The following is a 51,140-nucleotide window of genomic DNA, read 5'->3' as shown; positions in this document are numbered from 1 at the left end:
CGGCGGTCGGGGTAGGCTGGAATTCGCTCACACCGACATTTTCTCTCAGGTGGTGCTAAGTGGATAGCCCTTATAAATATACAGTATCATAGACGTCACCCAACTGCCAGAGACCGAAATGGATGCCCGCGTCCGCAAGCCGTCCACCCATCCGATGCCTGAAATCGCCGAGTTCGTCCGGTCGCTGCGCGACGCTTTCGGGGACGACGTCATCAATAAGGCCATCCGTGGTGGAAAATCGAGGGAGCCGACGTTTTACGCGTGCGAGAATGGTCGGAGCGTTGGCACGGCGGCGCCCTCTGGCGTCGCGTAGCGCGTCACCGAAGCCATTCGCGACAGACATTTCTGCGCCGGTTGCGACGGAAGTTGCGTTGGCCAGGCAGGCAATCAGCTGTTCCATATGGCTGCAGGGAACAAGGTCGGAGAATCGATAAGTGAAAGCAATGATTTGTGGTGGCCTGCTTGCGTTCGCGGTGGTGTCACCTTCGATTGCCGGCGAGCGATACGTCGAAGTTTGGAATCCGCCGGAGGCGCGCGGCGTGGTAGGGATACGTCCTGTGCAGACTGCCCGCAATACGCCACCTCATCGAAGAACGGCTGCCCACGTTCCGCACCATCGATTGCGTCGACACGTTGTTGCGACGGCGCCGGTTCCGGCTATCTCCAGGCGCTCGACCGCGAGCCAAACAAGCCGGCCGGCTTTGACTTTTGATGATATCCCGCGACAAATTACGCCTGAAGGCAACGTTCTTCGTGTCAATGACAGACAGCCACGCGTCGAGGTCGAGCGCTGATGCAGTCCGAAAAGTACAGGGACTACGTCCTCTGGGGACACGCAATCCTGGAGCAGGTCGACACGTTCGAGCGCCAGCAATACGCTGCCAGCGGCACCGTCACGAGGGGCGGGAAGCTTGTCGAGGCATCCGGGATTCTGGGGCTTGCCAGCTCGGGGGAGGAGGCACAGCTTATCGGCCTCGAGTGGGCTCGCGCGTGGGTCGACAGCCATGGCTGAGTGTCATGGCCATCCCACCCAATCCGTGGACCGGCCGTATATCCGATGACGTCCCGTGCAGCCACCTGCCGGCGCTTTCGCGGGGTCACGCCGGCTGAGCGAGACGCAAAGCCGACTCCATGCAGCGCATGCCTCCCTTCATACGAATCGTGGGCTCGTGCTGATTGCCAATGAGACTATCCACAGGCTCATCCACTGTTTTCGTGCATAACCCTTCATACGGGTTGCGCCTTGGTACGTGACCAACCTTCCGTGCAACGTCCTGCCGGCGCTTTGACGGCCACACCGGCCGAGCGAGTCGCAAAAAGCCGACCCTATGCTACGCATGCCTCTCTTCATACGAATCATGGGCTTGGACTGATTGACAATGAGACTATCCACAGGGTCATCCACTGTTTCGGTGCACAACTCTTCATGCACATGGCATCGGTGGATAACTTCGGCCGCCGGTTAAGGGCATCGAGAAGAAGACGGGCTGATAAAAGTTTCATGCTTCGTCACAGGACATATCTAAAACGTCCTCGCGAACGGGATATAAGTCCGTTTCGCTAAAGATGTCTTTAACTTCCTCATAGTTCGAAGAGTTCATTAAGACATTAAAGCCATCTATTGGATGGGACTCTTTTTAGGGGTTGGCGGCGCTCCTCCGGAGCGCCCTGAGTAGGCCTCCAGCATAATCAGGGTCCCCAATGCCACGCTCTGCGGACCGCCTGCACAGGCCGTTCGTGAGCCCCCGGAACGACATAGCATCCGGCGGAATCAAGAGCGCTACGCTGAAGCAAACACAATAGCGCCACGGCTATCGATGTGCCTGAAGCTTCGGACAAAGCGATATGGCGGCCCATCAATTTCCAGAAAGTTGATTCCCGCGTGTGTCAAACGGAGAATCTCATCAGCCAGTACTGCCTCAATCGTCCCAAAGCTGCGCAAATCGTCGTGCGACCCAGCCGGGTCTCCGATGTACATCACACACGTCTGGGCACGGGGTCTCATCATAATGAGACTTCCGCCCATATCGAGCGCGAGTTCGAGATACTCGGCCAGGGTCAGCAGCGACGCCGGCGTCTGCTGTTGTGTTCCGTTACCCGAACTCAAATCCACTGCCATATTGCCGCCCTGTCGAACATGATTACGATGCATCTTGGCCCGCCGCCAGGCTGCCGCTGCTCCACAATAAGCGCCCGGGTATGCATCCGGCCTGCTTTTCCGAAGCCTATGCAGGCGCGAGTACCACCGCGCCCCGGTCCTCAAAGTGCGTGAAGCTTCGAATGAAGTAGTACTGACGCCCCGCAATTTCGACCCGGTTTCGTCCGACCTTTGTCAGCCGAAGAATTCCGTCGGCAATTGTCCCTGCGACCGTTCCACAGAAAGCCAGGTCGGCCTGCCCTGCCGCGACATTACCTACATACATTCCGCAGACATCATCGCATTGTTGCATCATGATGAGGCTCCCTCCCTTGCGAAGGGGCAACTCGAGATATTCCGCAAGCATCATCAGCGCCTCCTGCTCCAATTGTTGTCGGCCAGCGCGCGAGCCACAAGTTGTCATGGGAACACCTCCTCAGAACTGCTGCTCGAAGTAGTGCTGCTGCCTGAAATCCAATGCTAGCCTCACCATCAAACGGGAGTTCCGCAATTCCTGCGGACTCCCATTGAATCGTCATTGCGTCGCGGCAATACCGTCGCGAACTGCAGGCATTGGGACTTTGTAATCAGATGGACCGTTTGCTGGCAGCCATGTCTATCTTGCGCAGAACTGCCCGCAACGACCCCACCTTCATGGGTTGCCAAATTGCGGCGACCGTGATGCAGCAAGTCATGCGTTACCCGTGAACATGCTGATTGGCAGGTTTCATCTCGGCGTGGTACAAAGTCGTCCGTCGCGGCGGGTCGCGCCGTGCGATTCCACAATCGCGAATGCGACTCTCAACATTTACAGGATTCAAAATGGCAACTGGCACAGTGAAGTGGTTCAACGACGCAAAGGGCTTCGGTTTCATCACCCCGGACGATGGTGGTGAAGACCTGTTCGCCCACTTCTCAGAAATCAAGACCGAGGGCTTCAAGTCGCTGCAGGAGAACCAGAAGGTCAGCTTCGACGTGAAGATGGGCCCCAAGGGCAAACAGGCCGCAAATATCAAGCCTGTCTAACAGGTCTGGACGCTCGCCTCGTTTTCAGTGAATGACCCGACAGGCGCGGGCCATCTATTTTTATTGTTACCTTCGGCTTTTCGGCCACCCGTAGATGAGATTGCACATTCTGTGTGCGCTTTCGAGTGCCGCTTAAGCGTCGTGAACAGTTTCGCGCAAACGATGTCAGCATAGAGTTGCCAGCCGCCTGCCGTCATTCAGCAGCGCCACCCGGCGATGTAGCCACGCAGGCGCGCAGAGCGCGTAAACTCCCTTACCATGCGCCAAGTGATTTCACGTGAATAACATCTCGCGCTCCGGCGAAGGTCTGCATCGGAACGGGCTTGACAGAGACGTCAGTGTGGCCGGACTGCTCGGCGGCCGAAAAGACACGACCATGCCTCCTTGATGACGCGCCCAAAAGAGAACTCGCAGCGCTTCGCCGAACGCTTACGGTGCGTTGTGCCGGGGTCTGCCACGCGCCGTCGGCCACGCCGAAGGCACTCAGCTTCTGATGCGCTACGCCACTTATTCCCAACGCGCCCGCGCCCTCTTCATTGATTCGATATGGTGGACGGTTATCGTCCTCTTCATACCGCTCGGGCCTTCGACCGATGACATCCTGACGGCACCGGAAGCTTTGGCCTCGTCCATCATTCTCTGGCTTATGATGGCCCAGTGCATCCCGATACTGGTCACTGGCGTCCTTTGGGCCGTGTGGGGTACGTCACCGGGAAAGCGCGCGATGCGCCTGCGAGTCGTCGACGCCGATACGGGACAGCCAATGACAGTAAAGCAAGCTATGTTGTGCACTGTCGGCTATCTGCTCACTTTCGCAACGTGCGGAGCTGGCTTCCTCTGGGTACCGTTCAATCCACGGAAGCAGGCTCTGCATGACCGCGTGGCCAACACGGTGGTCATTGATGTTGCAGCCACGGTCGGCAACTTACCGACAAGGAAATGAGAGCGGGTTCCGCAGGTCAGGTGCGTTCGACACTGTCCGACCTGACGGCGCATTGCGCCGGTGATGCGGGAAAACGCACCACCTGCATTGCGCAAGTAACCAGGCGGCGACCGTTCGGTCACTGCCGCCCGTCGTCGCCGGGCGTACTTACGGACGCGGTCCACGGCTGGCCGGCGCAAGCGCGCGGGCGATGTGATAGCAGAACGGATTGGACGCAGGACGACTTTTAGCGGCTCGGCTCAGAACCGGCGCAGCCCCTTCGCCGCCATATATCCGTCGGCGCCTTCTCGGTCGCAGCTCTTCTTCACCGCCGAGCCGCGGAGCGCGAACACTTCGCCATCTCGATGGCCCGTCAGCAATTGCTCTGGCCCGACCGCTTTCTGTCCCCGGGGTATTGCCTAAAATGCATCTAGCATGGCAATTTCCTCCGCGCGGCGCACTGCACAATTTACAACCTGGAGGCCATATGGTCGGACCGTCTGCGCCCTCTGCAGCGGACCGCGCACGGCGCGCGGGCACTCTGGTCACATCGGCGCTTGACGTGCGCCCTCATCGACCGGCCGATTTTGCTGCTGAAAGCGAGTCGATGCATCGACTGGCGCAGGCACTGACGTCCTCGGATGGCACCATGCTGCAGACGCTCTCAGACATGGCGCTTGGTCTGTGTGAAGCTGGTAGCGCAGGCATCGGCCTGCTGGAACGCGACGTCGACGGCACCCCTGTTTTGAGGTGGGTCGCAGTCTCGGGCAAATGCGTCGCCGCCGTTGGCACCACAACTCCGACTGAAGACAGCCCCAGTGGCGTCACGCTCGAACTGGCTGCGGGGCAACTTTTTTCGTTTCCCCAGCGCCACTTTGCATGTCTGGGGCACATAACCCCCGAGATTATTGAAGAGCTGGTCGTGCCGATTCCAGGTCAACCCGAGCCGTGGGGCACGCTGTGGGTGATGTCTCACGACAGGAAGCACCTGTTCGACGCCGAGGACCGCAGAATCCTGACCGGCCTTGCGAATTTCACCTGCGCCACGCTGACTATGACCCGGGCCAAAGCCGACGCGGAAGCCCGTGCAGCGGAAGCCGAAGCGACAAGAAACGCGCTTGAACTCGCTGAGGCACGCAAAGACGACTTCATTGCGCTATTGGGTCACGAACTGCGCAATCCCCTGGCGCCCATCGACAGTGCCGTGACGATAGTGCGAAGGCTGGTTGCGGACAGCCCCGCCGTACTGTCGGCTCTGGATATCGCTGACCGGCAGATACGGCAGCTGAAACGACTCGTCAGCGACCTGCTCGACGCTTCGAGAATAAGGCACGGCAAACTTTCTGTCCGTCCCTCGTACGGGTTGCTCCAGGATGTCGTTGCCGATGCGGTGACGGCGTTGAAGGCCGACGTCAACAGCGGCCATCACCGACTGCACGTCACTGTTCCGCCGTATCCGGTAACCGTTCACGCGGATGCCGCCCGTCTCACGCAGGTTCTGTCGAACCTGCTGTCGAACGCGGTGAAATATACGCCTCCCGGTGGCGACATCACCCTGCTGGTAGACGCGCCGGACCTCAGCCTCGAGTCGACACCTGGTCCGTCGCCGCGTCAGGCTGTCATCACGGTGAGGGACAACGGCGCAGGCATTCCGGCTTCGTTGCTTCCGCACGTCTTCGATATGTTTGCGCAGTCCGCATCGGCACGGAAGCATGCAGAAGGTGGACTTGGCATCGGACTGGCGGTCGTGAAGCATCTGGTGGCGGCACACAATGGCACGGTCACCATTGCTAGCGCTGGCGAAGGCCAGGGGACCGAAGTAACCATACGACTCCCCATTGTCCGCAAAAGCACGGGAGGGCCGGTCGTGACCACGACACATACGATGCCGCCGGTTCGCATCCTTCTCGTGGATGACAACCCGGACGCGACGGCGGCACTCGGCACGCTGCTGGAGTTGGAGGGGCACGAGGTGAAGCGGGCACAGAGCGGACCCGACGCGCTCTCGATAGTGGAGTCGTTTACCCCAGACATTGCCTTGATTGATATCAGCATGCCCGGGATGGATGGCCTTGAGCTTGCGCAGTTGCTTCGTCTGCGCGCGCAATGCTCGCAGACGATACTGGTGGCATTGACGGGCTATACGACCGGCGTCAGTGGGCTTGAGACGGACGAACGGGTATTCGACCGCCATCTCACCAAGCCGCTGTCGCTCGATGACCTGGCAGATGTTCTTCGCGCGGGTAGCAAATAGCTACAGTCCATTCCGAGCCAGGGGCCTGCTATCAGGTGACGCAGCAGCATACACATGCCGCGCCGAAACGTGCAGACGTGTTACGCCTTCTCTGACGCTTCGCCTGGTTGACGCAACGCGCCTTGTGTTCAGAGCCAGTTTGTACCGGGAAGGAGGATGCCCGGTTCGCCGGTTACCCGTTCTTCTCGACTCTTATATGACTATCAGCGCGTAGATGCCCGCTGACGAACTCAAATTGGGAATCATATGGCCTTTTCAGCCGCCCCACTGCATATCGGTACGCTACTTCGCTTCTTCGGCGCCTCGGTGGATGGCTTGTCCGCCCTTTGAAATGTCTTCGCCGGCGCCAGCGATGGTGTTGCATGCGGCAAGAAGAGCCATGGCAGCGAGCAACAGTGTGGTCACGATTCTCATGATTTTCTCCAAAAACTCCCGCATCTGCGGCGCAGCGACGTTATCGAGAGAAAATCGAAGCGCAAACGCGCACCGATGCTCTCAAAAGCGCTATAGCACTTCGCATGCCTGCGCGGCCAGCGCCTCACACAAGCAGCCGGCGGTAAGTGACATCACGTTGTCATTCGTCGCGCGCTCGCTACGGCGAACGCGAAGCCGTCCCAACCAGTTGGGGTTCTCTCCAGGTCAAAGTCATGCCCGTTCGACGTATCTCCGATTGTGAATTGCGCTCACGTCTCTTCGCCTATCTGGCACGCGGCTTGCGACTCACCGTGTTTTCTACATCCGGAGCAAATGATGACTACGCCCGACCCGCGGATGCCCCCGTCCGGTACCGGCGCGAAAATCGTTGGCAGCACTGTCAGCGCGGGGCCCGGACCAGAGGTGATGGCAGCGACCACGCTCAATGGCAACAAGGTCATGTCATCCGATGGCGAACACGTGGGCAAGATATCCGACATCATGCTGGACGTGCGAAGCGGACGGATTGCCTATGCAGTCCTCTCGACCGGGGGATTCCTCGGCATCGGTGATACGCTGCACGCAGTCCCGTGGAGCGCGCTGACCCTGGATGCAATCGACAGGTGTTTCGTCGTAGACATTCCGGCCCAGCGACTCAAGGATGAGCCCGGGTTCGACAAGGACCACTGGCCTTCGATGGCGGACGAAAAGTGGGGGCACCCCGGTCCATAAGTATTAACCGCGAACCATACTGGACCGCTACCCGTGATGTCAGCGAAGGACGCGTGACCGACATTTATCAAACCCGGGACGGTTGGCGGTCGAATTGCATATTGCTTTCGATTCACCCTGCACTCTCCGCGCAACCCGAAGCACGCTATCCCAGCGTCGCCAGCAGTTTCATGAAGTTGCGCTTCGCGCGATAGGTTTCACGAATGCTCTCGAGCTCGCTCGCAAACTCGATGTGCTCATTCAGTTGCGCCCGCAACTTCCAGACGGTCTGCACAATGCCGAATGCCTCGTCATACCGGGCATTCCGTGTTCCACTCTCGGCCGCAACGGGCAGCAAGCGATGATACAGTGCGATGGCGTCGCGGGGATGGGACTTCGCGCGAACCGACGCCATGGTTGCCCACATGTGGGTCGCAACCGGGCCGCCGCAGAACGTTACCCAGGCCATATCGGGGTCGCGCCCATCGAGAAAAATTCTGACCAGTTCCGTGCGCGTCATCGAATGCCAAAAGCTGCGCTTCCCTTTGGTGGGAGCCTCCTCAGTGCGAACGAGCGACCAGAGATAACTGAGGGCGCGTTCGCGTGTCGCATCATGCAGGCCGGTAGTTCTGGCGACGTTCATCAAGGCGGTAAATGCCTCGGCCACGGGCCGCATCTCGAAGCGCTGCCACGCGCTCGCGTCGGCCTTTGCGAACTCGCCGCGACGCAGGTATTCCTGAATGCAGAAGTCGAGCAGCCGCTGGTCCGTGTTTCTCCCGCATTCCTCGAGCCCGCGCTCCGCCCAGGCCAGCGCTTCGTCATGACGCTCGTGCTTCGCGCAAAGCTCTGCGACCTGCAGAAAGCGGTAGGCACTAGACAGGTCCTTTGAGCGGATACGAATCAATGCGTCGACGTCGCCGTCAAGTTCCGCCAGCGAAGTCATCGCAGTTTCCAGTCGCATGCGCAAGGGGTCGAACGACCTGCGATAGTCATTACCCGGTGGCAGTGCCGGTAGACCGTCCCAGCCGTTCTCCACAAGCTCGCGGTATCTGCGAAGTCCCTGGTCGCCCAGCGCCTCGGCGTAAGCCGGCATAACGTCGTAGAACGTGTCCCATACGCCTTCGGTCTGGCAACGGAACAGTCGCTCGGCAAGCTTCGTCGGGTCGGGCCGGGTCTGCACGCACGCTTCGAGGTGTACGACGGCGAGCTCCATGATGGCGGGCATCACATCGCCGCCGGAGTCATCAATCTGCTCAAGAGTTTTTTCGGCGCCGGCAATCGCTAATTCCGCAAGCTCGACTACCTGGGCGGCGTGGGGGCCGGCAAGCCGCTGGCGCAACATGTCCGCGAGTGACACCAGTCCATCGCCGTACGCGCCGGCCTCGCGCCAGTCGAGCGGCCGCGTAACGCATGTCGCCTGCCGTACCGCGGTCTTCATGCTCGGAAGGTCGCTGGCGGCCGCTGCGCGCGCTGCAAAAAGCAGTTTGTCGCGCAGCGTCATGTCGCGCTCGACAGCCTCGAGCAGCAGGTCGCGCACTGTGTCCTCGCTCAGCGTTGCCACATATTCGCGAATCAGTTCTTCATAGGACTTGCGCTTCCTGCGGGGCTTTGCCGGCTGCGACTCGTCGGAATGAAACACTTCCTCCCCGGTATTCTCGAGCCACGACAGCGCGACCGCGACGGCATGTTTGCAAAAGATGCCGTCGTCGCCGACCGGACAGTTGCATTCGTAGGTCAGTTCGCCGTCGTCGCCACACCAAGCCCAACGCCATAACGATGTGTACCGCGCACATTGGCGCGGAGCACGCCGTCCCGCTCCTCGAGCCGCGATACCGCCCCGTCGTGGAAATAGGCCTTGCCCCGGGCGAACGTCTTCGGGTCAACGAGCGACTCGATTTCAGCGAGGGTGAGGACATCGTGAAGCGATGTGTGGCTGGGCATGGCGTGCATCTGTCTCTACGTGAGTCGACTGAGAATTCTAGCCCGTCCGCCGCGCAGCGCCGTGTAAGTGAGGGTGTTCGCATTGCCGCGAGCGGGTAGTACGATATTAGTTCGTCTTCACGCCACGCGCGATGCGTCGCTCCGCACTGGCTTGACCCCATCAGCACGCGCATAGGTCCTCCTTATCCGGAAGGGATGAGCCCAGTGATGTCGACGCACGACGCAGGCACGTGCAGTCGGCGGGCCACGGCCTGCCTTGCTCGCTCAGCGTTGAAGTGACAGCCTCGGCTGTGTTTCATGCATCCCCGGTCGACCCACAGGTAACAGCCAACAGGTCACGAACGCATAGCAAATAAGTACAGTGGAAGCTGGATGACGTCAGCGCTCATGCAGACGAAGTAGACATGGCGCACCACGAAGGAAATCAGGCCCGCAACTGTCCGGGCGCACCATCCAGAATCCGAAGCTTGTCGCCGATATCGGGAAGATTGTGACCGGCCGCGCGAAGTTCGTTCACAAGCCGATGCGCAGTGGCACAACATTGCGCAAGCATCTCATGCAGCCGTGGTTCGGCCTGCAGGCCTGTCACCGCCTTCTCCAGCTCAGGGGCGGACTCGCTCAGCAGGGCAGGAACGACCTCTTCTGGCGGTATCAGGGACCCGTGGCTTAAAAGCTGAGCGGTCCAGTCGCATCCATACAGCAGCGCGCGTCGCTCGGCCCGTTTCGCTTCTTCCTGCTCCAAGGTGGCAAGGCTGTGCCGGTTCTTGTGAATCGAAGCGCGCCAGGTCGTGAGGATGTCGGTGCGCAGGCTTGCAATTGCGTCACCGAGTGACGCGTTCTGTCCGCCAGCGACGAGGCTACGTTCATCGAGTCTGTCGACGTGGTCCCGATATGCTTCGAGGAAGGACTGCCAGTTTAACGGCAGTTCAGTCGTCTGGGAGAACGAGCAGCTAACCTCATTAAGCTCGTTCCTGATGTCCTGAAGGGCCTGAGCATCGGCGAGACGTGCCTCATAGACCTCGTGAGCCGTCACCATCTGGCGATGCAGGGGGAAAAGCGGATTGTTATGGCGTCGTTGCAGGTGTCGCTCGGTAGCGCCGGGACGAGCGCTCCATCTCCAGTTGGGCAGCACTTTTGCATCAAAGTCGACCGCGTCTATCATCGGCCGGAAAATCGACAGCGCCTCCTCGGTTGCATGGCGAAAACAGTCGGCCAGCTTGTAGTCGTTGCCCTGCAGGCCGGCGCCGTCGTTCCCGGCATAAGGAGACTCCGGTGCAAGCCGGAGTAAGCCCGTGGCCAGAAAGAACTCCATTGGTAGCTCCACGGACAAGCCCTCCTGTCGGAAGGTGCGCTGTTCGGCGGAAATGGCCTCGACAGAACGCGCCAAGCGGTTTTCGAGGTCGAAAAGCGCGCCAATCTTGTCGCCAGACGATGGCTGTGCTGCGTCGGCGAGCAGACAGAAAGATTCGCGCACCATTTTTGCCGGGATAGTGCCGTGTTTCTCGGCAAACAGCCAGAACCACAGGGCAAGCTGATATCCCCGAACTCCGTTTCGGGCAAGCGTTTCGACATCGGTCGTGAATGTGATGCCCGGCGCGGCCCAGCTCACGAACGGTGCCGCGCCGCTGCCCAGGTGCATATCCAAAAGCTGCTTTAACGACTCGTGCGTATCGCTTGGCCAGCTTCGCGTCTCGTCTTGCCGCTTCTCGGTTTTCCAGAGTTTCCAGGCCATTCTGAACCTCGCAAAGGTGTGCGGGATACGCGCTGGCGAAGATACTTGCACACTCGGTGGAGAGCGTAAACCGGCGGGTGCCCTTGCTGTCCCGAAAAAGTCGCTGCGGCCCGACGGGGTTCAAAGCGGGTCAAGACGCTATGAGGGTGAACCACCTTTTGGTGGATTCGTGTCGCCATAAGCTCGGCTTTTTCCGCCTGCTTCGCGCACGAAAAGGATTGAAGCTCTTGGCGTGCTTGGCGCTTTCGACTCCGAAGAGGGAGGCTGAATCGGCTGGACTCGCCGTGCAGGCCGCTTGTGACCGAACCGTTCAGTTTGATTCTCACGCGCTCTATTTGACCGAAGAAAAACCCATCCACCCGGACATGAGTCGGCGAATCCGATGTACCGCATGCCACATGGATGTCACGGCTTTGGCGCCTGATATCGAACGAGAACACAAACGAAGCAGACTTCAGCAGCACACGTACACGGCGCGCGGCGCGACCAATTCCTCGGCTCTGAACATCTTCGTTTTTTAGCGGCGACCCTTCACCAGCAGCACGAGGACCACGCACGCAACTGTCGCGATGTCATTGCACGGCTTACCCTGCGGGCTTACGATAATACTGTATATACACTTTTCGATGACGGATACGCTTTCTGCCATTGATAGAGTCCGACTCGTACACTTCACCCGGCGACGTTGGGCCGTGTTCAGGTCGGCTGAGGACGAGAAATGCCAGACAAGCACCTTTCCAGTCAGTTTGACGCTGAACTGAATCAGCTATCGACGAAACTGCTTGAGATGGGCGGACTCGTCGAGTCGCAGGTATCTCTCGTTCTCGAGTTGTTGAACGCATTCAACGCGTCTACTTTTTCTCAGGTCATCGAGGAGGAGCAGCATCTCAACCGGCTGGAAGTTGAGATTGATGATGAAGTCAACAACGTAATTGCCCGACGCCAACCTGCAGCACGTGACCTGCGCCTGCTCATGGCGACATCCAAATGTGTCACGAATCTTGAGCGCGCCGGCGACGAAGCGCGAAAAATCGCCAAGCGATTGCGGCGAATTCACGAAAGCGGTGTTGTGTCCGTCGTCAACATCATCGAATTGAGAAATTCGGGCGAGATGGCATTGCGCATCCTGCGTGACGCTCTCGACGCATTCGCAAGAATGGATATCGTCGCCGCCGCGCAAATCGCTCGTGACGACAAAGCCATTGACAATGAATTTCGTGCGTTTGTGCGCAGGCTCGTTGTTTACCTCAACAACGCCCCTTGGGCAATCTCTAACGGCCTTGATTACCTGTTTGTCGCCAAGGCCATCGAGCGCATCGGCGACCATGCCACGAACATCGCCGAATTCGTTATCTACGTCGTCAAAGGTCAGGACGTTCGTCATCTGACTGTCGAGCAGCTCGAAGAAGAGGTGCTGCGAGGCTGAGCAGGCTCACACTTCGAGAATGCACGAACGCCAAGTCAGCTCGTCGAGAGACCTTCATCCCGCTCAAGCTGGCAGGTGTTTTGACCGCGAGCATTTGGCTAGTCCGGTACTTCCGTCGCATCGAGACACTCCGTCAACAAGGCGAGAGAACCAGTCGAAGTTCATGTCACTTGCACTGAGGTTAATCCTTGACCCGTTGCTTCCGTACATAAATTTTGACCACTTCGGCACCCCGCAAACATCCTCGGTTTTCGAGGTCTTCAGCAAGCAGAAGACGAAATGCTTCGAAGCCTCCGGCTCCGCGGTCCACAATAAACTGGTCCAAAACTTCTGCCACTGCGGCGGTCGTGCTGGCTGGTGTCAGCGTACTGGCAATATGCGAGACTCCGCGAGCAAGTTCAACCTTGAAGGCAAGCCTGTGCTCACTATCACCAGACAGCCCTCTGCTGGCAATTTTTCCCATAGTGAAACTCTCTCTCAGTTATTTGTCTGTTCTTACTGCCGGCGAACGTACTTCAGGTTCAAATACACGGCGAGTTATCGCCATGCCCTCCTAGTCTGCGCGGCATAGCGATTAACAACTTTAGACCAAAAATTCAGGTCTGACTCAGACCGTTTCCCCTGATGAAATGCATTCGCCCAACGGGTCACCGACATTAACTAGAGGCACATCTAATCTAAGAATGCACGTCCACACGCTGGTCACGGTCGGGTAGTCGGCTACTGTCGATTAGCACCTTTCCATGCAAGCACCGGAATGAACCGCACAAAGGCTTAGGAGACATCGTGCTGCTGCTCACGCGTCGCAGAGGTCCCTGGAAGGACCGTTGTATCGGACCTCGAGCGAGGACTTGTCCTTGAAAACCAGTCGTTTCACGACGCCAAAATCCTGGACGGCGAGAACGGCACTCCGGTTCACAAACACACCAGGTCGCTCGTCGGGCAGAACGAGCTGCATCAGTGAACCAAATTTTTGCGTCGCTTCGAAGAAGTTCGCCTCATGTGACGGCTCTGCTATTCCCAGCCAATACACGAGCGCGGCGCCGGGGTGTTTGGCATCGCGCGCCAGCATGCGCAGCGTCTTTCGCCCAAGAAATGAAGAAGATTCGATGCATGGCACATCGCGCATCTGAGTCTCCCAGTGATGTCGAGATTCATGGCATTCCGTTCCGCGAGCGCGTCCGTGCGACACGTAAACACGCGGGTGTCCGGCACGGGCAACTGAATCCCGGTGTACCGTCGGCGAATGAGTGCCGCGCAGGAACTAGGGGCGTCGGATAGTTGCGACCGCATACAGTACAAGACCACGTGCTAGCCTCCAGCGCCGCCAGTTGAGCAACCCGGGCGAGAAATCGCTGTTACGGGTCTCGTTTGAATACCCATGCATATGCACACTCTTTATCCCATAGACAGCAGCTGTGCAAGATTTCTTGCTGAGAGCCTTGTCTGTGCGGCAAGGAACGGCAACGGTTACTGCGGCTGGATATTCGCTGCTTGCTTACCCTTTGGCCCTTGCTTGATATCAAAGGTCACACGCTGGTTTTCCTGCAGGGACTTGAAGCCTTTTCCCTGAATTTCAGAGAAGTGCGCGAATAGGGCCTCGCCGCCATCATCCGGTGTGATGAAACCAAAACCCTTTGCATCGTTGAACCACTTGACAGTACCTGAAGGCATAGTTTCCAAGACCCGTTGTTTTGAGATGTCGCCGACCGTTTGGCGAACGTGAGCGGTATCTTTAACACAGTAAAATTGGTACGGAACATACGCGTTTACGATATTTGAGACAGCGCAAGGGTGGCGTACCTATCAGTCACGTGTATATGCACTTCAATACGGAAAATACGCTTGGCCTGTCGTCTCTCTCATATGCACTGCACCGTTGACGCTCATGTATTGACTGCCTTCGTCGGCAAGTCGTAGCAATGAACACGCACGTGGAGGTTTTGCACCGGAGCGGGAAATCGCTTGCAAATACGAGCGAATATTCGCGGCCGCGGTCTCTTTCTGGATTCGGAGGTCAGGATAATTGGCCCCGACGGTAGCGCCAGGGCCTGCAAGGCACGAATCAGTCCGATACCATCCACGACGGGCATCGCACGAATCAGTCCGATACCGCAACGTCGGCTTACGTCAGGACAATAAACAACGCGCTGAGCCTGTCGTGTATATGGTCAAGGGACGAGATGTGCGCCATGCAACCTTTAACCGGTTTCAAATCCTGGCGAGCTGCCGTCGTAAGCAACGGCATTTCGGATTTGCCATCCATGCCAGGTTTTGCACGAACCCGTAATCGCCCGACCAGGCTATCACCTGCAACAACAATTTGTTGTGCGCCTAGGCAGCCTCGAGAGTAATCGCATCGCTGCTGCATGGAACGTCTTCGATGACCTGCATGAGTGCCTTGGAGGAGAACGGCTTCTGCAGACAGACGTTGAAGAGCCACGCAACGTCTCCCTGGCTGTCAGCATCCCCCGTCATGGAGACGAGGAAAGGCCCGGGGTGAACCGGCGTTTCCTTGAGCGACAGTGCGACGGCACTGCCTTTGATGTCGGGCAGGTTCTCGTCAAGGAAAGTGACTTCAAAGGCGCCCGTACGAAGCAGCGTGAGCGCGGTTTCACCATCGTAGGCCACGACAACATGGTGGCCATAGCAGTCCAGCAGGAACGCCAGACTGTCCGCAACAAACTCATTGTCGTCAACGACGAGCACGTTCATTCAACATTCCTATTACGAAAGTTTCGCGGCTCTGCCACCGTGCTTTTATGTAATAAGTATTATTTAATGGCCCACGAGTCCGCGCCATCTACGGACTAATACGTAAGTATAACTATGGAAATGTTCTGCAGGCGTTTAAAACAAACGCAGTTCGACGCCGTACCGCGCAAGAGATTTTGCGAGGCGCTCGCTCTATGAAATCAAGTTCGCAGTTGGACGCGCGGTTGCGTGCTCTAGCGCGCTGCAGGCAGCCAGGCACGACGCGTCCATGGTCGCCGAAGTCGTGCGCGTACGCCAGCTGTTGGCCGAGCCGGACGCGGCGTGGTCCAGCGAGGGGTCGGCTGGTACGCTGGGCAGTACAAGCGTGTGAACCGAACCGGCATAACCGATACGAGCAGTGCGCTCGGGTACGGTTAATGCGGCCCGGACCATTGCTGGGAGGAACCGGGGAATGGGCCGGGTACTATTAGTAGATGATGACTCGAACATACGCGATGCCTTGGGTGTCGTGCTGCATGATGCAGGTCATACGGTGGCACTTGCCGGGGACGGTCCTGAAGGCCTGCGCCTCGCCAATTTGGCCACCCCTGAGGTCATTGTCTCCGACGTGATGATGCCCGCAATCGACGGCCCCGAAATGATTCGCAGAATAAGGGCCATTCCGTGCCTGAAAAGCGTGCCGGTGATTTTGATGTCTGCCGTAGAAACCGTTCCGCGTGTTCCTGTCGCAGCGATGTTGCGAAAGCCGCTGGACCCGTCAGTGCTGTTACGGTTGATTGATGAACTCACCTACGATTCGGCCAACGCCCACGAAGCAACAGGCAACGCCCGTGCTGAGATAGCAGAAGAACTCGAGGGTTCGCGTGGCGTTCGCGTCGTGCCATCCCTCCGATTGCTAGCCGTTATTTCGCGAGGTATCGAGTCGTGCGACACTCGCATACGTCGGGGTCTTAGCCTTGGACGTGAACAGGAAGAGCGATTGCAGAAAGTCCGTAGTATTGGCGCTGACACTGCCGTTGCAGAAGTGTTGCATGAACGACTGAAGGATAGCGTCGCAGCCCTTGTCGTGTGCGAGCGCGTGCACGTCCGACACTACGACGTCGTCTCGCGCATCCAGCGTCGACAGCAATCAATGCAAACGTGATACGGGCTCTACGTTTGAATCGAACGGGACGCCGCACACGACTCACAGATACAGCATCGTCGGCTGGTACGCGAAAACTATCGCGAATGCACTGCTCTGAAGGTCGGTTTGCTTCTCAACACAAGACGGCGCACATTCATCGAAGTACATTGGGTCGAGCGAAAGCGTTATCTCGAATGACTGGCTGGCGGCTTCAGGCATCGCAGGTACAATCGAAGGACCTATCGCATTGACCTCAGAACATGACCGCACGCCCAAGCGTACAAGACGACTTTCTGCAGGCGCTCGTAAAGGACAAGACCACCGTAAACGTGTTCCTCGTGAACGGCATCAGACTGAGTGGTCAGCTTGCCGGCTTTGACCCGTTTGTAGTCCTGTTGGAGTCTGGTTCAACAGTGCAACTGATATTCAAACATGCCATTTCGACCGTGGTGCCGGTCAACGGCATGGGTCCGACACGCGCCCCGACCGACGCGCCTGTGAGTCCCGACAAGCCGAATCAACAGCGAACTCGCGTCCGATGAGAACTCCCATGACATGCTGTGCCTAAGCTTCACTTGCGCATAACCACGCGACGTTGACGCCAAGAAGCTCGGACAGCCGCTCACAATCAGTACTTTTCGGAACGGTAACTCCGGCGCGCCAAAGGGTCACGTCGCATTCCGGTACGCCGAGCGACTTGGCCACCCGACTGGAAGTGACCTTTGCACGCTTGATGGTCATGTCCAGCCGTGCCGCGAAGGCACGCCTGGAACCGGTGTTTTTGAGAGTGCTCTCCAGGTGCGCATCCAGTTTCAGACGTCGATTCATGGCGTGCAATGCTCCGCGTATTCATCCCCACCAGAGATGCGTTTCAAGCTACGAAGGTATGACGCTGCACCAAAGCTGATGCCCGCGGGCGAACGCTAACACCCGGACAGGCGTGTCGTTGGCGTGAGCTCAAGTGCATCGAAACGCGGAAGAATCTGTTGGAGCAATTGCTTAAAGCCCCGCCGCTGTCTGGCGTCACCCGCTTTTGTCGCCAGCGGGTCCGGGAAGTTCCACCAGCAGGTCCAGACCTGTTGGAAACAGAGGGACGTACCGTTCTGCGACTTCGTCGCACATCGCGATGACGACTGCGGGGTAACAGCGTCATGGCAATGAGGGGCGCAAGCCAATCCTGTGGGCCGCTGCGAAGAAAAACAATGCTTCTTCACAAAGAGCTCCGTGATAGGCCGATTCAATTGGTATCCCGACCGTCACCGTCCTGTAATGGAGTCTTCGTGGTTTTTCGGTCTCTACGCCTGTCGACGCTCCGCGAGTACCATCGCGTAGCCCAACGCTGAGGAAGTCGGACAGGCAATCGCTGCCGAGAGCAATACACCTGACAGGCAGGCTCGAGAATGTACGCCGACACGATGACTTCCAGACGACACGCTTCATCACCTGGTCACCGTTGCCGAACATGCTGAACGTTGGACATACGTCTTCAGGAGGCGAACATGACTGATTTTCAGGAACAAGCTGCTGTAGCCCAACGGGCAAATCTTGACTTCTTCTTTGGCTTGGCCGGCAGCATGCTGGAGGGCGAGGAAAAGCTCGTGAGACTTAATCTGGATACGGCGAAGACGACGCTTGCCGATTGGTATCAACGTGTGCAGGACGGGCTAGCGAAAAAGGAGAACCAGGAAGTTACTGGAATGCAAGACGCGCTGGCGCTGCACTCGGCGGAGACGGTCCTGACGTACGAACGCCAGGTTGCCGAGATTGCTTCATCCACACAAACGCAAATGGCAGAGGTCGTCAATGCCCGGTACCGGGAGGTCAGCCGTCAGGTTCAATCGTTCGTCGAGAATCTCGCGCAAAACGCCCCGGTCGGCTCAGAAGCCGCAATCGCATTTCTGAAACAAACTATCACGCTGGCCAACACGACTCAGGAAGGCGTGCAAAAGGCAACGAAGCAGGTAGTCGAAGTCGTGCAAAGTAACCTGGAAGCCGCAACGAAAGCCGCATCGGAGGTGACCGAAGTGGCTGAGGAGGAGGTCGAGAAAGCTGCAAAAACAGCGAAAGCGGTAAAGCAATGATTCGAAGGAACGCTGAACCCGCGTGGTCGCACAGAGCGGCGAGCTAACTCGTTTGGCCAGGCGGCGATGCGACCGCCGCTTGGACAGGTCCAACTGCCGTTATGCACTGGTCGTTCTTGGTGGCGACGCCATATTCGCCGCTTCGGCTTCTGCTATTCGGCACGGTTGCTGAGGCCGCAAAACGCCGCGAACGCGCCGGCAGCGCCGAAGATGTGTTTCGCCTCATCCTCATGAGCATGGTCGTCTTCGTGTCCATAGCCGTGTCACGATGGTCAGCGTGCCGTTGAAGTTTCGACCCGCACCTTGGCCTTGTCGCCTTCGTGAACCCGTTGACCATATCGGCCCTTCGCCTTGAAAGCCATCGGCCTTTCTGCGGTGGCAGCGGTCAAATGCGCGGAGTCGAAATACTCCCGAAGGCGTCGCACTTAACGCCAGGCGCAGCGAAGCCGCGACCTACGCCGCCGGTCTCTTACCGTCCATGCGGCTTTACTGATACGTCCTCCCCACATGTCGAACGACCGCAGAATCGCGCCAGATTTGACCGCTACGTTAGGGCGTGGCCTCCGATTTGCTGCGAATGCGGAAAAACTTCTCCACTGGAAGCACCGCGACGACTCCGTCACCGACTGCGCCGACTTGCGCGATGTCCATGATTGTCGTGACCAGCGCATCCACGTCTTCCGCACGCGCAAAGATTTCGATTTTCGTTGGCTCGGTCGTCCAGTCATTCGCGAACAGGTTCGGATGTGTGCCAAACCCTCGCACATGAGTTGCGGTGATGCCATGCACGTGAATGGCTGCGAGCTTTCGCTCCAGCACTTCAAGCACATCAGGCCTAACGATGGCGACAACGCATTTCAGTTCCATATCTGTCTCCCCTCAAATGCGACGCGCCGCGCGAAGGAAGTGGGCATAAGATGGCGCGGTGCCAGGTTCATATGCGGCTTGGGCTGCCGGCGCTTACGACGTGGTCAACTGCAGACAGTCTGCTTTTGGCGCACTGCCTGTGACTTATATTCTCACGCTTCTCAGCCGCAGTGCGCTTCCGATGACCGACACGGAACTCAGCGCCATTGCCGCACTCGCGATAATCGGACTCAACAGGATGCGGAGCACCGGATAAGACACGCCAGCGGCAACCGGTACACCGATGGCGTTTCAGGCGAACGCAAAAAACAGGTTCTGCAAGATGTTCTTCGTTGTTGCCACGCTGAGCCAGCGGGCTCGCCTGATACCACGGTGGTCACCCTTCACCAACACGACGCGCGCGCTATTCGCGGCGTTCGCGTTGTCTCGGGCAGTAGTACGATAGTCGCTCGTCTTCACGCCACGCGCTATGTGTCGCCCCGCGCTGGTGTGACCTATCCGGATAAGGAGGAACTATGCGCGTGCTGATAGTCGGCGCAACCGGACTGCTCGGCAAGGAAATCGTTCGGCTGCTCTCGCCCGAACATCAGGTCATTGGCGCCAGCCGCAACGGCCCCGACCTGTCCGTGGACCTCACCGACAAGGCGTCCATCGTGTCGATGTACCAGCAACTTGGAAACGTTGATGCCGTGATTTGCGCGGCCGGTGCGGCGAAATTCGCGCCGCTCGAATCGCTCTCGGATGACGACTTTGCTTTCAGCCTGGCCAACAAGCTGATGGGGCAGGTCAACGTTGTCCGCTGTTCAGTCGGACACGTTGCCCAAGGTGGGTCGTTGACGCTTACCAGCGGCATTCTTTCCCTGCATCCGGTCACAGGAAGTGCCGTCGTGGGCATCGTGAATGCAGGCGTCGAGGCGTTTGTCCGGTCCGCAGCACTCGAATTGCGGGGGAAGGCACGGGTCAACGTCGTCAGTCCGGGCTGGGTTTCAGAAACGCTTGCAGCGATGGGTCAGGCCCGGTCTGCGGGCGTTCCTGCGGCGGCGGTGGCTCAGGCGTACAGGCGTAGCCTGGTCGAGGACATCACGGGAGAAGTCATTCAGGTCGCGAAGTGGTAAAGCAACGCCGCAGTCGTTCAACGCGCTGTCGTCGCAGCAATGGCGTTCGACTTCGGTCTTGCTGTTTTGACTCGTAGCAACTACCGCTTGAGCACCAGTAACGCGTAGGAGGCAGCGATTCATTTCTCCAGGAGACGGTCCAGTCCTCGACGGTCGTGGATTGCACCACACGCAAAGGAACGGGTGAGTCAACGGTCTACGCTATCAGCAACAGCTGTCCGAGAAATGGTCGACGAAGGTCGATGCGTGTCACTTGGGGAGGCTCGGCCCAACCGGCGCTGCAGCCTCATCTACAGCAAAGCGGACGACCGCTATTTTGTCGTCGTGCAGGACATCAGTAACTGGGCTGTCGTAACAGTTCTGCCCCTCTGGATGTGGAAAAACGGAGATTTGTCGGAAAGTTCGCCTCAGGCAGATGAAGCTCGAAGGTTGGCGCTCGAACCTCGCTCACGCCAGCGAAAACGACGAAAATTCGGACATCAGTCGCGACAGCAAACGGGCCTGTTCAGGCGTAGACGATAAGTCCGCCTGGAGCGCACGAGTGTCGCCGGTGCCCCTAGTGCTTCGCTTGCGCTCTCGAAGCCCGTTCCACGACACATCTCGCACAGCCTCGAAGGCCACTGTGAACACGCTGTCCATGCCCATGGCCGTACTCTCAGGAACTCTGGCATCCCACGCTGGCGTGGTCAATCAACGACGTGACCCTGTCCGGATTCACAAGTGCCATTTCGCTGAGGTGTTTCACGCGATACCGATGTACGTCACGCCCACTCGAAAAACATCGGGTCCGGGTCGAGGGCCACGCGAAACAAGGATGACGCACGCGGAACGAGCTCACGCACGGCTCTGGGGCAATTCGCCCTGGAGCGGAGCGCAAGCCCGCTTTAGCCCTCCAGTGAAAACGGTGAGCCGCCCGTGTTTTCCTCGAACCAATGAAACGCTTCTGCAGCGCTGATAAAACTGACGCGCTCGCGCATGGCCTTGAGCGTTTTGACTTGCTCCTTGATGTCGGGACGCGGACTGCCGTACGCATTGAGTACCGCTTTTCCCGCAAACACCCGCTCCAGCCTTACGTTCTCGAGCTCGAGCGTGACCTTGAAAAATCCTCGCGAGATAGTGTTGTTTGCAAGACTGTCGTCCGCGACGATGACCTGGACCGAGGTATCCGGGTCGGCAGAATCACCCCAAAGCGTCCCGGTATCCGTCAAATCTGTGCCAATAAGTTCACCAGCACGGGCATAGCCGTCCTGCACGCTAGTGACGGTCTTGTGAATCGGGTCGATGAGGAACGATACATCCACGGGCATCTCTCCTACCGAGGGTGCTATCTCGGACCATCATACACGGTCATGCTGCACACGAAAGCGTCCCGACTGGCTGGGCGGTTGATTGGGTACACTGGCCGTACGAGGTCGAACACGGCTTCCGTGATAGCTACGCTGGTTGAGTCTCACGAACGGAGCCAAGATGCATGTAAGCATCAAAAATCTCGTCGACATGCTGCAGTAAATCAAGACTGCCGACACAATCGATTTACGCAGCCCCCGGTTGGCAAGAAGGAGCTGCGCCGGCGGGTTGTCGGTTCTCTCGTCGAGCGTCACCAGCTCGTCCCGCTTCGTCCGCGATAGGACCGGGGTCCGCTGCTGCAGGCAAGACGCAGTCATCGACGTTCAGGTCCGTCTCGCTTTTTCTGAACCGACGGTTGCTTAATTTCACCTTTAAGCCTGCGAGTATCATCGACCATGGACACAACGGACGGGAGATAAGGCAATGGATGACCGGTTTGATAGACGGGAGCTGCTGCTTCACCTCGGAGACGTGCTCGAAGCGTTGAACTGCCTATCCAAAACAGGGAAGCCGGACGTGCCGGTCGCGCAACTCGCGGCACAACAGGAAGCGTTGCAGGAGTTCAAATTTCTGCGGATGCTTGCACCGAAAATGACCGTCGCCGAGTTCGGCGCACGCGTCGCGAGCGCGTTCTTCCTCTGGCCAAAGGAACTGCTTGAGACGGAGCTCAACCGCGCCGCGCTAGCGTCGACGGTTCAGCACGACCTTTTTGATGGCAATCCCGACGGCTGGAAGGCCTATGTCGCCCACATGCAGAAGAAGGTCGAATGGTTTGGGACCGGTCTTCCCGAGATGCAAAGCGGAGCTCCCGACGAACCGGCGTACGTTGCCGATAAGGACGCGAGTCCGGTTGAAGTGTCGGTCGAGGCCGCTCCGCCCGCTGAATGGGATGCGCCCGACGAGAAGAAGGGGTGGCCTTGGCCCCAACCCGGCTCGACGTCCTGACGCGCGGCAGAACCATATCGGGAACGTACGACCGATGTCGAGCCTACTGCGCACAATCATCCAGCCGCCCGGCCTGGATAGCGTAGGTTCCGTTGCTGCGTTCGCGGGTTTTCGCAAGGCTTAAGAAGGAGCCTGTAGTAGTATTGGACTGGACCTGACGGCGCACAGCATGCAGCCAGCCAAATGTCTTGAACATTTCGCCTGTGCTGCTTCACCCCGCCACCGAGGGCTGTGAGCCGCGACACGAATGACTACGGCCCGATGCCCTTTTCTTCAATACCTGGTCCGAAGACTGGCAACAGTTGTGACCCGGTTCATTAGTGATACATGCGGCCTGATAAATCCCCAGTTTCCAGATTCATCGTGCAACCTTCGTCCGTGCATGGACAGGGTGTCTTTGCGAATCAGAATATCGGTCGAGCAGAGCTGATTTCGGAGTACAAGGGCGCACGCGTATCCTGGCAGGATGTCGTGCAAGGTGCCTCTAGTTACGGCAAGACCCCTGGACACACGTTCCTGTTTGATACCGGTGACGGGACGGTTATTGACGGAGCACGCGGAGGCAGCACCGTCCGCTGGATGAATCACGGTTGTGAACCGAACGGCAAGGCGTACATCTCCGACGGACGCGTATTTATTTACACGCTGAGAGATATCAAACGCGGTGAAGAACTGACGATTGATTACGGGCTCGTCATCGAGGGACCACGAACAGACGAAGTTCGAGACCTGTATCGGTGCCACTGCGGCTCGCCGAACTGCCGCGGCACAATGCTCGCTGCAGAACGGTTTCAAGCCGCCTGAAGTCCATGTACTGGAACGCCCCGCTGCGACAACGCTAATCGTTGCATGGAGCGAAGCGAGTCGCTGCTGTTATGGCGAACAGGTCGGGACTCTGACGAAGACCGTCCGTCTGCGACGGTTACTGGGGACCGCCTTGTGTTCGTGTGAAAAGCCGGCGATTGTGTATTTGTGCCGCGGAAAACACCACCGCGTTCAACCATGACCCGGGCGGTGAGCGCCCCAACGACACGCCGCATATCAGGGCGGCCGTACTGAAACTGCTTCCACCGACCTCGAACTGACCATCGCCCATGCTATGGATGGCCTGCAATCGCGCCTTCCTCGGGCCTTTACAGCGGCAAGCAGGTTGGCCAATCGGCAAATCGAGCACTGACTTTTCTGCGATACACGCGGAGAAATCGCCGAACCCATTCGTTCCTCGCCAAGGATTGAGCGGCGAGCACACTGGCATGCACGTTGCATGAATACCGGTAACGGGCGCCGTGCACGTGGTGCGCCCTCTCACAGGACTGAGAGGATGAGATGACCAATACCAAAGAGCAATCCTTACGTCTCGTAGTGGAAAAATGGCTTGGTTTTAACCCTTCCAAGACCGCGAGAATCACCGCGTTTGGCCGTACCGTCTCGGGCGGAAGTCGCTATGTGTGCGTTGAGACTACGCATGACGGTGAGCAACTCGCACTCTTCTTCTTTCGTCACAGCGACGGCTGCTGGAGGGTGTTTCCACCCACTCCGACGTTCCCCGAGATGACTTTGGAGCGTTTGGCCGCGTATGGACAACCGGTTTGACAGGCGCGAGCTGCTACTTCACCTCGGGGACATGCTCGAAGCGCTGAACTGTTTAGCCAAAACAAGCCGACCGGATGCACCGGTGACATGGATTGGCGAGGTTATCTCTTGTTAGCTCCCGGCATAATGTCCGCGAGTTCGATGAACGAACTCGCTACGAAGTCCCACTCGTCTTCTGCAACGAGGTCTTTCGTTTGCGATTCACCGTGTTCATACGGACGCGAAACAAACGCAGTCTTGAGCCCACACGCTCTCGCGGCTTTCAGGTCGTCGTTGTGGGCAGCCACCAGTGTGTTTGTAAATCTCCATGTGGTGTTACCGCGTCTCGCGCTAAGGTTGCGACACTTGTCCCGAGCGGCAGATAGGTCTTCGCACCTCCCATGAAAATCAGACTACGCGTTGTCGGACCAGATTTAGTCGCGTCGGCGGACTTTGAGCAGTCCGCCGACCCCGCATGTTGATTGCTTTACTTGGCAACAGGCATCGTGAATTCTGCACCCTTGCCGATGCTATCGGGCCAACGCTGCATTACGCTCTTGTAGCGGGTGTAGAAACGCACGCCTTCTTCGCCGTACGCATGGTGGTCGCCGAAGAGCGAACGCTTCCAGCCGCCGAATGAATGCCACGCCATTGGAACAGGAATGGGCACATTGACACCAACCATCCCGACCTGAATCTGCCTCGCGAATGCGCGCGCTACGCCGCCGTCCGACGTGTACAACGAAACACCGTTGGCAAACTCGTGAGCGTTAATCAGCTTCACGGCACTGGCGAAATCTGGCACGCGAATCACGGCGAGGACGGGGCCAAAGATTTCCTCCTTATAGATTTTCATGTCCGTTTTGACGTCGTCGAACAGGGTGCCGCCGATGAAGAATCCGTTTTCTGCGTACACAGCATGGTCACGACCGTCGACGATGAGCTTTGCGCCTTCAGCCTCGCCGGAAGCGATATAGCCAGATACTTTCGCCTTGTGTTCAGCTGTGACCAGAGGCCCCATCTCGGCATCGAGATTCTCGCCATTCTTGATGACGAGCGACTTGACGCGAGGAATCAGCTTTTCGATGAGCTGGTCGCCTGTGTTACCGACCGCAACCGCCACAGAGATGGCCATGCAGCGCTCGCCCGCCGAGCCGTATGCCGCGCCAATCAGGGCATCGACGGCCTGGTCAAGGTCGGCGTCCGGCATCACGACGAGGTGATTCTTCGCTCCGCCCAAAGCCTGCACACGCTTGCCGCGCCTGGACGCTTCCGTGTGGATGTATTCGGCAATCGGCGTCGAGCCAACGAACGAGATGGCGGCGACGTCGGGATGTTCGATGAGCGCGTCCACCGCGACCTTGTCACCGTTGACCACATTGAAAACACCATCCGGCAGGCCAGCTTCCTTCAGCAACTCGGCAAGGCGCAGCGATGCCGAGGGGTCACGCTCCGACGGCTTCAGGATGAACGTGTTGCCGCATGCAAGCGCCACGGGAAACATCCACATCGGGACCATCACCGGGAAGTTGAACGGCGTGATGCCTGCCACGACGCCCAGCGGCTGACGCAGATTCCAGTTGTCGATACCGCCGCCAATCTGGTCGGTGAAGTCGGTCTTCAGCAGGTTCGGGATGCCGCAGGCGAATTCGACGACTTCGATGCCACGAACGACTTCCCCCTGAGCATCGGTGAACACCTTGCCGTGCTCGCGGGTAATGAGCATCGCGAGTTCGTCGTGGTGCTGGTTCAGTAGCTCCTTGAACTTGAACAGGATTCGCGCGCGCTTGAGCGGAGCCATCTCACTCCAGCTCGGAAAAGCTGCCGCGGCGGCTTGCACAGCATGGTCGACTTCTTCGGCGGACGCCAGAGCGACCGCACCCGTCACTTCACCGGTTGCCGGGTTGAAGACATCCTTGAAGCGCTCGCCCGACGGAGCAACCACCTGACCATTGATGAAGTGGCTCACCTGTTTGATGAAGAGATTCGCCTTCTCGTTTGCTACGTTCATTTTCAAAACTCCGGATGCGAAGGCCGACGTGGCCTGTTGGTTCTAATCAGGCAACGTTACGCAGAGCGTCCCGCACCGTCGAGAAAATCTGGTCAATCTTCTGCTCGTCGACAATCAACGGCGGAGAGAAGGCAAGGATGTCACCGGTGTAGCGCACGAGTACGCCAGCTTCGAAGCACTTCAGGAACACGTCATATGCGCGCGCTCCGGGAGCCCCCGGCCGCGATTCCAGCTCGACGCCGGCAACGAGACCGAGATTGCGGATGTCCTTCACATACGGAGAACCGTGCAGTTCGTGCACAGCATCTTCAAATACGCCGGACAGGTCCTTTGCACGCTCGAACAACCGGTCACGCTTGTAAATGTCCAGCGTGGCGATTGCGGCAGCCGCCGCTGCCGGGTGCGCCGTATAGGTGTATCCGTGGAAGAATTCGATGGCATTCTCAGCCCCCGCGTTGACGACCGCATCGTGCACAGCACGGCTGGCTGCAACAGCACCCATCGGGATGGCTGCGTTGTTGATAGCCTTGGCCATCGTGATGAGGTCCGGCACGACGCCGAAATATTCACTCGCGGTCGGGGCGCCAAGGCGACCGAAACCCGTAATGACTTCATCGAAAATGAGAAGAATGCCGTGCTTGGTGCACAGCTCGCGCAGCCGTTCGAGGTACCCCTTCGGCGGAACAATCACGCCCGTCGAACCGGCCAGCGGCTCAACGATAACCGCCGCGATGGTTGACGCGTCATGCAGGGCCACGAGCCGCTCCAGTTCGTCGGCCAGATGTGCGCCCCATGTCGGCTGGCCGCGCGTGAACGCAGCTTCCGCGATGTTCAATGTATGCGGAAGGTGGTCGACGTGTGGCATCAGGTTGCCAGAGAAAGTCTTGCGGTTCGCAAGAATGCCGCCCACCGAGATGCCGCCAAAGCCGACGCCGTGATAACCACGCTCGCGACCGATGAAGCGGGTACGTTGACCTTCGCCGCACGCGCGGTGATAGGCAAGCGCCATCTTCAGCGCGGTATCGACCGACTCCGAACCGGAGTTCGTAAAGAAGATGCGGTCGAGGCCTGCCGGCATAAACTCCGCAACCTTGGTTGCCGCTTCGAATGCGAGCGCATGGCCCATCTGGAACGTGGGCGCATAGTCCATCGTTGTGAGCTGCTCAGCCACGGCCTGCGTAATCTCTGCACGACCGTGACCGGCGTTGACGCACCAGAGTCCCGCCGTAGCATCGAGCACGGGACGGTCATCAACCGTCGTGTAGTACATTCCCTTCGCAGATTTGAACAGTCGAGGTGCTGCCTTGAATTGGCGGTTCGCTGTGAACGGCATCCAGAAGTTCGAGAGGTCAGGGCTTTGCGTTGTGCTCATGATTTGACTCCGTGAATATGGAGCCAACTCTATCGATTTCGCACGCTACAATCACTGGACAGCCAAAATCAAACAGCCAGACTGTGCTGATTTTTTCTTCCCAACTGTATTGAAATGTTCAAGCTGAAGTTGTCCCGGTCACGGAAGGATGAGGGCACACTGGTGGACCAGATTGTCTCGTCAATCGAAGACGAATTGAGGCACGGGACTTACCCTGCAGGTACAGCATTGCCGTCAGTACGCGCGTTTGCGAAGTCACATAGCCTGAGCACCTACACGGTCTCCGAAGCATATCAACGGCTTGTTTCACTCGGGCTGGTCGTGGCGCGTGCAGGCGCGGGGTATCGCATCGCAACGCCCGCCGCCAAAGTTCCGGCAGCGCCCGCGTGGAGCGCGCCGAGCCTGAACGCCGCGTGGCTCCTCTCCGATGTATTTGCAGACCAGTCTGTACCCATCAAGGCGGGATGTGGCTGGATTCCGAACGACTGGATAAACGAAAGCGGCATCCAGCACGCGCTGCGCGTCGTAAGCCGCGTTCCCGGGCCGCGCATTGGAGGGTATGGTCATCCGTACGGGCTTGCTACCCTGCGCGAGCACATTGCCAGTTCGTTGCGCCGGTATTCCCTTTCAGTTGGACCCGCTGATGTCCTGTTGACACAAGGTGTCACGCAGGCGTTAGACCTCATAGTCCGCACGCTGCTTCAGCCGGGCGACACGGTCATCGTAGAAGACCCGTGTTACTGCAACCTGCCGCAAATTCTGAAAGTGGCATTCGTGAATGTCGTGAGCGTACCCCGCACGCCGGACGGAATCGATAGCGCTGAGCTGGAAGAGATAGTCCGGCTGCATCGGCCGAAGGGCATATTCGTCAACACGGTGTTGCAAAACCCGTCAGGAACATCGCTCAGTGCATCATCCGCGTTCCGCCTGCTGCAAATTGCCGACCGTGAAGGCCTGTGGGTCGTTGAAGACGACATTTCCAGAGAGCTTGCACCGCCGGGCGCGCCCTGTCTCGCCGCCATGGAAGGATTGCGACGAGTCATCTACGTGTCGGGCTTTTCCAAGACGATTACTCCCGCAATGCGCGTCGGCTACATCGCCGCGAGCCGCGACCTGGTCTCGCGGTTTGCGTTGACCAAGATGGCGGTGGGCCTGACATCGTCGGAAGTCACGGAGAGGGCCGTCGCGAATGTGCTTATCGAAGGTCACTACGAACGTCATACGGCTCACATCCGGGAGCGGTTATTCAATGCTCACGTGCGCGTGACCGAGGCGATGGCCGATGCAGGACTTGAAGTCTTCCACACACCAAACGCCGGACTGTTCTTGTGGGCAAAGCTGCCTATCAGCCCAGAGGACAGCATCGAAGTCGCCCACGCAGCGTTGGCAAAAGGCATATGGCTTGCGCCAGGTTCGTATTTCCGGCCCGGGGAGCCTGCATCGGAATGGTTCAGGTTCAACGCAGCGACGTCTGACGTTGCTGAACTGTGGGCTTTTATGAAGGGATTGTCGGGACGAATCACATAGCGAACCGCGAGAAAAAGGCAGCCCTGGAGAGACCAAAGCTGCCTGCGTCGGTTACAGAATCGCCATCGACTCCGTCATGTTCTGTCGCATGTAATCGAGGAACCGCTTCTGGAATAGCATCGTGTGTTCGTGCGCCGCTTTTTCGGCGGCGTCGGCGTCCTTTCTCGCTATCGCGTCTATCAGTTCATCGTGGTCGCGTCCCAGCTTGCCTGCAGTGGGTGAAGTGACTGTGAAGTCAAAATGCAGATGCAGCAGACGCTGGCCCTCGCCCAACAGGCGCTCGTAATACCCCACGAAGTACGGGTTGTTAGCCGCATGCGCGATGGTCATGTGCAGCGCCTTGTTGGTCTCGGACATCGCCTGAAAGTCGCCACTCTCAACCGCCTGCATGTAGACGTCATCCGCCTTGCGAATTCGGGCGAGGTCGGCATCGGTCCGGTGCTGAGCCGCGAGGCGCGTGACGGCACGCTGGATGAGGTCCAGCGCCGAAATGTATTTCGGAAATTCCTCAATCTCGAACGGCGTCACAAGCGTCGTTCGGTTGGGAAGTATCGTCACCAGCCCTTCGCTAATCAGCCGCGCAAGCGCATCACGCACCGGCGAGCGCGAAAGCCCGAACTGCTCCGCGAGCGAAACCTCGTCCAGCGGGGCACCTGGTTTCAGTTGGAGAGTCAGAATCTGCTTTCGCAGTTCTTCATAGATGTATCGGCCGCCATGCCGACGGGGCTCGGTCTCCGCCGTACCTTTGCTCATCGTTTCACCACCATAATCGTGGGCCCGGAAAGACGGGCGCGCATTCAAGTTTATCATCGCGCGCACTCCACCTCAGACCTCCGGGAAACCCGAGCCCCACGTATCGCTGAGCGTGAAGCCATCGGCCAGCGGGTCGTCGGGGTCGACCCCAATCTGCTGGATACCGTAGAGCCAAGCCCGCCCCTGAATACGCGGAAGAACTGCCGGCCTGCCACCCACATTGGTCTTTCCGAGAAGTTCGACATTGAATTCGCCACCGATGGTCGAGCGCGATTTGAGCCGACTGCCGACGTCCGCCAGGCCCCGGGCGGCCAGCGTCGCGAGGTTGGCTGAGCTTCCGGTCCCGCACGGCGACCTGTCAACCCGGCCGGGAGGCAGTGTCGTGCATGTTTGATACAGCTCGTCACTGACGCGGTTACGGAACATCACATAGGCGACTTCGTTAATTTGCGGGTAGAGAGGATGCTGTAGCTGGATTTGCCGATTGATGACATCCTTCAGCGAAACGCCAAGCTCCGCAAGCTCGCGCGCGTTTTCAGGAGCAATCCTCAGCCCCACCTGTTCGACATCAATGAGCGCGTAATAGACCCCGCCGAAAGCGATGTCCGCCATGATTTTTCCGAACTGTGACGTCTCGAAGCTGAAGTCCAGCTGTTCGACAAACGCGGGCACCATGTCGAGCGAAACACCCGTGCAACGCCCGTCCTTGCATGTCGCGCGCGCAGTGACCAGTCCTGCCGGCGTATCGAGCACGACAGTCGTTTCTGGCTCCTGCATCTCGACCATGCCCAGCTCCAGCAACGCAGTCACAACGCAGATTGCGTTACTGCCCGACATCGGGTGTGCCTTGTCCGCCTGCAGCACGATGAAGCCAGCGTGTGCTTCGGGCCGTGTCGGCGGCAGCAAGAGATTGACCGACATCTGAAGGCATCCACGAGGCTCGAGCACGACGAGCTTTCGAAGACTGTCATCGACTTCGTTGATGTAGTTCATCTTGTCGAGCATCGTCTCACCGGGAATGCCGACAACCCCTCCCGTGATGACCTTACCGATTTCGCCTTCGCAGTGAACGTCGACCAGCTGCAGCGTTTTTTTCCAGCGCATGATTGTCCCGATTACCTAATGTACCAGCCCCAAGGCTTGTCACTGTTGAAACGCGTAATTTGCTTGGTCTCGAGATAGTTGTTCAAGCCCCACTCGCCGAGTTCGCGACCAATGCCGCTCTGCTTGTAGCCGCCCCACGGCGCTTCCGTGAACGTCGGCTGGCTGCAGTTAATCCAGACTATTCCCGCGCGCAACGCGCGGGCCACACGCTCGCAACGCGCATCATCACGAGACATCACTGCGGCAGCCAGGCCAAACCTGGAGTCGTTCGCGGAACGTACCGCTTCGGCCTCTTCATCAAAAGGCCGGATGCAGACCACGGGACCAAATATCTCTTCGTTCCATACCCAGCTTTCGGCCGCAACATCGGCAAATACCACCGGCTCCATAAAGTAGCCCTTGTCGAGATGCGCCGGCCGACCTCCGCCCGTTACCAGACGAGCGCCTTCACCCCTGCCACGCTGTACCGCCTCAAGCACCTTTTCGTACTGTCCCTGGCTGACAATAGGACCGAGCAGCACGCCATCCTCGAGGCCGTTTCCGATAGTGATTTTGCGCGTTTCCTGTTCGAGTCGTTGGAGCAGGCGCTCGTAAATGCCACGCTGCACGAGCACTCGCGATGTAGCCGAGCAGACCTCGCCTTGATTCCAGAAGATGCCAAACATAATCCATTCGACCGCAGCATCTATATCGCTATCGTCGAAGACGATAAATGGTGACTTCCCGCCCAGCTCAAGGCTGATGTTCTTGATGTCGCGGGCGGCCGCCTGCATGATGCGGCTGCCCGTCGGTACGCTACCGGTAAACGCCAGCTTGTCGATGCCGGGATGCTCGCTTAGCGGAGCGCCCGCATCCTTACCCAGGCCGGTAACGATATTGAGCACACCGGGTGGCAGGTCGGCGGCAGTCGCGATGTCACCGAGCTCGAGCGCTGTCAACGGTGTCAGCTCTGACGGCTTCAGGACCATCGTACAGCCAGTTGCAAGCGCTGGCGCGACTTTCCATGCGGCCATCAACATTGGGAAATTCCACGGAATGATGGCACCAGCCACACCGACGGGCTCCTTGCGCGCAACAGAGCTGAAGCGGTCATCGGGCAGCGCGACAGGCTTCTCCGCAGCAGAGTCCAGCGTTTCGGCAAGCCCAGCATAGAATTCAAAGCAGCCCGCTGCGTCGCCCAGGTCCCAGAGAGCTTCAGGGAGCGGCTTCCCGTTGTCGCGCACCTCGATTTCTGCGAGTTCCTGGAGACGGTCACGAATACCTTTTCCGATTCTGCGGAGAATAGCGCCACGCTCAGCACCGCTCATACGCGGCCACGGACCATTGTCGAAGGCTTCGCGGGCAGCCCTGACTGCTGCGTCGACGTCTTCCGAAGTTGCTGCAGCGACCTTCGCAAGCACCTTTTCCGTGCTCGGGTCGATGGTTTCGAAGGTTCCATTTTGCACCGGTGCCACCCAGCGGCCGTTTATGAAAAGCTTGTCATACGATTTCATGGTCAGATGCATCCCTGCTTTCGCGATTTGATGAGTTTGTCGTCAACGGCTTCGAGCCAGGTGTCCGCGACAGTGAAGCCGGTCTGGAATCTGTCCGTCGGGTCGACGCCAATCTGGGAAATGGCGGTTATCCATGCCTGGCCAGCCACGACGGGCACCACGGCTGCGTAATCACCGACCGTCGTCGCCGACGCAACCCGGCTTTCGAATCTCGAACCGGTAATTGATTCGTGAATGAAGGTCTCACCCACATCAATGAGGCCGCGCGCATGCAGCACCGCGAGACGCGACGAGGTTCCCGTACCACATGGAGAACGGTCACAGCGCCCGGGCGAAACAATCACGGTATTACGCGCGAAGAGCCGTCCGTTTTCCCGTTTCAACGGCCCCATGAACTGCGTGTTCGTCACACCTTTGATGAGTGGGTTCAGCGGATGTGAGAAGGGAAGCTGGTCGACTGCAGCGGCCTTGATTTTCTGTCCAAGTTCACAAAGGTCTCGCGCCTCGTCCGGTGTAATCTCAAAGCCAAGAGATTGCGCATCGACAAGTGCGTAAGTCATGCCGCCGTAGGCGACATCTATTTTGATGGTGCCGACACCAGTGACCTCGACATTGGCATCAAGGTGAGCAACGAAGGCCGGTTGATTCGTGAATTCAACTTGCGTTACCTTGCCGTTCGAACATTCGCAACGCGCGTGAATGAGGCCGGCGGGCGCCTCCAGCACCAGTTCGGTTACGGGCTCTTCCATCTTCAGGATGCCTGTTTCGAGCAGTACTGTCGCGACGCACATCGTGTTCGACCCGGACATCGCCACGTATTCGGTTGACTCACCAATCACGTACCCCATCTGCGCGCGAGGGTCCGTCGACGGCAAAATGAAATTGACGTTGTGATTGACAGCCCCGCGAGGTTCGAAGAGACAGATTTTTCGCAGCTCGTCGCCGTGCTCTTCGAGATACATCATCTTGTCGAACATCGTTGCGCCTGGCACGTCAATCAGTCCTCCCGTCACCACATTGCCCACTTCGCCCTCGGCATGGCAACTCACCATCGTGAAAGTCCTGTTCCAACGCATTGGTTTCTCCGCGACAAATGCTTCAGATGAGTCCGCTTCCTAGAACCGTTTCTTAGAACCGGTAGGCACTGAATGGCGCGAGGTCCTGCCTGGTGGGACGGCCTGCAACCAGGTCGGCAATCAGCCTCCCCGTTGTGGCGCCGAGTGTAAGGCCAAGCTGCCCATGACCGAACGCCATAAAGACATTGCCCAGCCTGCGAGAGCGGTCGATGATGGGTTTGGTGTCAGGAAGGAATGGGCGATACCCCACACCGTACTCGACCCGCGACGTCCGCATTTCCGGCAGCACGCGTTTCGCTTTCTCCAGGATGATGTCCGCACGTTTGAAATTTGGCTCTGCGCCATTGGCAGCGAACTCGATGGTGCCGCCAATCTGCAGACCCCGGGTCATCGGGGTGAAGCAAAAGCCCCCGTCTGCATAGATAGTCGAGTGGCGGATTTCGACGCCCGGGTCCGACACTACGGCCTGGTAACCTGCAATCCCCGCCAGCGGCACATCAATGCCGAGCGCGCCGAAGAACCGGCGTGTGCCGTTACCTGCCGCGACGACGACGTGGTTCGCTGCAACGCGTTCGCCATTCGCGAGCGTGACCCCGGTCGCGCGACCATTCGATTCGTCGATTTTCGTGGCTTCAGTCTGGATACGGCGGCCACCTTGGGCCATGAAACTCTCCGTGAGTGCTGCGATGAAACCCATCGTATCGCTCACCGCGCGCCAGTCAGGGAAAATCAGCCCATGAGCGAACTTGCCAGCGAGTGCCGGCTCAAGGTCACTGATTTCCTTCGCGTTGAGTCGTTGTGACTTGAATCCGAGCGACTGTCGCAGGTCCAGATGCGGCTGTTCGTGTTCAAGCCCGCGCGGGTCGTCGAACACCTCCAGAATGGGACGCTCGCCCATGAGCGTCTTGTCATCGCAGGCGTCAAGCAGCGGAGCGAAGTCCGAGTAGACGTCATGCGTGAGCGTCGCCATGGACTGGGCAATGTCCACAATCTTCGAGTGTCTCGCGCACATGAGAAACCGGAGGAACCATGGGATGATGCCGGGCAGCGCGCTGGGACGAAGCGCGAGCGGCCCCTTTTGGTCCATCAGCCAGCCTGGCACTTTCATGAGAATACCTGGCTTGGAGAGCGGAATGATTTCGCTCACGGCCATCTGACCACAGCTCCATTTCGCAGTGCTGTTGCCCGGCGCCTCCGGGTCGATGAGCGTGACGGCGTATCCAGCGCGCTGAAGATAGAGCGCGCAGCATATGCCCACGATTCCACCGCCTATCACTACGGCCACTTCCTGTGCGGAAGGGAGCCCGTCGAGCGAAGACGCTTCGCGAGGAACGGCGTTCAATTGACATACTCCTGCAGACTGAAGCCATGGGCGTACGGCTGTGCTTCGACGTAGTGTTCGGCGCGCCCCGTGAGCCAGGCGCGACCTTCGACGCTTGGCAAAACCGCGTCGAGACCGTTCTTCAGCTTTGTTACTGATTCGACCCGACCCGTGAAACAGCTACCAATCAGGCTCTGATGTCGGAAGGACTGTCCCTCCCGCAGAAGTCCACGCGCATGTCGCTGTGCGACACGCGCGGATGTACCAGTCCCACAGGGCGAGCGGTCGATGAGGCTGTCGCCGGCGATAACTACCGCGCGTGCGTCAGCGCTATCTGATATGGGAGCACCCGTCCACATGGTGTGTTTGACCATACGAATGCTCGTGTTGTCCGGATGGACCACTTCGATGGTTTCATTTACCGCGGCCTGCATCTGGCGTCCCCACTCCAGGAGTTCATCTGGAGAGAAGTGCTCGCATCCGGGAAAGTTCGGCTGCACTTCAACAATCGGGTAGAAATTGCCGCCGTAAGCAATATCAACGTTGAGTCTGCCGAAATGCGGATGGTCGATTTCAACGTCCCGATAAAGAAGGAAGCTCGGCACGTTGGTAAAGCGGACGGTCCTGACCCGACCGCCTTCCATTTCATACGTGGCTGCCAGTTTCCCCGCAGGCACGTCAACGACAACCGTGCCGGGCAATTTCGGCTGGATGAGCCCGGCTTCAAGTGCGAACGAGATGGAACCAATCGAAGCGTGCCCGCACATTGGCAGGCAGCCTGAGGTTTCAATGAATAGCAGACTCATATCCGCATCTTCAGAAAGCGGCGGATAAAAGAGTGTCCCGGACATATGGGAATGGCCTCGCGGTTCGAGCATCAACGCGCGACGAATCCAGTCATGACTTTCGATGAACGCCTTGCGGCGCGCTTCCATGGTCGCACCCGGCAGAGGCGGCGCCCCGTCAACCACCATACGAACAGGCATACCTTCCGTATGCCCTTCGATGCTCGCGAAACTGTGTCTGCTCATTCCAGAATGTCTCGAAAGAAAGGAATGCCGGCGGACTGCTCCGCCGGCATATTCATCAAGCCTGCGCTGCTTCGAACACGGCGCTGAATTCGGTCTTTTCTTCGTCGGTCAGCGGTTGCAACGGCATGCGGGCTGCGCCGACCTTGAAGCCGGCGAGTTCGCAACCGTACTTCACCTTCTGCACGAACTTGCCTGCCTCCATGGTCGCCATGACCGGGAAGAGCGAACGCATCACATCCTGAGCACCGCGAATGTCGCCTGCCGTGAACTTGTTGTAGAAGTCCACCACCTGCTTCACGAAGCAGTTTGCGGGACCGCAAATCCAGCTGCTCGCACCCCAGAGGAAGAAGTCGAGTGCCTGGTCGTCGGAGCCGCACGACAGCTGATAGTTGTCCTTGTACTTCTCGCCGATTTCAATGGCGCGCAGCAGATTGCCACTGCTTTCCTTGATACCGACGACGCGCGGGTTGTTCTTGAAGGCGTCCAGCACGCTGAAGCCAACTTCTACGTTGGTCCTGACCGGATAGTTGTAAAGGACGATGTCGACGTCCGGCACCGCCTTCAGGATAGCTTCGTAGTGGCCGATGAGTTCTTGTTGCGATGGCAGCGCGTAGTACGGCGGAGCGATGAGCACGTTCTTGTAGCCCGCGTCGCGAACCAGTTGAACCTGTTCGATGACTTCACGGGTGCACGAACCGTTCGCGCCGCCGATGAGCGTGCCACGGTTACCCACGACTTCGAGCACTGTCTTCAGGATGGCGCGTCGTTCGTCGTGCGTCAGTGCGTAGTATTCGCCCGTCGAGCCCAACGGCACGAACCCGCTGACTCCTGCCTTGAGCTGGAACTCGAGGATGTTGGCAAGCGTGTCATGGTCGACGGCACCCGACGAGTTGAACGGCGTAACGAGCGCGGGCAGGATTCCTTTCATCTGCATGTGTTTCTCCACTTAACGATGGACTGGGTGGGGTTAGTAGGCAAAACGCCTGAGCAATCGCGTTTCAACCACGCCGACCAGACGCGTCAGCGGGAAAGCGACGAGGAAATAAATGATTGCAACTGTCGTCAGGAACTCGACGGGACGCGCGGTACTGGTCGAGATGTTCTGCCCGACAAACATCAGGTCAGCAACACCGACGGACGAAATAAGCGCGCTCTCCTTGAACAGACTGACAATGTTCGACAGCAACGGCGGAATGGCTCGTAGCAAGGCCTGCGGAAATATCACGTACAGAATCTTTGCCTGGGGCGAAAGGCTCAGCGCGATACACGCGTCGTGCTGCTCTGCCGAAATGGACTTCAAGGCGCCGCGAAAGGTCTCGCTCGTAATCGCCGCCATGTACAGCGTCAGCGAAATCACCACGGACACATACGGCGGAATCGGAACCCTGAAGACCACGGGAAAGCAGAAGTACACCCAGAACAGCTGGATGAGCAAAGGCGTCCCACGGAAGAACTCGACGTAGAGAGTCGTCGCAGCCTTCATCCAGCGCGAAGGAGACATCCGCAGGAGGCTGAGAACAAACCCTGCGAGGCTGCCAATGACCGCACAGCTGCTCGTGAACGCGACGGTAAGACCCAGCCCTTTCAGCAAAACGAGCCAGTAAGGCAGGACGGTGGAAAAGTCGAGATGCATGGTCTTCTCCTCAACGCTGCACAGCGAGGTCCTGACGACGCTCGATGACGTGAACGAGTTTTGCAATCGGCAGGGACAGCGCGAAGTAGATGAGCGCGACTACCGTGTAGGTCTCGAGCGGCCGATATGCCTCGGTCGCGAGGCTCTTGCCGACGTACATGAGGTCTGTGACCGCGACGATGGCGACGAGCGCGCTTTGCTGAAGACTTCCGATGCCGTTGGTCATCAGGACCGGCATGGCACTACGAAGCGCCTGGGGCAGCACCACATAGAGCGTCCGTTGCCACGGCTTCAGCCCAAGCGCGACCGACGCGTCGAGATGCTCCTTGGGCACCGCCTGGACGCCGGCCCGATAAGCCTCAGCATTAAATGCCGTCAGGTTCAGGCCGAGGGCCAGCACCCCCATCATGACCGGGTCAATGAACACATCGACCACCATCGGAATGCAATAGAAGAACCAGACGATTTGAAGCAGCGCCGGCGTGCAACGGAAAAACTCAATGAAGAGTTGTGCCGGCCAACGGAGAATGACCCAACGGCTCATTGCCAGAAGGCACAGGAGAAAGCCGAGCACGAGGCCCATGATGTTCGATGCAATCGCAAGCTCGATAGTGACCCTGAGGCCTCCGAGCAACGCACCGACGCTACCTTGAAGGAAGTTGAAGTCGAAGTGGTACATGGCGGACCTCAATCAAGGTGCAGAACTTTTTCGAGGAATTCGCGAGTGCGGGCTTCCTTCGGACACTTGAACATGTCGGCCGGTGCGCCTTGTTCGACGATTTTTCCGCCTGCGCAGAACACGACACGGGTGGCAATATCGCGCGCAAAGTGCATGTCGTGCGTCACGATAATCATCGCCATCTTCTGTTCCGCGAGTTGGAGCATCACGTTCTGCACTTCGACGACCATTTCAGGGTCGAGGGCCGAGGTCACTTCGTCGAACAACATCAGCTTCGGTTCGAGCATCAAGGCACGCGCAATCGCAACGCGTTGCTTCTGTCCGCCAGACAACTGACTGGGATATGCGTGGAGTTTGCTTTCGAGACCGAGCCGCGCCAGATACATGCGGGCGCGTTCGGTTGCCTGCGCCTTGGACAGGCCGCTCACCTTCACGGGCGCAAGGATGAGGTTGCTGAGAACGGAGAGGTGAGGGAACAGCGTGTAGTGCTGGAAAACCATCCCAATCTGCTTCTGCAGCTTCGTGTCGATGCGCTTTGAGCGGCCGGCATCGGCACCGTAGATGTACGGCCTGCCCTGAAAACCAATCTGCCCACCCTGAACGCCTTCAAGCCCCATCATCACGCGCAGCAGAGAGCTTTTGCCACTACCGCTCGGACCAATGATGACAAGTCGGTCGTCTGCACGCATATCCAGATTCATGTGGTCTATGACCACCAGGTTTTCGCCATAGGACTTGAATACGTCCTGGAATTGCACAAATTCGCCGGTGGCGGACGGCGAGAAGTCCACAGCGGCCGACTGAATGTGATTTTGGGAAACCATGGTTTGGGATGACAACATGAAATCTCTCCAACGGAACGCGCTCACTGGCGCGTGATTTGTGAATCGAATCCGACGTTTCCTGATGTGCCGATGCGGTATGCATAAGTCAGCCACGACATCTTCACCCTCCTCCGCAATCAGCACACATACTTGCGCTCCGAATTGTGTACAACAATGTATGCAATACTAGAAGGCCACATTTGGAGCTGTCAACGACTGTTTGTCCAAATCCAGGGAAATCACCGAGCGAAGAAGTGAGTCGTCGGCAAAGGGGAAAACGCCAGCTGGAGGCGGAGATGACGATGGCGGCAGGGAGCCGGGCGGCTCCCTGCCGGGCAAGCGTTGGAACGTCAGAACTATTTGTTCGATGCCAGCATGGACTGAACAGATGCCTTGATGAGCCGATTGACTGCACCAGAACTGACCTGTTGGCTCAGATATTTGTTAAGGACGGCAATGTCGGCGGGTGGTGTGTCCTTCCGGATACCAAACGCGACTTCCTGTTGTGCCAGCGGCGGTGTCGGTTGAATGGTGGCAGCCCAGTCCGGATGAGCTTCAGTCAGAAGCATATTGGTGATATTGGCGTCTGCCAGAAGGTCCGCACGTTTCGACATCAACGCGAGGCGCGTTTCGTCATTGCCCGGCAGTCGCATGATTTGAGCTTGCTTGAATACCGCGGAGATAGCCTTGTCCTGCGCCGTTCCCGACATCACCGCTACATTCACGCCCGGCTTGTCGATTTCTGCAATCGTGTGTGCCCCCTTGGGAATCTTCGGGTTGTTCTTGTTGTAGACGAATGACACGTTGTAGTCCGTCGCAGGCGCGGAGAAGGAGACCGCCTTCTCCCGCTCAGGTGTATCGTTCAGCGCCATCGACAGGTCCCATTTGTCGGACTGCAGACCGGCGACGATGTTATCCCAGGTCGTATCGACGAACTCGACCCTCACCTTGAGTACGTTCTGCCCGAAGTTTCGGCACAACTCCGAGAAGAAGCCGCTGTATTCCCCGGTTTTGGGGTCGCGCATGACATACGGGGGCGCCACTGCCGCTCCGCATCGCAAAACGCCCGCTTTTTTCACGCTCGCCCAGCCGGTGTCATCGGCGCGCGACGGCGCGCTCGCGATAACGCAGCTGGCTGCGACCAGACACAGAAGAGCTTGACGAGTAAAACGAGACAGCCGAACCATAGTGACCTCGCAAATTAGGGTAATCCCGTAGAGACGCTAACACCACACAGCCCTGTGTATTTGCATGTGTGCAGCGTTGTATGCATAGTAGGAAGTCAATATTTGGACTGTCAACTAGGCGATTGCCCTAACCCATCCCGGCCAAGGACAGGTTGTCGGCATGGAGTGGCGAGAATGAGTACGAGCGTAGGTGCGGGATTGAGCAAGGCGTTGGGGCCGCGCCGCCGAGATTTCTCGGCGCGCCCCGAACTGAATTTCGCCGGGATTGACTAGCACGAAACCGACCGTCGGTCGCGCACTGACAAAGATGTGCTTTCAAGTGCGACTCTTAGGGAGTAAGGCCGTTGCGGTGCTGAGAACACCAACCCTTCTGTCGAATTAGTCGTTTCAACCAAAAATCAAGTATAAAACAATAATAAAAACTATATGTTTGCCAATAACATCACGGCATCTACTGCAAATTAGGCGCATATGCAGTATTTATCAACTGTTTTAATTCTCTTGGTTGCGGGGTTCCTAAGCATGCGAGTCGTTGTACTTGGTAGCGGAGTCGTCGGCGTCACGAGCGCGTTCTATCTCGCGCGTGCGGGCCATGAAGTCACCGTAATCGACCGTGAACAAGGTCCCGCCTTGGAAACGAGCTTTGCGAATGCAGGGCAGATTTCGCCCGGCTACGCAGCACCTTGGGCTGCTCCGGGTGTACCGCTCAAAGCGGTCAAGTGGATGTTCCAGAAACACGCGCCACTCGCAATCAGGCCGGACGATGACGACAAGCAGTTCCAGCTTCAATGGATGTGGCAGATGCTGCAAAACTGCACCGCAGAGCGCTATGCGATTAACAAAAACCGTATGGTGAGACTCGCTGAATACAGTCGCGACTGTTTAAAGGCGCTACGAACAGACACGGGTATTCAGTACGAAGGTCGTACAGGCGGCACGCTTCAAGTCTTCAGAACGCAGCAGCAGTTTGATGGTGCAGCGAAGGATATCGCCGTCCTCGAACAGGCCAACGTTCCGTACGAATTGCTCACGGGAGCCGAACTTGCCCGAGTTGAGCCGGCCCTTGCTGCAACGTCACACAAGTTGACGGGTGGGCTCCGCTTGCCTGGGGATGAAACTGGCGACTGTCAGCTGTTCACCACGCACCTTGCCGCATTTGCTGAACGTGCCGGAGTCAACTTCCGATACAACACTGAAGTCGATGGTCTTGTTGTCGAGGGTGGCAAAGTCACTGGCGTTCGGCACGGAGCGAAGCTCATTCACGCCGACATGTTTGTCGTGGCATTCGGGTCATATTCAACGAACTTCCTCTCCGGCATTGTCAAAATTCCGGTGTATCCACTCAAGGGGTACTCCATCACCGCACCTATCGTTGATGAGTCACGCGCGCCAGTCTCAACGGTCCTGGACGAAACATACAAAATCGCAATTACAAGGTTCGAGAAGCGTATCCGTGTCGGCGGAATGGCCGAAATTGTCGGCTTCGACAAGCGCCTTCGCGAAACTCGTCGCGAGACCTTGGAAATGTGTGTAAATGACCTTTTCCCCGGTGGCGGTGACACATCGAGCGCGACCTTCTGGACTGGACTTCGCCCGATGACACCCGATGGCACACCTATTGTCGGTCGTACCGCAATACCCAACCTGTACCTGAACACAGGCCACGGCACGCTTGGCTGGACGATGTCGTGCGGCTCGGCGCAACTGCTTGCGGACTTGATATCTGGCAAGCAGCCTGCCATTGAGCATGAAGACTTCAACATTTTCCGGTACGTGAAAGAACCGCAGGCGCCTGCGGATTTCGAATTGAACTAAGCGTCGCCCTGCCGTCGCATCTGTCCCGAGGCGGTTCCGGCTACGTTCAGCGTGCTGCCTCAGAACATATCGTTCGCAACTTGCCTTGAAGAGAAAATCATGCCGCGCCCAATCAACGCGTACATTCACCCGAAGGCTGTACAACACAATCTCAAGGTCGTCCGACAGCGGGCCCCGGATTCACGCATCTGGGCTGTCGTAAAGGCGAATGCATACGGACATGGAATTGAACGTATATACCCCGGCCTCGAAGCTGCAGACGGCATTGCATTGCTCGACCTCGACGAAGCCGTGCGGGTTCGTCAGTTAGGATGGAAGAAGCCCGTCCTTCTGCTTGAGGGAATCTTCAATTGCAATGACGTGAAGGTAGCGGAAGAATTCGATTTGACCGTGGCCGTCCATTGTGACGAACAACGTGAACTCATTGTCGCCGCGAAGCCGAACCGCCCGATTGACATCTATCTGAAGATGAATTCGGGTATGAACCGACTCGGATTCGCACGGGAGAACTTTCGCGAAGCATGGGAACGCGCTTCGGCCTCGCCAGGCATCGGTGCCGTTTCGCTCATGACTCACTTCGCCAATGCCGACGAAGGCGAAGTCGATTGGCAACTACACAGTTTCGACCGTGCGACTCGCGATATCCCCGGCGCCCGCAGCCTGTCGAACTCGGCCGCCACCATGTGGCACAAGCGCGCTCATCGTGAGTGGGTTAGACCGGGAATTGTGCTCTATGGCGGTTCGCCGTCTGGTCGCGCGGTTGATATCGCGGATATTCCGCTCCGCGCATCGATGACGCTAAGCAGTGAGATTATCGGAACACAGACAATGCTTGCCGGTGAGACAGTAGGTTACGCACGTACCTATAAAACCGAACGCGAAACCCGAATCGGAGTTGTTGCCTGCGGATACGCTGATGGCTACCCACGGCACGCTCCAACCGGTACTCCTGTTTCGGTAGACGGTGTAATGACACACACTGTCGGAAGAGTCTCCATGGACATGCTTACCGTCGACCTGACGCCATGCCCTAATGCGGGCATCGGTTCAAAAGTCGAGCTGTGGGGTGAACAGGTGAAGATAGACGATGTTGCCGCTTCAGCGGGCACGATAGGCTACGAGCTGATGTGTGCGCTGGCACGTCGGGTGCCTGTCATGGTCGCGGAATAGTCGTTAAAACGGTGGCGGGCCCGTACTACGAAAATCACGCGACCTACTTGGTGCCGTTCGCAAGAATACAGCTAGCGAACTCACGCTGCTGGGCCTGTTCAAGATTGACGTCCAGCAAGTTCCGGCGAAGGAGCGTATTGGCAAGGACCGGTGCACGGGTGAAGAGCGCTGGATTGACGCCAAGCCGGCGACTGTACGTCTGAACGTACGTGCGCTCAAGAAGCTGAAGGAAAAAACGTTACACGCTGATTCACGGAAGCCCGCTTTTCAAGCGGGCTTTTTCATGCGCTATTTCGCATCAGTTCACAGGTTGTATTCGCACGGATAAAGCGATACCGTGAAGCGCCGGCAATATACGAGAGCACCAAGAGACCAGTCAACTCGCGAGCGCGCTGTCGTTTTGATGTATCGGCTATGTGTCAGGTGGCCGAACCTTGAGCACTACCTTCAGCGGCGGCTGACGCGGTCATGTGCTGAACCAGGTTTTCTCGCGCGAATTCTGTGTGCCGCATGCTGAGTTCCGCTGCAAGCGCCTCGTTGCCATCCGCTATAGCTTCTGCGATTGCTGCGTGTTCGTCCCAGACGGTCTTGCGCTGGCCAACTACCTGGTGCACGGCTCCCATCACACGTCTCAGATGAATCCAATGAAGACGTGCATTCTCAACTATCAGTGGATTCCCGGACGCAGAATAAATAGCAGCGTGGAATGCCATGTCTGCCTCAATCATGGCTTTGATGTCGCCACCCTTCGACGCCTTGCGGCCGTTAGCAATCAAAGACTTGTCTAACTTCACCCGCCGCTTTGCGGCGAGACGGGCAGCAAGAGCGTCCAGCGCGCCTCTCAGTTCGTAGAGGTGACCGACTCGTCGCGCATCAAGCGGGGCAACTTGCAACCCACGCCCAGGCGCGTCCTCGACCAGACCGTCTTTCTTCAAAAGGCGGAATGCCTGTAGCACAGGGGAGCGAGATACGGCGAGTTGCTCGGCGATTTCCTCCTGAACAATGCGCGTTCCCGGAGCAAGCGAGCCCTCGCTAATGGCGTCAAGCAGCACCCTATAGACTTCGTCTACATAATCTGGTCGCGACTGCAACTTCAAGAGTTTTGCTGGCATGATGATAAGCGCTGTGGATACTGAATACTGTCAGCTTACCAGCATTGCCAGGCGCGATGGGTTGTCTGAAATCAAAGGGGACAGATTGAGTTGCTGCCCATTCGATATCAACGGACGACTGGGGACAAGCACGCAAACCAGAGCGGGATTTCCGAATGGAGCCCGGATTCGTACAATAAGTCCGGTTGCACATAACTTGCCATGAACGCGCTTTCAAGCGCCTCCCGTGCCTTGCGACCACCGTTCGAATCACTTTGCTGGACCAGAAGGACAGCAGAAGTCGCGCAATACCGCTCGGCTTGTCTAACGCCGAATGCGGCGTCATCAAGCAAGCCTTTCGCGCTGCAGTGATTCGCATCCCGCACGACAATCGACGTTAGCCCACGCGCCGTCCGACCCAGAATCCACCCGGCGCGAAACCGACCGAAAGCGTCAGTCTCAGTCAGCACACGTATCAGTCCCGTAAGCCCTTCGAACTGCTCATTTGATTGCAAGACGGCGCGCGCGGTCTGTGGAATCGCCTCTGCGTGAATCCACGAAGTAAGCGCCGAATTGGGCCGTTCACTGTCTTTGAATGAAAAGCCCGTCTCGCCAATCGGTTGTGCCATCCGGGCAGGCGCCGCCCCTTCGGACACCATCAGGTAATCAGGCATCTCACCGCAGTCCTCCCTTTGTTCCAGATTGCAGTAGTCGCCGCTTGCCGAAGATATGAATTCCGACTACCGACTACTGTATCCAAACAGCGTAAGGTCTTCGACGAGGGCCAGCATATCGGTACAAACACCGAGGACGCGTCAAAGACGTTCGGTCAAGGCCGAGAGCCAGAACCTTGAATGTGAGGTGAAAGCCACGTGCGCACTTGTGCTCAGAATCGGAAGGACCTTTTCAGCCAGCAGCATAAAGACCTCGTAGCCGACGCGGATTCATGTTTCTGCCTTGCAATTCGATACAAAGCGCTCCTTGAAAATACATAAATTCAAAGGCTTATCACCATCGCTCCATCGCTCCGCTGAAGGCGGCGCTCATTATTAGATGGCGCTTCTGAGCGCCTCCCTAGACCGCGAAAATCCCTCGCATGGGTGTTTACCCATAGAGACACAAGCGTAGTGCGCGCTTAATCTTTGGATACAGAGTTCAGAACACGGTGGTCAGTAGACGGTTCTGGGCGAAAAACACCTGAGTGCGGTCCCTATCAATCATTGGAGGCTGGAAGACATGAGCGTCAAATCGGAAAAGATGGATGACCAGAAGCACACCGGAGGTTCGGCTCCGGTCGCCAAGAAGCTTATTCCGTTCGGCGGTTACTACACGAATCGGACGCCGGAGCACGACCCTGAACTGACGGAAACGGGTCCGGGGACGCCGACGGGCGAATTCATGCGCCGCTTCTGGCATCCAGTGTGTATGTCGATGGAACTGACCGACACGCCCCGCTTCCTCAAGATACTGAATGAAGAACTCGTCGCATTCCGCGACAAGAGCGGCCGCGTCGGCGTGCTGCATGCGCACTGCGTTCACCGCGGTGCCTCGCTTGAATATGGTGCTATCCAGGAGCGCGGCATCATGTGCTGCTATCACGGAATGGTGTTCGATGTAGACGGCGCGTGCCTCCACGTCCCGTTCCCGAAGGGCGAAGAGAAGGAAGCCGAGAAGTACGCATATTCAATTCGTCAGGGCGCGTACAAAGCCGTTGAGCGCAATGGTCTGGTCTTTGCCTACATGGGCCCGCCGGAAGAAGAGCCGCCGTTCCCGGAATGGGAAGGCGATTACACGGTGATGCCTGGCGACGAACTCGTCCCGTACAGCAACTTCCAGCACTGCAACTGGCTGCAGGTTCAAGACAACGCAGCGGACAACTATCACCCCACGGCCCTGCACGCCGGCAAGAACGTTGTCGACGGTAACTACCAAGGTACGACGTTCGACGAAGTCGGTGCTGCGTCGATGGAAGTGGCTCCCGACATGAATTTCGTGCCGGTTCAAGGCGGTCGCAGTCTGGCGTGTGCCGGCGCGCGTCGTGTCAACAAGGACAGGCTCTTTGTGCGCGTCCAGCATCAGGTTCTTCCGAACCTGAGCCTGCATGCATACACGTCCGAAGACGGTTCGAAGAAAAAGTACTTCAGCCGCTTCCACATCATCCGCTGGACCGTGCCCGTCGACGACGAAAACAGCAAGATGATTGGCTGGCGCGTCATGGGCCCGGGCATCGACACCCGCGGCGTGGGTAACAAGGAAATGGTCGGCTACGAGACCATCGACTTCCTCGAAGGTCAGGTCGCGATGCGCCGTCCGGAGCGCTTCGGCAAATACAAGCTCGAAGACATGCCGCCGATTCCGCCGAATCATCGTGAGCGCACGATTTACAAGCAGGCTCAATACGCACCGGGCGACTACGAAGCCATCATCAGCCAGCGCCCCATCGCAATACATGCGCTCGAAAATCCGACGAAGTTCGATGCGGGCCTCTATCAGTTCCGCAAGATGCTGCGCGACGCAGTCCGCGGCACGAATGCAGCGGCGTCCGCGCAAGGTTTCGCTGAATGGTTCCGTGAACTGGGAGGCGCCCCCAACAGCTTCTGCTTAGGCAACGTCTTCGAAATCGCCGAGGGCGCAACAGTTGAAGAAGAAGTCGCGCGTCGTCGCAAGGTTCTGAAGACGGTCGTCCAAATTCTGACCGAAAGCGACAGTATGAAGGGCGAAGAACGCGGCGAGTTCGTACGCAACAAGTTCGAAGAACTCGAGCAGTCACTCAAGAGCTGATAAGGCGGGCGCGCCACTCCTACGAGGCGGTGCGCACCGGTACCAGCCGCCTACAGCCGCGGCTGGTGACTCGCCAGGAAGGAAGAGACCATGGACACAGTATTGGAAAGAGAAGAAGCGGTTCAAGACATCGAAACCGGGACGCTCGATGTTCGGGTGAAGCAGATACGCTACGAAGGCAAAGGCATCAATTCGTACGAGTTCACAAGCCCGAGCGGAAAGCCGTTACCCCGCTTCGAAGCCGGTTCGCACATCGACATCCACCTGAAGAACGGTGTCATCAGACAGTACTCGCTCTGCAACTCGCCCGCCGAGCGCAATCGCTACGTCATCGCCGTGCTCAAGGACGATAATGGTCGTGGCGGCTCGCGCGCCGTTCATGAAAGCATCGCCGCTGGGGACATTGTCACCATCAGCAAGCCCCGTAACCATTTTGCGCTTTCCGAAGAAGCGAACAAGGTCATCCTGATTGCGGGCGGCATCGGCGTCACGCCGTTGAAGGCAATGGCACACGAACTGGAAGAGCGCGGCGTTGATTTTGTGATGCACTACTGCGCCCGAAGCGCGGAAGCAGCGGCCTTCGGCCCCGAGCTGGAACGCATGCAGCGCTCAGGAAAGCTCCGTTATCACTTTGACGACGGCGAAGAGGCGAACCGCCTGGACTTACGCGCGCTGTTGAGCGAGCCCACGCCAGGCACGCATGTTCATTACTGCGGCCCGGGCGGATTCATGGCGGCTTGTGCTGACGCGGTAAGTCATTGGCCGAACGGCACCGTGCACTTCGAGCATTTCAAGGCGCCGGAGCAGCCAAAGCGGGAGCCCACTTGCACTGAAAATCAGGACGGATGTGACGTCACCATTGCCAGCACGGGCCTGGTCGTACATGTCGGACCCAATCAGAACTTTAGCGAAGCGCTGAATGAGTCGGGTATCGAAGTTCCGACCTCATGCTGCGCCGGCTTGTGCGCAACCTGCAAGGTTCGCTATCTCGAAGGCGAAGTCGAGCATAACGACTTCATCCTGGATGACGACGACCGCAAGGAATTCCTCACCATTTGCGTCTCCAGACCGGTGAGCAAGACCTTGGTGCTGGACCTGTAACCACGAACAAACTCAACCCGAACTGCGTGCCCCACGTAGTTCGACTTCGACGCGTTATCGCGCAAATACGCGCCCACGTGTGCATAAATTTGGAAAACTAAAACGCTAATGGCTGACGTCAAGGCATCAGCCGAGGAGGTGTTGGCCTGATTTTGAAGTGGTAGTCACATTCCGTTTTACCTAGTGAAATCAATTTTTATATATAAGCAATACTAATTAGATATGCGTGCATATCATTGACGCATTCCGAACAGCCATCGTTTGTCTACGCGTTCCCCCACTCGATAAAGGAGCATGTGATGTCTACAGTCGCTGAAGCGCAATCGGAAAGCAGGCAGGAATCGATTCTCAAGCCGGGCAGAGTCTCGATTTACGAGCCGGACCAGGAAGGACTGATTTTCCCCACGATGCCCAAATTCAAAAGCGTCCAGGAGCATCGTACCCATTTGAAGGAGCGTCTGGTTGCCGCGTGCCGCGCGTTCGCCCTCCAAGGTTATGACTATGGCTTCGCCGGTCACCTGACGGTTCGCGACCCGGAGAACCCGAGCCTGTACTGGACGAACCCGATGGCCGTTCACTTCTCGCAAGTGAAGATGTCCAACCTCATCTGTGCCGACCACCAGGGCAATGTCGTCGAAGGCGAATACGCCATTAACCGCGCAGGCTTCGTCCTGCACGCAGCTGTGCATGAGCAGCATCAAGACATTCGTCGCCATGTGCCACGCACACACGACGTACGGCACGGCATTCGCCTCGCTCGGCAGGCCGCTGGCGCCGATTTCGCAAGATGCTGCTGCATTTTTTGAGGACCACGTCGTCATTGGCGAAGAGGCCGGCAAGGTCGCGGTCGAAGTCAAGGGCGGCAACAAGGTTGCCAACGCATTCGCAGGAGTGAAGGCTGCCATCCACCAGAACCACGGGCTCCTTACCGCTAGCCGTCACAGCATCGATTCGGCCGCCTTCTGGTTCATCGCGCTGGAGCGCTGCTGCCAGCAGCAGTTGATGATTGAAGCCACCGGCATTACGCCGAAGGAAGTCACGCCGGAACGCGCGCGCTACAGCCGTGAGCACGTGGGCAGCGACTACATTGGCTGGTTGCACTTCCAGACCATCTGGAGCGACCTGGTCAATACCCAGCAAGACATGTTCGACTGAGCATAGAGCGCAGTGCCCGGTTCGTTCGCGCCGTTCTTCTGACGCACGTACGAATCAAACGCCGGCGGAGAAGAGTCAAAAAATAGGTCGCCCGCCGCTTACAGGAAGGCCCCCAGGAGACATATGTGAGTTCCCACAGCCCAGCCACCTACGTGGAAAGCGCGGACACGTCTGCTTTTACGAAAGCGACGTGGCGCCTACTACCGTTCCTCTTTGTCTGTTACCTGTTCGCCTATCTCGACCGCATCAACGTCGCATTCGCCAAGTTGCAAATGCTCAGCGACCTTGGCTTCAGCGAGGCAGTCTACGGATTTGGTGCAAGTGTCTTTTTTGTCGGATATCTGCTCTTCGAAGTTCCAAGCAATCTGCTGCTTTTGCGCGTCGGTCCGCGACGCTGGATTGCGCGAATCATGGTTACATGGGGTCTTATCTCTGCCGCAATGATGTTCGTCAAAACGCCGACGATGTTCTACTTCATGCGGTTTCTTCTGGGCGTCGCGGAAGCTGGCTTCTTTCCAGCCATTGTGCTCTACCTGACGTACTGGTTCCCTGCATCACGGCGCTCAAAAGTTACCGCGCTTTTCCTTACGGGCATCCCAATGTCTGGCGTCATCGGTGGCCCGCTCTCCGGTTGGATTATGACGGCGTTCAATGGTGCGCACGGCTTTGCCGGCTGGCAATGGCTGTTCCTAGTCGAGGGCGTGCCAACCGCGCTTCTGGGAGTCGCCGCATTTCTCTATCTCGACGACAAGGTGCGAGACGCAACGTGGCTGAGCGAAGACCAGAAGGATTTGATTGAAGAGAAGCTCAAAGAAGAAGCGCCGGCGAGCGCCCTGCATTCCCTGAAGGACGGTCTGCTCAGCCCGAAGGTGCTTCTGGTCAGCGCCATCTACTTCTTCTACACAATGGGCTTGTATGGCGTCAGCTTCTGGCTTCCTACTCTGATTAAGTCGAGCGGCGTGTCTGACCCGTTCCATGTAGGCTTGCTGACTGCGGTTCCCTACGCCGCGGGCGCGCTTGCCATGGTGTTAGTGAGTCACAACTCGGACCGCACCGGCGAACGTCGCTGGCATCTGATTGTCCCGGGACTCGTCGGTGCATTCGGCCTCGCGATGAGCGTATGGTTCTCGGGCTCGACCCTGGCGGCGATGATTGCGTTGACGGTGGGCACAATGGGCGTGATGACCACCATCTCGCAGTTCTGGGTAATTCCTCCCGCCTTCCTCGGCGGCGCAACTGCCGCCGCAGGGTTGGCACTCGCCAACTCGGTCGGCAGCATTTCCGGCGTTGTCAGCCCGTCGCTGATTGGTGTCATCAAGCAGGCATCCGGCTCGGCAGGTGCTGGGGTGCTCGCGCTTGCGGTAAGCCTCGTCATCGGCGGACTTCTTGTCCTCTTTGTTCCTGCCACCCTCGTGGACAGTCGTCGCCGATAGCGTCACCGCTTCTCCGAGGTCAAAAGCCGGCACGGGCAAACGCTCGTGCCGGCTTCTTTGTTGTCGGGCCCAAGCGGAAGAATTTTCCTCTGGCGTATCACAAAACGACAAGGAAGCAGGATGGATACTTTTAGTCAGATGCGCGTCTTTGTGCGCATCGTTGAATGTGGAAGCTTCACTGCCGCAGCTAACCCGAAGTTCCAGTAGCAGAGGGACGAGTTTGTCCTTGTCCCATAGGCAGTTGGGGTGAAA

The 51,140-nt window shown here is 58.0% G+C and carries 49 protein-coding genes and 3 pseudogenes; 22 read left to right on the top strand and 30 right to left on the bottom strand.

The genetic code is table 11. The annotated features are described in order from the left end of the window. Positions 1 to 70: 70 nt before the first annotated feature. The gene (locus tag BN2476_RS47430; protein ID WP_160111684.1) at positions 71 to 400 is read right to left on the bottom strand and encodes a hypothetical protein; all 330 of its coding nucleotides are present in this window, start codon (positions 398 to 400) and stop codon (positions 71 to 73) included. Between the two features lie 43 nt (positions 401 to 443). On the opposite strand from BN2476_RS47430, the gene BN2476_RS07460 reads away from it, so the two are divergent. Together BN2476_RS07460 and BN2476_RS07455 are read left to right on the top strand one after the other, a co-directional pair. Next, complete coding sequence (locus BN2476_RS07460; protein WP_087733517.1) at positions 444 to 794, top strand: hypothetical protein; 351 nt, start codon at positions 444 to 446, stop codon at positions 792 to 794. Beyond that, complete coding sequence (locus tag BN2476_RS07455; RefSeq protein ID WP_087733516.1) at positions 794 to 1,012, top strand: hypothetical protein; 219 nt, start codon at positions 794 to 796, stop codon at positions 1,010 to 1,012. The genes BN2476_RS07460 and BN2476_RS07455 overlap by 1 nt, the downstream gene beginning before the upstream one ends. Positions 1,013 to 1,780: 768 nt before the next feature. Here BN2476_RS07455 and BN2476_RS07450 read toward each other — a convergent pair. Continuing rightward, positions 1,781 to 2,152 (bottom strand): hypothetical protein, encoded by a 372-nt coding sequence (locus BN2476_RS07450; RefSeq protein WP_235850753.1) that lies wholly within the window; start codon positions 2,150 to 2,152, stop codon positions 1,781 to 1,783. A 73-nt stretch (positions 2,153 to 2,225) separates the two neighbouring features. Continuing rightward, positions 2,226 to 2,561 (bottom strand): hypothetical protein, encoded by a 336-nt coding sequence (locus tag BN2476_RS07445; protein WP_087733514.1) that lies wholly within the window; start codon positions 2,559 to 2,561, stop codon positions 2,226 to 2,228. A gap of 398 nt (positions 2,562 to 2,959) precedes the next feature. On the opposite strand from BN2476_RS07445, the gene BN2476_RS07440 reads away from it, so the two are divergent. The 3 genes from BN2476_RS07440 to BN2476_RS07430 all read left to right on the top strand — a co-directional run bounded on the left by BN2476_RS07440 (position 2,960) and on the right by BN2476_RS07430 (position 6,339). Further along, positions 2,960 to 3,163, top strand: a complete 204-nt coding sequence (locus BN2476_RS07440) for a cold-shock protein (protein ID WP_012406518.1) — start codon at positions 2,960 to 2,962, stop codon at positions 3,161 to 3,163. 493 nt (positions 3,164 to 3,656) lie between these two features. Further along, the gene (locus BN2476_RS07435) at positions 3,657 to 4,106 is read left to right on the top strand and encodes an RDD family protein (RefSeq protein WP_087733524.1); all 450 of its coding nucleotides are present in this window, start codon (positions 3,657 to 3,659) and stop codon (positions 4,104 to 4,106) included. Between the two features lie 466 nt (positions 4,107 to 4,572). Next, positions 4,573 to 6,339: a hybrid sensor histidine kinase/response regulator gene (locus BN2476_RS07430; RefSeq protein WP_087733513.1), complete on the top strand. Its 1,767-nt coding sequence runs from the start codon at positions 4,573 to 4,575 to the stop codon at positions 6,337 to 6,339. Between the two features lie 282 nt (positions 6,340 to 6,621). Here BN2476_RS07430 and BN2476_RS07425 read toward each other — a convergent pair whose 3' ends face one another. Further along, positions 6,622 to 6,753 (bottom strand): entericidin A/B family lipoprotein, encoded by a 132-nt coding sequence (locus BN2476_RS07425; RefSeq protein ID WP_087733523.1) that lies wholly within the window; start codon positions 6,751 to 6,753, stop codon positions 6,622 to 6,624. Between the two features lie 336 nt (positions 6,754 to 7,089). On the opposite strand from BN2476_RS07425, the gene BN2476_RS07420 reads away from it, so the two are divergent. After that, positions 7,090 to 7,485: a PRC-barrel domain-containing protein gene (locus BN2476_RS07420; protein ID WP_438942865.1), complete on the top strand. Its 396-nt coding sequence runs from the start codon at positions 7,090 to 7,092 to the stop codon at positions 7,483 to 7,485. A gap of 145 nt (positions 7,486 to 7,630) precedes the next feature. Here the strand turns inward: BN2476_RS07420 and BN2476_RS07415 are convergent, their stop codons facing one another. From BN2476_RS07415 to BN2476_RS07410, 3 genes are all read right to left on the bottom strand, one after another. Beyond that, entirely contained in the window at positions 7,631 to 9,103 is a 1,473-nt protein-coding gene (locus BN2476_RS07415) for a DUF6880 family protein (protein WP_369122643.1), read from the bottom strand. Between the two features lie 95 nt (positions 9,104 to 9,198). Then, positions 9,199 to 9,405, bottom strand: coding sequence for an SWIM zinc finger family protein (locus tag BN2476_RS49645; RefSeq protein WP_369122642.1), 207 nt, complete (start codon positions 9,403 to 9,405; stop codon positions 9,199 to 9,201). 424 nt (positions 9,406 to 9,829) lie between these two features. Further along, entirely contained in the window at positions 9,830 to 11,137 is a 1,308-nt protein-coding gene (locus tag BN2476_RS07410) for a tryptophan leader peptide (RefSeq protein WP_087733512.1), read from the bottom strand. A 718-nt stretch (positions 11,138 to 11,855) separates the two neighbouring features. Here BN2476_RS07410 and phoU point away from each other — a divergent pair. Beyond that, positions 11,856 to 12,563 (top strand): phosphate signaling complex protein PhoU, encoded by a 708-nt coding sequence (gene phoU / locus BN2476_RS07400; protein ID WP_087733510.1) that lies wholly within the window; start codon positions 11,856 to 11,858, stop codon positions 12,561 to 12,563. A 181-nt stretch (positions 12,564 to 12,744) separates the two neighbouring features. Here the strand turns inward: phoU and BN2476_RS07395 are convergent, their stop codons facing one another. The 4 genes from BN2476_RS07395 to BN2476_RS07380 form a co-directional block, all read right to left on the bottom strand. Further along, positions 12,745 to 13,026 carry a hypothetical protein gene (locus BN2476_RS07395; protein WP_087733509.1) on the bottom strand — a complete coding sequence of 94 codons (282 nt, stop codon included), beginning with the start codon at positions 13,024 to 13,026 and terminating at the stop codon, positions 12,745 to 12,747. Positions 13,027 to 13,359: 333 nt separating this feature from the next. Then, a complete protein-coding gene (locus tag BN2476_RS07390; protein WP_087733508.1) occupies positions 13,360 to 13,692 on the bottom strand; it encodes a hypothetical protein in 333 nt (110 codons plus the stop codon). A gap of 341 nt (positions 13,693 to 14,033) precedes the next feature. Next, positions 14,034 to 14,237 (bottom strand): cold-shock protein, encoded by a 204-nt coding sequence (locus BN2476_RS07385; RefSeq protein ID WP_087733522.1) that lies wholly within the window; start codon positions 14,235 to 14,237, stop codon positions 14,034 to 14,036. A gap of 660 nt (positions 14,238 to 14,897) precedes the next feature. Continuing rightward, positions 14,898 to 15,278: a response regulator gene (locus tag BN2476_RS07380; protein ID WP_087733507.1), complete on the bottom strand. Its 381-nt coding sequence runs from the start codon at positions 15,276 to 15,278 to the stop codon at positions 14,898 to 14,900. A 451-nt stretch (positions 15,279 to 15,729) separates the two neighbouring features. Here BN2476_RS07380 and BN2476_RS07375 point away from each other — a divergent pair, with 451 nt between their 5' ends. Beyond that, positions 15,730 to 16,422, top strand: a complete 693-nt coding sequence (locus BN2476_RS07375; RefSeq protein ID WP_087733506.1) for a response regulator — start codon at positions 15,730 to 15,732, stop codon at positions 16,420 to 16,422. A gap of 242 nt (positions 16,423 to 16,664) precedes the next feature. Further along, positions 16,665 to 16,946: an RNA chaperone Hfq gene (gene hfq, locus BN2476_RS07370; RefSeq protein WP_087733505.1), complete on the top strand. Its 282-nt coding sequence runs from the start codon at positions 16,665 to 16,667 to the stop codon at positions 16,944 to 16,946. A 22-nt stretch (positions 16,947 to 16,968) separates the two neighbouring features. Here the strand turns inward: hfq and BN2476_RS07365 are convergent, their stop codons facing one another. Further along, the gene (locus tag BN2476_RS07365; protein ID WP_087733504.1) at positions 16,969 to 17,232 is read right to left on the bottom strand and encodes a helix-turn-helix domain-containing protein; all 264 of its coding nucleotides are present in this window, start codon (positions 17,230 to 17,232) and stop codon (positions 16,969 to 16,971) included. Positions 17,233 to 17,903: 671 nt separating this feature from the next. Between BN2476_RS07365 and phaP the strand changes: the two genes are divergently transcribed. Continuing rightward, positions 17,904 to 18,485 carry a TIGR01841 family phasin gene (phaP, locus tag BN2476_RS07360; protein ID WP_087733521.1) on the top strand — a complete coding sequence of 194 codons (582 nt, stop codon included), beginning with the start codon at positions 17,904 to 17,906 and terminating at the stop codon, positions 18,483 to 18,485. A 549-nt stretch (positions 18,486 to 19,034) separates the two neighbouring features. Here phaP and BN2476_RS07350 read toward each other — a convergent pair. Both BN2476_RS07350 and BN2476_RS07345 read right to left on the bottom strand, forming a co-directional pair. Then, positions 19,035 to 19,352 carry a P-II family nitrogen regulator gene (locus BN2476_RS07350; protein WP_087733502.1) on the bottom strand — a complete coding sequence of 106 codons (318 nt, stop codon included), beginning with the start codon at positions 19,350 to 19,352 and terminating at the stop codon, positions 19,035 to 19,037. Between the two features lie 144 nt (positions 19,353 to 19,496). After that, positions 19,497 to 19,766 (bottom strand): annotated as a pseudogene (locus BN2476_RS07345) (copper-transporting ATPase); the annotation flags it as partial. Between the two features lie 101 nt (positions 19,767 to 19,867). Between BN2476_RS07345 and BN2476_RS07340 the strand changes: the two are divergent. Next, a complete protein-coding gene (locus BN2476_RS07340; RefSeq protein ID WP_087733501.1) occupies positions 19,868 to 20,467 on the top strand; it encodes a short chain dehydrogenase in 600 nt (199 codons plus the stop codon). 884 nt (positions 20,468 to 21,351) lie between these two features. On the opposite strand, the gene BN2476_RS07335 is transcribed toward BN2476_RS07340, so the two are convergent. Next, positions 21,352 to 21,774, bottom strand: coding sequence for a hypothetical protein (locus tag BN2476_RS07335; RefSeq protein WP_235850752.1), 423 nt, complete (start codon positions 21,772 to 21,774; stop codon positions 21,352 to 21,354). Between the two features lie 463 nt (positions 21,775 to 22,237). Here BN2476_RS07335 and BN2476_RS07330 point away from each other — a divergent pair, with 463 nt between their 5' ends. The 3 genes from BN2476_RS07330 to BN2476_RS07320 all read left to right on the top strand — a co-directional run bounded on the left by BN2476_RS07330 (position 22,238) and on the right by BN2476_RS07320 (position 24,352). Next, positions 22,238 to 22,759, top strand: coding sequence for a hypothetical protein (locus BN2476_RS07330; protein WP_087733500.1), 522 nt, complete (start codon positions 22,238 to 22,240; stop codon positions 22,757 to 22,759). Between the two features lie 363 nt (positions 22,760 to 23,122). Then, a complete protein-coding gene (locus BN2476_RS07325; protein WP_235850751.1) occupies positions 23,123 to 23,563 on the top strand; it encodes an SET domain-containing protein in 441 nt (146 codons plus the stop codon). 522 nt (positions 23,564 to 24,085) lie between these two features. Next, on the top strand, positions 24,086 to 24,352 hold the full coding sequence (locus tag BN2476_RS07320; RefSeq protein WP_087733498.1) for a hypothetical protein: 267 nt from the start codon (positions 24,086 to 24,088) through the stop codon (positions 24,350 to 24,352). A 466-nt stretch (positions 24,353 to 24,818) separates the two neighbouring features. Here the strand turns inward: BN2476_RS07320 and BN2476_RS07310 are convergent, their stop codons facing one another. Both BN2476_RS07310 and aptA read right to left on the bottom strand, forming a co-directional pair. Continuing rightward, on the bottom strand, positions 24,819 to 26,342 hold the full coding sequence (locus BN2476_RS07310) for a CoA-acylating methylmalonate-semialdehyde dehydrogenase (protein ID WP_087733497.1): 1,524 nt from the start codon (positions 26,340 to 26,342) through the stop codon (positions 24,819 to 24,821). A gap of 46 nt (positions 26,343 to 26,388) precedes the next feature. Continuing rightward, positions 26,389 to 27,714 (bottom strand): omega-aminotransferase AptA, encoded by a 1,326-nt coding sequence (gene aptA / locus BN2476_RS07305; protein ID WP_087733496.1) that lies wholly within the window; start codon positions 27,712 to 27,714, stop codon positions 26,389 to 26,391. A gap of 114 nt (positions 27,715 to 27,828) precedes the next feature. Between aptA and BN2476_RS07300 the strand changes: the two genes are divergently transcribed. Next, a complete protein-coding gene (locus tag BN2476_RS07300; RefSeq protein WP_087733495.1) occupies positions 27,829 to 29,241 on the top strand; it encodes an aminotransferase-like domain-containing protein in 1,413 nt (470 codons plus the stop codon). A 51-nt stretch (positions 29,242 to 29,292) separates the two neighbouring features. Here the strand turns inward: BN2476_RS07300 and BN2476_RS07295 are convergent, their stop codons facing one another. The 11 genes from BN2476_RS07295 to BN2476_RS07245 form a co-directional block, all read right to left on the bottom strand. Further along, positions 29,293 to 29,994, bottom strand: a complete 702-nt coding sequence (locus tag BN2476_RS07295; RefSeq protein ID WP_173819596.1) for a GntR family transcriptional regulator — start codon at positions 29,992 to 29,994, stop codon at positions 29,293 to 29,295. A 72-nt stretch (positions 29,995 to 30,066) separates the two neighbouring features. Further along, on the bottom strand, positions 30,067 to 31,098 hold the full coding sequence (locus BN2476_RS07290; protein WP_087733494.1) for a proline racemase family protein: 1,032 nt from the start codon (positions 31,096 to 31,098) through the stop codon (positions 30,067 to 30,069). A gap of 11 nt (positions 31,099 to 31,109) precedes the next feature. Beyond that, on the bottom strand, positions 31,110 to 32,591 hold the full coding sequence (locus BN2476_RS07285; RefSeq protein WP_087733493.1) for an aldehyde dehydrogenase family protein: 1,482 nt from the start codon (positions 32,589 to 32,591) through the stop codon (positions 31,110 to 31,112). A gap of 2 nt (positions 32,592 to 32,593) precedes the next feature. Continuing rightward, positions 32,594 to 33,667, bottom strand: a complete 1,074-nt coding sequence (locus tag BN2476_RS07280; RefSeq protein ID WP_087733492.1) for a proline racemase family protein — start codon at positions 33,665 to 33,667, stop codon at positions 32,594 to 32,596. A 52-nt stretch (positions 33,668 to 33,719) separates the two neighbouring features. Continuing rightward, on the bottom strand, positions 33,720 to 35,009 hold the full coding sequence (locus BN2476_RS07275; protein ID WP_087733491.1) for an NAD(P)/FAD-dependent oxidoreductase: 1,290 nt from the start codon (positions 35,007 to 35,009) through the stop codon (positions 33,720 to 33,722). Next, the gene (locus BN2476_RS07270; RefSeq protein ID WP_087733490.1) at positions 35,006 to 36,019 is read right to left on the bottom strand and encodes a 4-hydroxyproline epimerase; all 1,014 of its coding nucleotides are present in this window, start codon (positions 36,017 to 36,019) and stop codon (positions 35,006 to 35,008) included. Before BN2476_RS07270 ends, BN2476_RS07275 begins: the two co-directional genes overlap by 4 nt. A gap of 55 nt (positions 36,020 to 36,074) precedes the next feature. Beyond that, complete coding sequence (dapA, locus tag BN2476_RS07265) at positions 36,075 to 36,953, bottom strand: 4-hydroxy-tetrahydrodipicolinate synthase (protein ID WP_087733489.1); 879 nt, start codon at positions 36,951 to 36,953, stop codon at positions 36,075 to 36,077. Positions 36,954 to 36,986: 33 nt separating this feature from the next. Beyond that, positions 36,987 to 37,652: an amino acid ABC transporter permease gene (locus BN2476_RS07260; RefSeq protein WP_087733488.1), complete on the bottom strand. Its 666-nt coding sequence runs from the start codon at positions 37,650 to 37,652 to the stop codon at positions 36,987 to 36,989. Between the two features lie 10 nt (positions 37,653 to 37,662). After that, entirely contained in the window at positions 37,663 to 38,331 is a 669-nt protein-coding gene (locus BN2476_RS07255; RefSeq protein WP_087733487.1) for an amino acid ABC transporter permease, read from the bottom strand. 8 nt (positions 38,332 to 38,339) lie between these two features. Beyond that, entirely contained in the window at positions 38,340 to 39,173 is an 834-nt protein-coding gene (locus BN2476_RS07250) for an amino acid ABC transporter ATP-binding protein (RefSeq protein ID WP_087733486.1), read from the bottom strand. Positions 39,174 to 39,511: 338 nt separating this feature from the next. Further along, positions 39,512 to 40,342: a substrate-binding periplasmic protein gene (locus tag BN2476_RS07245; RefSeq protein WP_087733485.1), complete on the bottom strand. Its 831-nt coding sequence runs from the start codon at positions 40,340 to 40,342 to the stop codon at positions 39,512 to 39,514. A gap of 522 nt (positions 40,343 to 40,864) precedes the next feature. On the opposite strand from BN2476_RS07245, the gene BN2476_RS07240 reads away from it, so the two are divergent. From BN2476_RS07240 to BN2476_RS48040, 3 genes and pseudogenes are all read left to right on the top strand, one after another. Next, a complete protein-coding gene (locus BN2476_RS07240; protein ID WP_087733518.1) occupies positions 40,865 to 42,157 on the top strand; it encodes a D-amino acid dehydrogenase in 1,293 nt (430 codons plus the stop codon). A 99-nt stretch (positions 42,158 to 42,256) separates the two neighbouring features. Beyond that, complete coding sequence (alr, locus tag BN2476_RS07235) at positions 42,257 to 43,327, top strand: alanine racemase (RefSeq protein ID WP_087733484.1); 1,071 nt, start codon at positions 42,257 to 42,259, stop codon at positions 43,325 to 43,327. A gap of 43 nt (positions 43,328 to 43,370) precedes the next feature. Next, positions 43,371 to 43,559, top strand: a pseudogene (locus BN2476_RS48040) (HU family DNA-binding protein); the annotation flags it as partial. A 187-nt stretch (positions 43,560 to 43,746) separates the two neighbouring features. On the opposite strand, the gene BN2476_RS07225 reads toward BN2476_RS48040, so the two are convergent. Further along, positions 43,747 to 44,439 (bottom strand): GntR family transcriptional regulator, encoded by a 693-nt coding sequence (locus BN2476_RS07225; protein WP_087733483.1) that lies wholly within the window; start codon positions 44,437 to 44,439, stop codon positions 43,747 to 43,749. A 107-nt stretch (positions 44,440 to 44,546) separates the two neighbouring features. Continuing rightward, the gene (locus tag BN2476_RS07220; protein WP_087733482.1) at positions 44,547 to 45,092 is read right to left on the bottom strand and encodes a hypothetical protein; all 546 of its coding nucleotides are present in this window, start codon (positions 45,090 to 45,092) and stop codon (positions 44,547 to 44,549) included. A 562-nt stretch (positions 45,093 to 45,654) separates the two neighbouring features. Here BN2476_RS07220 and BN2476_RS07215 point away from each other — a divergent pair. The 4 genes and pseudogenes from BN2476_RS07215 (at position 45,655) to BN2476_RS07200 (ending at position 50,888) form a co-directional block, all read left to right on the top strand. Continuing rightward, entirely contained in the window at positions 45,655 to 47,199 is a 1,545-nt protein-coding gene (locus tag BN2476_RS07215; RefSeq protein WP_087733481.1) for a Rieske 2Fe-2S domain-containing protein, read from the top strand. Between the two features lie 90 nt (positions 47,200 to 47,289). Then, complete coding sequence (locus BN2476_RS07210; protein ID WP_087733480.1) at positions 47,290 to 48,300, top strand: PDR/VanB family oxidoreductase; 1,011 nt, start codon at positions 47,290 to 47,292, stop codon at positions 48,298 to 48,300. A gap of 299 nt (positions 48,301 to 48,599) precedes the next feature. After that, positions 48,600 to 49,455 (top strand): annotated as a pseudogene (locus tag BN2476_RS07205) (class II aldolase/adducin family protein). Positions 49,456 to 49,580: 125 nt separating this feature from the next. Next, positions 49,581 to 50,888: an MFS transporter gene (locus BN2476_RS07200; RefSeq protein ID WP_087733479.1), complete on the top strand. Its 1,308-nt coding sequence runs from the start codon at positions 49,581 to 49,583 to the stop codon at positions 50,886 to 50,888. The last annotated feature ends 252 nt before the right edge of the window (positions 50,889 to 51,140 follow it).

The organism is Paraburkholderia piptadeniae (genome assembly GCF_900007165.1).
In the GTDB taxonomy this organism is placed as follows: Bacteria; Pseudomonadota; Gammaproteobacteria; order Burkholderiales; family Burkholderiaceae; genus Paraburkholderia; species Paraburkholderia piptadeniae.
This window is presented reverse-complemented; position numbering and strand designations above follow the sequence as displayed.

Bases quoted from the DNA above. Each gene is read 5' to 3' on its own strand.
- BN2476_RS47430 (WP_160111684.1), bottom strand. From the start codon at position 400: ATGGAACAGCTGATTGCCTGCCTGGCCAACGCAACTTCCGTCGCAACC.
- BN2476_RS07460 (WP_087733517.1), top strand. From the start codon at position 444: ATGATTTGTGGTGGCCTGCTTGCGTTCGCGGTGGTGTCACCTTCGATT.
- BN2476_RS07455 (WP_087733516.1), top strand. From the start codon at position 794: ATGCAGTCCGAAAAGTACAGGGACTACGTCCTCTGGGGACACGCAATC.
- BN2476_RS07450 (WP_235850753.1), bottom strand. From the start codon at position 2,152: ATGCATCGTAATCATGTTCGACAGGGCGGCAATATGGCAGTGGATTTG.
- BN2476_RS07445 (WP_087733514.1), bottom strand. From the start codon at position 2,561: ATGACAACTTGTGGCTCGCGCGCTGGCCGACAACAATTGGAGCAGGAG.
- BN2476_RS07440 (WP_012406518.1), top strand. From the start codon at position 2,960: ATGGCAACTGGCACAGTGAAGTGGTTCAACGACGCAAAGGGCTTCGGT.
- BN2476_RS07435 (WP_087733524.1), top strand. From the start codon at position 3,657: ATGCGCTACGCCACTTATTCCCAACGCGCCCGCGCCCTCTTCATTGAT.
- BN2476_RS07430 (WP_087733513.1), top strand. From the start codon at position 4,573: ATGGTCGGACCGTCTGCGCCCTCTGCAGCGGACCGCGCACGGCGCGCG.
- BN2476_RS07425 (WP_087733523.1), bottom strand. From the start codon at position 6,753: ATGAGAATCGTGACCACACTGTTGCTCGCTGCCATGGCTCTTCTTGCC.
- BN2476_RS07420 (WP_438942865.1), top strand. From the start codon at position 7,090: ATGACTACGCCCGACCCGCGGATGCCCCCGTCCGGTACCGGCGCGAAA.
- BN2476_RS49645 (WP_369122642.1), bottom strand. From the start codon at position 9,405: ATGCCCAGCCACACATCGCTTCACGATGTCCTCACCCTCGCTGAAATC.
- BN2476_RS07410 (WP_087733512.1), bottom strand. From the start codon at position 11,137: ATGGCCTGGAAACTCTGGAAAACCGAGAAGCGGCAAGACGAGACGCGA.
- phoU (WP_087733510.1), top strand. From the start codon at position 11,856: ATGCCAGACAAGCACCTTTCCAGTCAGTTTGACGCTGAACTGAATCAG.
- BN2476_RS07395 (WP_087733509.1), bottom strand. From the start codon at position 13,026: ATGGGAAAAATTGCCAGCAGAGGGCTGTCTGGTGATAGTGAGCACAGG.
- BN2476_RS07390 (WP_087733508.1), bottom strand. From the start codon at position 13,692: ATGCGCGATGTGCCATGCATCGAATCTTCTTCATTTCTTGGGCGAAAG.
- BN2476_RS07385 (WP_087733522.1), bottom strand. From the start codon at position 14,237: ATGCCTTCAGGTACTGTCAAGTGGTTCAACGATGCAAAGGGTTTTGGT.
- BN2476_RS07380 (WP_087733507.1), bottom strand. From the start codon at position 15,278: ATGAACGTGCTCGTCGTTGACGACAATGAGTTTGTTGCGGACAGTCTG.
- BN2476_RS07375 (WP_087733506.1), top strand. From the start codon at position 15,730: ATGGGCCGGGTACTATTAGTAGATGATGACTCGAACATACGCGATGCC.
- hfq (WP_087733505.1), top strand. From the start codon at position 16,665: ATGACCGCACGCCCAAGCGTACAAGACGACTTTCTGCAGGCGCTCGTA.
- BN2476_RS07365 (WP_087733504.1), bottom strand. From the start codon at position 17,232: ATGAATCGACGTCTGAAACTGGATGCGCACCTGGAGAGCACTCTCAAA.
- phaP (WP_087733521.1), top strand. From the start codon at position 17,904: ATGACTGATTTTCAGGAACAAGCTGCTGTAGCCCAACGGGCAAATCTT.
- BN2476_RS07350 (WP_087733502.1), bottom strand. From the start codon at position 19,352: ATGGAACTGAAATGCGTTGTCGCCATCGTTAGGCCTGATGTGCTTGAA.
- BN2476_RS07340 (WP_087733501.1), top strand. From the start codon at position 19,868: ATGCGCGTGCTGATAGTCGGCGCAACCGGACTGCTCGGCAAGGAAATC.
- BN2476_RS07335 (WP_235850752.1), bottom strand. From the start codon at position 21,774: ATGCCCGTGGATGTATCGTTCCTCATCGACCCGATTCACAAGACCGTC.
- BN2476_RS07330 (WP_087733500.1), top strand. From the start codon at position 22,238: ATGGATGACCGGTTTGATAGACGGGAGCTGCTGCTTCACCTCGGAGAC.
- BN2476_RS07320 (WP_087733498.1), top strand. From the start codon at position 24,086: ATGACCAATACCAAAGAGCAATCCTTACGTCTCGTAGTGGAAAAATGG.
- BN2476_RS07310 (WP_087733497.1), bottom strand. From the start codon at position 26,342: ATGAACGTAGCAAACGAGAAGGCGAATCTCTTCATCAAACAGGTGAGC.
- aptA (WP_087733496.1), bottom strand. From the start codon at position 27,714: ATGAGCACAACGCAAAGCCCTGACCTCTCGAACTTCTGGATGCCGTTC.
- BN2476_RS07300 (WP_087733495.1), top strand. From the start codon at position 27,829: ATGTTCAAGCTGAAGTTGTCCCGGTCACGGAAGGATGAGGGCACACTG.
- BN2476_RS07295 (WP_173819596.1), bottom strand. From the start codon at position 29,994: ATGAGCAAAGGTACGGCGGAGACCGAGCCCCGTCGGCATGGCGGCCGA.
- BN2476_RS07290 (WP_087733494.1), bottom strand. From the start codon at position 31,098: ATGCGCTGGAAAAAAACGCTGCAGCTGGTCGACGTTCACTGCGAAGGC.
- BN2476_RS07285 (WP_087733493.1), bottom strand. From the start codon at position 32,591: ATGAAATCGTATGACAAGCTTTTCATAAACGGCCGCTGGGTGGCACCG.
- BN2476_RS07280 (WP_087733492.1), bottom strand. From the start codon at position 33,667: ATGCGTTGGAACAGGACTTTCACGATGGTGAGTTGCCATGCCGAGGGC.
- BN2476_RS07270 (WP_087733490.1), bottom strand. From the start codon at position 36,019: ATGAGCAGACACAGTTTCGCGAGCATCGAAGGGCATACGGAAGGTATG.
- dapA (WP_087733489.1), bottom strand. From the start codon at position 36,953: ATGCAGATGAAAGGAATCCTGCCCGCGCTCGTTACGCCGTTCAACTCG.
- BN2476_RS07260 (WP_087733488.1), bottom strand. From the start codon at position 37,652: ATGCATCTCGACTTTTCCACCGTCCTGCCTTACTGGCTCGTTTTGCTG.
- BN2476_RS07255 (WP_087733487.1), bottom strand. From the start codon at position 38,331: ATGTACCACTTCGACTTCAACTTCCTTCAAGGTAGCGTCGGTGCGTTG.
- BN2476_RS07250 (WP_087733486.1), bottom strand. From the start codon at position 39,173: ATGTTGTCATCCCAAACCATGGTTTCCCAAAATCACATTCAGTCGGCC.
- BN2476_RS07245 (WP_087733485.1), bottom strand. From the start codon at position 40,342: ATGGTTCGGCTGTCTCGTTTTACTCGTCAAGCTCTTCTGTGTCTGGTC.
- BN2476_RS07240 (WP_087733518.1), top strand. From the start codon at position 40,865: ATGCGAGTCGTTGTACTTGGTAGCGGAGTCGTCGGCGTCACGAGCGCG.
- alr (WP_087733484.1), top strand. From the start codon at position 42,257: ATGCCGCGCCCAATCAACGCGTACATTCACCCGAAGGCTGTACAACAC.
- BN2476_RS07225 (WP_087733483.1), bottom strand. From the start codon at position 44,439: ATGCCAGCAAAACTCTTGAAGTTGCAGTCGCGACCAGATTATGTAGAC.
- BN2476_RS07220 (WP_087733482.1), bottom strand. From the start codon at position 45,092: ATGCCTGATTACCTGATGGTGTCCGAAGGGGCGGCGCCTGCCCGGATG.
- BN2476_RS07215 (WP_087733481.1), top strand. From the start codon at position 45,655: ATGAGCGTCAAATCGGAAAAGATGGATGACCAGAAGCACACCGGAGGT.
- BN2476_RS07210 (WP_087733480.1), top strand. From the start codon at position 47,290: ATGGACACAGTATTGGAAAGAGAAGAAGCGGTTCAAGACATCGAAACC.